Source organism: Meiothermus sp. (assembly GCF_026004115.1).
In the GTDB taxonomy this organism is placed as follows: Bacteria; Deinococcota; Deinococci; order Deinococcales; family Thermaceae; genus Meiothermus.
On sequence record NZ_BPIM01000001.1, the window covers coordinates 2,740,307 to 2,797,977 of the forward strand.

Below are 57,671 nucleotides of genomic sequence, written 5' to 3' on the forward strand. Positions count from 1 at the left end.
CGACCGCCAGGCTTTGCGTTTTGCCCTGGAATCGCCGGCTCGTTATGTAGGCATGCTTGGTCCGCGCAATCGCCTGGAGAAGATTCTCGAGGCCCTGCAGGCCGAAGGCTTTGTGCCCAGCCCCGAGCAGATGGCCCGCCTGCGGAACCCTATCGGACTTGATATCGGCGCGGAGAGCCCGGAAGAGATTGCGGTGGCAGCCCTGGCCGAGATTGTAGCCCTGCAAAGGGGTTTTCAGGGAGGCTTCCTGAACGATAAAAAGACTGGGATTCACGAAGCGGCCTCAGCGCAGGTTATGACCTGATTGCCACTTGAAAAGAGTTGAGCCCGGGGCTTCAGGCTTTTATCGCTTTGCCCTCTCCCTCTCTCCGCGTCGGAGAGGGTGGCGTCACTGCGGTTAGCCTGGTGCTCGTTTGGCCCAATAGGCCACTTCTGATGGCAACCCGGTGTTGCCGGGTGAGGGGGCTGCAACCCATGCTTCCAAGCAAATGATAAGAACTGGCTCGGGGATTTTCCTGCCTTGACGAGGCAGGGTTTCCCGCCTAAGATTGAGTTTGCGGTTTTGGGGTTTATCCCTACCGACCGGCGCAGGGTGGAGCAGTCTGGTAGCTCGTCGGGCTCATAACCCGAAGGTCACAGGTTCAAATCCTGTCCCTGCAACCAACATGCGCCCTTTGAGGCGCACCTGGCTATGTAGCTCAGCTGGTTAGAGCACACGACTCATAATCGTGGTGTCGGCGGTTCAAGTCCGCCCATAGCCACCAGAAAGCCTCCCGCTTCGTGCAGGGAGGCTTTGTTGTTTGGCTGAGCCGGAATGGACAGCAAAAGAACATTTGCGCTCTACTCCTTCAGGCCCGATATGCGGTAGATTTGTGGCCATGAGTTCGACCTACGAGCAAATCCAGCAGACGGTCAACCACATTCGCACCCAAACCGACTTTGTGCCTGAAGTGGGCATTGTACTGGGCTCGGGCCTGGGGCCCCTGGGCGACGAGATCGAGGTAGTGGCCAGTTTTCCTTACAGCTCTCTGCCCAATTTTCCTTTGTCCACTGCTCCGGGTCACGAGGGAAAGCTTATTTTAGGGCGGCTCGAGGGCAAAAACGTACTGGCCTATAAGGGCCGGGTGCACTGCTACGAGGGGTATACCCCAGCGCAAGCGGCGTTTCCGCAGCGGGCTGGGTTTTTCCTGGGGGCCAAAACTTTCTTCATCACCTCGGCAGCAGGGGGGCTAAACCCGGCCTGGAACGCCGGGGAACTGATGCTGCACAGCGATTACATCAACTATGCCCCCCTTTCTCCCCTCACCGGGCCCAACGACGAACGCTTGGGGCCGCGTTTCCCGGTAACCTTTGACGCCTACGACCCGGAGCTGCGCGGCCTGGCCCAGAAAGTCGCCCGGGCGCAGGACTTTCAACTTAGAGAAGGGGTATACGCCTGGTGGCCGGGGCCGCAGTTTGCCAGCCGGGCCGAACTCAGGCTGCTGCGTACCCTGGGGGCCGATGCCATCGGGATGTCCACTGTGCCGGAAGTAATTGCCCTGCGGCATCTGGGGGCGCGGGTGCTGGGCCTTTCGACCATCACCGATATGGCCGTGCCCGAGCGCGACCACCACGCCACCGAGCAGGAGGTGCTGGCCACGGCGGCCCGGAGTGGGGCCTTGTTTCGCAGGTTTGTGCGGGGCATCCTGGCGGCCCTGTAGCCCGGACAAGCAAGCATGAGCCTTCCCAAAGTTCTGGAGCGCATTGACAATGCCTGCCGCAGGGCGGGCCGAGACCCCCAGGCGGTGCGGCTGGTGGCCGTAACCAAGGAACACCCGGTGGCCGAGATTCGGGAGCGGGTCTTGCGGTATGGCCGGTTTCCCCTGGGCGAGTCGCGCATTCAGGAGGCCTTGCCCAAAATGGACGAACTTGTGGCCGAGTGGCACTTTATCGGGCCCCTCCAGCGCAACAAGGCCAGGTTTGCGGTGCGCTTTGAGCTAATTCACTCCATAGACTCGGTTCGGCTGGCCGAGACGGTAGCCCGCAAGGCCATGGAAAATGGCAAGGTGCAGCGGGTACTGCTCGAGCTCAACCTGGGCCGCGAACCCCAGAAACACGGGTTCCTGGAGGAGGAGTTGCCCGAAGCTCTCGCTCAGATACGTGCGATGGAGGGCCTGCGGGTAGAGGGCCTGATGACCGTGGCCCCCTACGCAGAAGACCCCGAGAGGGTGCGGCCCATTTTTGCACAGCTCTCGCGGCTGGCCGACCTGTACCGGCTTCCCGAGCGGAGCATGGGCATGTCGGGCGATTTTGAAGTTGCGGTGGAGGAGGGCGCGACCTTGGTGCGGGTGGGGCGGGCCATATTCGAACCGGATACTTGAGTGAAGCGAGGAATACCAGGGTAACCGAATGGCTTTTGAGCGCTGTCCTCGATATTTTTGTATAGCCTGTAGTAGGCTAAAGCCGTGGATGAGCGCATGACGGGTGAGTTTCGGATGAGCGAGCGGGGCGACCTCACACCTCTGGACATTCGCTATCAGGAGTTTCGACAAGGGCTTCGGGGTTACTCAGTAGCCGAGGTGCGCGAGTACCTGGGCCGGGTGGCCGATGTGCAGACCGCCCTGATTGAAGAAAACGAGCGCCTGAGAAGCCATATCCGCGAGCTCGAGGCCGAACTGGCCAGGTCCAAAGAGGGCGAGGCCGAACTCAAGCGGGCGGTGGTAGCGGCTGAACGCATTGCCCGCGAGATTAAGGCCCAGGCCGAGCGCGAGGCCGAGCTTATCAAGCGCGAGACCGAGTCCGAACGGCAGGCAGCGCTTCAGGAGCTGATAGACCAGATGAAGCGCATCAAAGCCGACATAGAGCAGGTTCGCAACGAGCGCGACCTGTTTGTGGGCCAGTTTCGGGCTTTGTTGGAAGGTTACATGTCTTCACTGGATAGGTTCAAACGCTGATGCTGATGTGCTGTCGCAGGTCGAAGGCCAGAGACTTGGAGCTACCTACCCGGGAGCCTGCGATGGGTTCGGCGTTTTTTGGGAATTGGGATGAGGAAACTCAAAAAAAGCTCCGAATCGGCGTCAAAATGACGGAAAAGCGCAGAGATTACCTTTGTCCTTGCCCTGGGTCGGCACCTGACACTTGGCTTTATAGCTATCGCACACCCAGGCGAGCCAGGGCCGCCAGCCAGCTCTCGCGCTGCCAGTAGGTTTCCTTAAACTGACCCCGCACGGCAAACCCCGTAGCCCTGAGTCCAATTTGCTCGGCTAGAATGAGCGCCCTGGGCAGGTGAGGCTCATCGGTTACGATAATCACCTGAGCCTTGCCGATGATAGGCGCAATGTTGCTCAGATTCTCCCAGGTGCGGCGGCTTTCTTTTTCACAGTAGAGAACCGAACGCGGGACGCCCCTGGCATGCAGATACCGACAGCCGACCTCGCCCTCGCTGTAGCGGTCACCGGGGCGACGCCCGCCCGTGACGGCAATGCGGGGGGCATAGCCCTGGCGGTACAGGTGCAGGGCGGCCTCGAGCCTGTTTCGGAAGATAACCGAGGGCACGCCGTTGTACTGCGCGGCCCCCAACACCACAATCCAGTCGGCTTTTTGCAGCGAACCAGAAGCGGCTTTGGGGCTAAAGAAAACGAGCCCCAGAAAGAGCATTCCAAGCGTCCACCACCGCATATGTAATACCGGATTCAAAAAGATAATCATCCAAACCAAAGATCCCCAGAGGCTATCTTTTAGAATCCTAGAGCACACCCCTCCCTGTCGGTCGGCGAAGAAAGCGTCTCCCTTCCAAGGGGCGGTATCGCCCTCCGCTACGCGGATAACTTCGGCCCTGTTAGTTCGCCGCCATCCGGCGCCGAACTAACCGAATCTAATATAAATCCTACCCCTAGCGCTGCAAAAGTGCTTGCAACAACTCCCCAGGGTACTCGAAACGGGGGTGCAAAGTCGAGTTGTGCGGCGTGGCCAGAAACCATACCGGTAAGTCTATGGCCTGCGCTGCCCGCAAGTCCCCTTCTGAGTCGCCGATGTAGAGCACCTCGCAAGGCTTGAGTTTAAAGTGCTCCAGGGCCAGCTGCAAAAGGGCCGGGCTGGGCTTGGGTGGGGCATCCTCCCGTGTCAACACCAGGTCAAAGGCTAGCCGGTGCTTTCGCAATGCAGCTTCGGTAGCAATACGGTGATTATTGGTCAGGAGGGCAGTGTTGAGAGCTATAACACTCAGCTCCTCAAGCAAGTCCGCCATACCTTCGCGTAGCTCGGAACTGGCCGACAAAGCCTGCTCGTACTGCAATAACTTGTGATGAAGGAGAGCCTGTTCGTCCGTTGGGCGCCTTGCAATGCTTTCCAGAATGAGCAGGTCGGGCTCGAGGCCGTGGCTTTTTTTAAAAGCTGTCCAGGGGTTGACAGCCCTCGGCTTCAGTACCGTGTCATCCAGATCAAAGAAAACCGCCTTCAAAGCGTTCACACCTCAAAGCGTACCTGGAAAGGTCTGGATAGGCTGTGGCCTCTTGTGACTTTTATCATCTTCCCCTGACAAAACGGGTGCTATACTTATTGTAAGTTGAGACCACGAGCCGCGCTCCCGGAAGCCCAAAACGGTGGAGGGGGCGGGTTTGTTTTTAGCTCAGCTTGGGTGATTGATTAGTGGAGAAAATCTTCGGACGCACCAACGGTCTCAAGCCTAGCGAAAAGAAGCGCCTTGCCAACCTGTACAACCGCCGAGTGGGGGCCAGCCGGCTTGTGTCGGCTGAACTGGTTCGCACATTGGCGGCTCTGTCAGAGGAGCTGGAAAAGCCTATCAGCCTGCTGTTTGACCGGGGCGGGCGGGTGATTCGGGTGGCGGTGGGGGATGCGAAGGAACTGCCCGTGCCCGAGTCGGCCCTGGTAGAAACCCGCCTTTCCGGCTATCGCGTGCTGCACACCCATCTGGGCAGCGGCGGGCTTTCACGACCCGACCTCTCGATGCTGTTTTTGCACCGACTGGATGCCATGGCGGCCCTGGAGGTAGAACAAGGCCACCCCGGCAAGCTGCACCTGGCCCAGCTTTCGCCGCCCAGGGCCGATGAGGAAGACTGGCAGATTCTGCCCTCCAGGCCCTACCACGAATACCTGGAGTGGGATGTAAGTGCGGCGGTGGGCGCACTGGAAGAGGAGCTGTCGCGCCAGGCTCGAGGGCTGGACTTACGGGACGGCTCGGGCGAACGAGCCTTGCTGGTAGGGCTCGACCAGGGCGAAGGGGTGCAGGCCGAGGTAGATCTGTCTGAACTGGCCGAGCTGGCCCGCACTGCCGGAGCCATAGTGGCCCACAAGGAGCTGGTGTTCCGCCCCAGCCTCGACCCACGCTATGCGGTGGGCCGAGGCAAGGTGGAGGAACTGGTGTCGCAGGCTTACCACCAAAACGCGGGCACCCTGATTTTTGGCATAGAACTGAGCGCGGCGCAGGCCCGGGAGCTCGAGGCCATCACCGGCCTCAAGGTGTTGGATCGCACGCAGCTCATCCTTGACATCTTTGCCCAGCACGCCCGCACCCCCGAGGCCAAGGTACAGGTGGAGCTGGCCCAGCTCAAGTATCTGCTGCCCAGACTGGTGGGTAAGGGCAAAGAGCTGTCCCGCCTGGGCGGCGGTATCGGTACCCGGGGGCCGGGGGAGACCAAGCTCGAGGTGGATCGGCGCCGTTTGCAAGACCGCATCGCCGAGCTGACCCGCAAGCTGCGAGAAATAGCCGGCCGGCGCCAGGAAACCCGGCGACAGCGTGAGAAATCGGGCCTGCCCATCGTGGGGGTGGTGGGCTATACCAACGCCGGCAAAACCACCCTGATGCAAGCACTGGCCAAAAAGGGCGAAGAGGGCGAGAACAAACTGTTTGCCACCCTGCGGCCGCTGACCCGCCGGGGCTTCCTGCCCGGTATTGGAGAGGTGCTCTATACCGATACGGTAGGCTTCATTCGCCGTATGCCCAGCGACTTGCTGGAGGCTTTCCGCTCGACCTTGGAAGAGCTGCGCGACGCCGACGTACTGCTGCATGTGCTGGATGCTTCCCAGGAGGGTGCCCTGGAGCGCTATCAGGTAGTCGAAGGCTTGCTGGCCGACCTGGGTGTAGAGGCAAAGCGTATCCTGGTGCTCTCCAAAGCCGATCAGGCCGGTGGCTTCGACCTCGAGTTCCTCAAAGAGCGTTTGGGGGGGGTGTCCGTTTCAGCAGTCAAGGGTTTTGGACTTCAGGAACTCAAGGAAGCTCTGGCCAGTGCCCTTGTGGGCCAGGGGGTGCGTCCGGCGGCATGGGCGTATGTGCCCCCTGAAGTGGCGGCAGCAGTACCGGCTTCAACTGACCGATAGCCGGCCCCAGCAAACCACTCTCAATTCGGAACTCTCTACACGCAGGCAGTGATGGCCTTTGTATCTTTGGTCAAAGGTTTTCAAAGCCGATTATACAGATGATGCCGCATTCAAAAGGACAGTTTGCAAAAAAACCTATTGAATGCAGCGTCGTATAGACCCCCATACACTGCCTACCCTCCCCAGGCAGGGGAGGGCAAGGGGGGTGCTATGGAAGGGCAAATCCCCAGGTATAGCCATCTATACTACGCTGTATTGAATCCTGGGCTGTATTGAATCCTGGAGCACACCTCTCCCTGAGGGTCGGTAAAAAAGCGTCACCCGTCGGTGACGAAACCACCGAATCTGACAATCGAATGTGTGTGGCTTGCGATGTACGGCAGGGTTGGTGCATAAAGTAAAACCACGCCTTCCTCCCCCAACGGGGGAGGCTAGGTGGGGCCATAACACCCAGAGAGGTCACCTACCTGCGGGCATTTTTTCAGCACCAAACGTCTGAAGTGTCCCTGGCTGAGGTTTGCCAGGTTTCACGCACCGACCCTGCGATGTACGGGTCTGCGTTTGATTTACGCCCGCGGTTTTGTGTAGATTTACATTTGGACGTCGAAATTCGAAGCAGGGGTTTGCGTCAATAGGTTTGAAAACCCTTCAAGCCGGTGGCCTCGCTCCACTGAACGTCTAGCTGCTCAACTCTTGCACCCCTGGGGCCCTGGCGTAAGTGGTGAATCAGGTGCTCGAGGTCGGCTTTTTCGCCCTCGGCTACCACTTCTACCCGCCCATCCGCAAGGTTCTCGGCGTAGCCGGCGAGGCCAAGTTCAAAAGCTTTTTTGCGGGTAAAATAACGGTATCCTACCCCTTGCACCTGTCCACTAACCAGTACGGTGATTCGAAGCACGACTTCAATCTACAATAGTGTCGCATAAACCAGCCAATAGAGCACCGGCCCATCCTGATATGTCCGGAGGTACCAAGCCATGTGTATGGCTAGTTGTCCAAGGGGTATTTTGGACTTGACACAAAATTGGCCAGTTTTTAACCGCTTGGATTGGCCTGCAATGGGCAATTTCCTAGATTCCACTCAGACTCTTGGGCTAGACTAAGTGTTGTGCGGTTTGGGCGCTGGCTTCCGGTAATTTTGCTCCTCCTGCTGGTGGGGCTGCCAGCTTTTCCACCGCTCATCAGCTATGTTTTGCAAGAGGGCCTCAAAGCGGCCAATTTTACTGGACAATGGCAGGCGGTCGGCGGGTATTTACTCGGCGGAATCGAGCTGCGGGGGGTGAAGCTCGAGGGACACGGGCTACAGCTCGAGGCCCAGCGCCTGCGGATTGGCTACAACCTGCTCAGTCTGCAACGACGGGAACTGCCCTTGCGGATTTTCGCCGAAGAAGGCGATGTTTTTTTACGCTGGGATGCAATTATTCCCGAACAGCGCCAGCCGGGAGCCCCTGCGCCCATCCGCCTGCGGGTGGATGAGCTGGTGCTGAACCGCGTCAGCGTGCAGATCGAGCAGAGCCAGAAGTTTTTTTTGCCCACCCTGCGGGCTACCGTGCGGGGCAGCGGCCCCTATCAGGTCTCGGTGGCGCTCCCGGATGGAAAACTCATGGGAACAGTTCAGCGTACCGGGCGTGAGTTCGAGGCCTGGCAGATCGAGGCCAGGGGCGACTTGAGGGCGGCCCGTTACTGGTTCGATGGCTTTGAGGCGGGGGAGCTCTGGGGCACCTGGACGATTAGCCCTAAGGTCAAAAACGGCATTCTGGGCAAGAACCAGATCAAGAACGCGCGGGTGAAGATTGTGGGCTTCAGCCTTAGCGATATTTTCGGCAGCGTGGATTTTGATGGGCAGAGGGTCACGGCCAACCTGGTTGGGCGGGGTCTGGAGGGCCCCCTCAAAGGCTCGGCCACCGTGGACCTGCCCAACCAGGAGTACCGCTTTCGGGTGGAGGGCAACCCTACCCTGCCGGCCCTGGCGCAAAACTTTGGCCTGCGGCTGCCCATTAGCGGGGGTGGGCCGCTGGTGCTCGAGGGCCGTGGCTGGCAGAACCTGGTGTTGAGCGGGCGCTACCGCGGCGAGGGCCGCCTCCTGAACGAGCCCCTAACCTATGAAGGAACCCTGGCCTTCGATAAAAAGTTCCGCCTCGATACCGTGGTGGATGGTGCTTTTTTCGACCGAACCTTTCAGGCCACGGTGGCTTTGCGCAACACCGACGAGTACACCGTGGCCTTGCGCGACTCCTTTCGCAGCAACCTGCGCCTGAGGGGCAAGGGTTCCATCACCCAGGCCGAGGGCACCCTGGTCTGGCCCAAACCTCTACTCGGAGAAGCAGCACTGCGCTTTGCCAGCAGCGGGCCGCGCTGGAGCCTGGTGGTGCAGTCGGAAAACGTGGGCCTGCCCACCGCCAAGCCCTTTAGCCTGTCGGGCAGCTTACAGGGGCAGGGCCCGGGGGTGCAGGGCCGGCTGGGGGCGGTGAGCCTGAGCGGCACCTGGGATAACCTGCAGATGCAGCTTTCGGGCTTGGAGCTGCTGGTCGGCCAGCTTACCGGGCAGGCCAGCCTGAAAGCCGGACGCTTTAGCGGCGACCTCAACTACGACTCGCCCTATACCCGCTTCCCCCTTGCGGTACGGCAGGAGGGCAACGCCTGGCGGCTTTCCAACCGCTATGCCGAGGGGCTTTACCGCAACGGGGTGTTTACCCTGGGGGTGCGCGACCTGCCGCTGCAAATCCTGGAAGCGTTCAAGCTCTCGGGCGATTTGCGCTACGCTGAAGGCAGGCTCTCGGGCGGCTGGAACCTGCAAAGCGAGCGGGTAGCGCTGGACGGGGAGCTCTACGACCTGGCCACCCGCTACCGGGGCGAGGTACGCACCCCCCTGCGGGTGCTGCCCCTGAGCGGCACCGCCGATAGCGCCGGCCTCAAGGCCCGGCTCGAGACCCTCGATATCACCGCCAACGGAACCGATGGACTGCGGCTGCGGGGGCCTCTGGTGCTGGGGCCACAGATTCGCCTGGAAGCCAACCTGGGCTTGCAGGGCTCGCTTTACAAGGGCCAGGTGGATTTCGATTCGCCCTGGCTACGCGGCACCGTGGAGGGGCGCGGGGCCACGCTGTGGGCCGACACCGAGGGCTACGCCGAGCTTAGCGGCCCGGTCTGGCCCACCACGGCACTCGAGGGTCGCCTGACCCTACCGCTCACGGGCGCGATTGAAGTTCCCCCGGTGCCCCTGCAAGGAAACCGTACCGAGGTGCGCTGGCCGGGGGGGCGGGTCGAGCTGAAGGCCGGGCTCCCCTTTGAAGGCATCCTGCCGCTATTGGTAAACCGCGAGCCCGGCAGCCTGCAGGCCCGAGGGAACCTTGAGCGGGGCAGCCTGGAACTGCGCACCCCCTATGGCGTGGTGAATGGGCAGGGTGCCTGGCGCAACCTGGCGGTGCGGGGGCGTCTGAATTACGCCGGATACGCGGGCGAGCTGCAGGGGCAGGCCGATTTGTTTGGCCTGGCCTACCAGGGGCGCTTGCGCCTGCCGCAGCTGGAGGGGGCGCTTCAGTTCCGGGGCCGCAGCACCAACCTGAGCTACTCCGGGCTCTTTCAGAATGGCCGCCTGACCCTGGCCGGGGATTATCGCCTGGTAGCGGGGAACCCCCTGGAAGGGCTGCGCCTGCGGGCGATTGCTACCGGCTACGACCTGCGCCGCTGGGGGCTGCCGGGAACCCTGACGGGTAACTGGTCGGAGCGGGGCGGGCGCCTGAGTCTGGAAACCTCCTATGGGCAGGCCCAGATGACGGGTCGGGCCTTGCTGGGGCCGGCGAGCCTGGAAGCCCAGAGCCCCTACGGCACGGTGCGCGGCGTGGTCAGCCCCCAGTCGGTGGCGCTCAGGGGCAGTTTGCGGCTACCTTATCTGAGCGGCACGGTCGAGGTGGCGGGGCCATGGAACAACCTGGAAGCCAGGGGCCAGGGGCGCTACAACCTGCCCTATCTGGAACCCCAGCCCTGGCGGCTCAGTGCGGATGTGCTGGAGCAAACCTGGAAGCTGGAAGGGCCCTTGGAACTGGAAGGAAAGGGGCTTTCCTATGCCGGAAGGGTGAACTGGCCCTACCGAGTTCTGGAGCGTTCGGGGGTGTTGCAAGGCAGCGTGGAAGGGCAGTCGCTTGCCATTGAGGGGAGCCTTCGCACCATCTATGCGGGCCTTCCCCTCAGCGCTACCGTGCAGGCCGAAGGCGCCGATCTGGCGCGGCTGCAAGCGAGCCTCAACCTACCCGAAGGCCGGATGCAACTGGTTAGAGGGCAGGTGGGGTTCGACCTCGAGACTGCCCACCTGGCCCAAATTTTCAACGCCGATGTGCAGGGGCGCCTGAGCGGAAGCCTGGACTTGGCGGGGTTGCTTTCATCAAGTGGCCTTGCTTCCGCCGTGCCGGAGGGCGAGATGGCGGGGCAGTTGCAGGTCTATGGGCAGCGGGTGGTGGTGGATTACAAAGACCGATCCCTATCGGCTTTTTTGCCACAGTACCGGGCCGGGGTGGTGGTGGAGCTCGAGCCCGGCAACGACCCCCGGATCATTGGGGTGGGCGACCTCGAGGGTCTGCTCCGCGTGGGTGAGCAGCTTCAGGGCCGGTTGTCGTACCGCGTGCAGGATGTGAACGTAGAAGCCCAGATAGGGGGCCCGCGCTTACGGCCCGAGTTTGCGCTGGTGACCGATACCCCTCTGGCCAAGATTACGGTGCAGGGGAGCTATGCCCTTCAGCAGAGCCGGGGGCAGGCCCAGGTATGGCTCGAGAGCCCCTATGCCCAGGCCAGCCTGGAACTCTCCAGCACAGGCAGCAAGTACCAGGCCAGCGGAAGGCTTACCAGCCTGCAATACCTGCGACAAAACGGGCCCCTGCGCCTGAGTGGCGAAGGCGCCCGCTGGGCGCTTGTCTGGGCTGCGCCCATGCGGGTAGAGGCCCAGGCTCAGGCGGCCAATTTGGAGGAGGTGCGGCTTTCGGGGCAGGGGAGCCTCGAGGTGGGTGAACGCCTTTTTGCTCTATCGGGCAACCTGGCCCTAAGGGGCGAAACCTTCACCGGTCTGATGCGGGCCCAGGGCGAGCAGATCGCCCTGGAGCTGCGAGGAGAAGGCAACAGCCTGGCGGCACGTGGCACCGCCTACGACGCCTACGTGGAGGCCCGAATCAACCGCCAGGGCGACCTGAGCGGCCAGGTGGGCTATACCCGCACCCTGGCCGCCAATACCCTGAAAGCGCGGGGCACCTTAGGTGGAACCCTGTTCAAGCCGGAGCTGCTGGGCGAGGGCACCCTGGCAGGGCGTGGGGCCGAAGTGGCCCTCAGGTTTGGCTACCAAGCCGTCCCCCCTCGGGACGGCCAGGAGCCCGTGCGCCCAGAGGAGCAGCTCTGGGCCGAAGCCCGGGGGGCGGGGTTGTCGGCCAGCCTGGCCCGGGGCCGGTTAAAGCTCAGTATGGACAGCGACCTCGAGCCCTTTACAGGCCTGCCCATCCGCCTTCAGACCCAGGGCGAAGGGCCCTGGGAGAGCCTGAGTCTGCCGCTTACGTTGCGTGGCCCCAACCTCGAGGCCAGCGGTACAGCCCTCCCGGCAAAGCTGCAGGCCCAGATCGGGGGTCGCTACGCGCAACAGCGCTTTGACCTGAGCTACGACGGCGAGCTGCAACTGCAGCTGGATGGCCCCTATGCCAGCGGCACAGCCCGCTGGCGGGGCAATGCGCCGAGTGGGTTGCTGCAACTCGACGTTCCGCTGCCCGGTGGGCGGCTGGTGGGGCGGGCCAGCCTGGGGGAGGGCCGGGTCGAGCTCGAGGGCCGGGAGGGCTGGCAGGGCTCTTTGCGGGGGCAGTTGCGCGAGGGCTGGGCCCAGCCGGCCCGCTGGCAGCTCGAGGCCAGCCTGCAAGGCCCCTTGCCCGTGCAGGGTGCATCCGAGGCTACCCGGCTTTTGTTGCAGGGCCGCCTCGACCTCGACGCCGCGCCGCTTTCCCTGCGGGGCAGCGCAGAGGTACGGGTGCCGGAGTGGGGCGCGGTGCAACTCAGCGCCCAGGGCAGTGAAATTGACCTGCGCGGCCTGGCCGAACTGGCCCCCCTTTCCGGACGCCTGCGCTTGAACCCCTTACAGCTCAACTGGTCGTATGTGGGCGCTTTGCCCCGGGGGCTGGGGAACCTCGAGGCCCGGGGTATCTATCCGGGCCAGTGGATTGCGGGCCAGTACCAGATTGCTGGTCAAAGGGCCAACCTCGAGGGCCAGGACACCCGCTTGCGCCTCCGCGCCGTAGGGCTGGAGGCTACCCTGACCCCTGAGGGGCTCGAGGCCCGACTGCAAAACTACAACCTGAGCGGCCTCCAGCTGAGCGGGCGTGTCGGCGGCCACTGGAATAGCCTGGAGGGAAGCCTGGATTGGGATGCGCTGGGCCGCCGGGGCGCCATCCAGGCGGCCTGGCGGCAGAATCAGTTGCGGGCCAGTCTGAGCGGAGATCTGGCGGGTTCGGTGGTCTATGCTCAGACCTGGTCGGGGGGGGTGCGCTTCCGCGAGGGCAGCCTCGAGCTTTCCGGGGCGGGGATTCCGGTGGTGGATGGCGAGGTGCTGGGCCTGGCGCTGCGCTTGCGCTATCCCCTGCTCCAGGTGGCCCCCAACCGCGAGAGCCTGGACAGCCCAACCCCGGCCAGCACCAGGCGGGCCAGCAGCCTGACGATCAACCTCTCGGACCGCAGCGCTTCGGGCGGGCTGGAGGTGCGAAATGTGGAGGTGCGGGGCCGGGGGCCCGAACTCGAGGCGGTCTATCCATTAGCGGGCGGGCGGCTGGTAGCAGACCTGGATTTACAGACCTTGGCGGTGCGCCTTGCAGCCCCCGAGCTGGGGTCTGGGGAACTCCAGTTCAAGCAGGGTCAGCTTGGCGGGGGGCTCAATCTCACGGCCTATGGACTGGGGTTGGCCCTGGAAGGCGCGGGCTCCAAAGCCGATGTACGCGTCACCCATCCCGAGACCTCCTGGCTTCCCTGGAAAACCGGCACGCTGCGTGGACAAATTAGCCTGGATGGGCGCTGGCAACTGAGCTACCTCGATGCCGAAGAGAAACAGCGAATAGAAGCCGAAGGTCGCCTGCTCGAGGCCGTACTTAGCGCCCGGGGGCCCTGGCTTCAGGGGCAGATGAAGTACACCGGCCAGGGGGATTGGCTGGGCAACCTGAACATCGATTTGCCCCTGGAACTGCTGGCCAGCCGACTACAGCTCAAAATCGAGGGGAAGGAAACCCTCTCGGCCAAAGGCAGCCTGGTCGGCGACCTGGGGCGCCTGGAAGTGGAAGCCAGCCTGGCCCGCGACGGCCTGCGGGCCCGCGCCGGTTTCAGCGACCTGGCCCTGGAGGAAGTCCCGCAGGTCAGCAGCCGTCTGCCCTTCATTACTGGGCGCGCTTCGGGTTCGCTGGAGTACAGCCAGGGTGTGCTCCTGTTCAACCTGAGAAGCCCCGGTCTGCGGGTCCGAGGTGACGACCTGGCCCTGGCTACCCGTGCCCAGGGTTCCTTCAGCAACGGCCTGCTGCAGGCCGACCTCAGTTTCGAGCGCACCGGTAATCAAGGCACGCTGGGCGAAAACGGGGTGCTGGGCTTCAACCGCACCACCGCCAGGGTCAAGCTGGAAAATGGCATCCTGAGTGGGGAAGCTACCGCAGCCTCTTTTCCCTTGCACTGGCTGTTTTCCACCTGGGCGGGCGATTTGGCCGGGCAGGCCTACTGGACGGGTCGGACCGCCTTCAGTTTCAACACCCGCAACCCCTGGGCCTCCAAAGGCATCTGGGTGGGCGAGTACCTTCGCTTCCAGGGAGGCGGCGATACCCTGGTGGGTACTGCCGCCCTGCGCTTTGAGCAGGAGCGGCTCTACATAGACCAACTGGCCCTCTCGGGCAAGGGTACCTGGAGCGGCTCGGGTTTCTATGGCCGGCAGGGCAGCAACCTTCGCTTGAACCTGGAGAATACCTCCTTCACGCCGGTTCTGCAGGTGATACCCAACCTCAAGCCCTTGGCTCCCGAGGGCAGCGGCACCTTGCGCCTGGCCTCCAGTGGGCAGGTTTTCGACCTGACGCTGGAAAACTTCAATTTCAAACTGGGGCCGGTGCGGGCCGAGACCCCCCGCGCGGTGCTGAAGGTGGGCGATACTGCCAGCGCTGAGGGACGCATCAAACTGACCGCACCTTATCCGGCCGAGGCCCAGCTCTCCGGCGAAGGTGACCTCCGTAACTTCACCGTACGGGCCAAAGGAACCACCAATCTACCGCTACTCAGCCCAGATGAGCCGTTTGCTTTGAGCTTTAGCTATCCCGCCTATACCCTGGACGCCACACTGGAAAAGCAGGATGCTCGTCTTTATGGCACGCTTTTCCCTCAGCTGATCCTGACCTTGCAAGGGCAGGTACCGGTGCGCTATCCGCAGTACTTCTTGCTCGATGGACTACTGGAGACCAACCTGATCCTGCGCTACGTGCGCGGGACCTATCTGGTGCAGGGTTCTGCCGATGTAGTTAGGGCCCGGCTGGGCTTCCCGGAGGGGCAGCGGGAGGTCACCATCGCGGCTCCACCCGAACCAGGGGCCACCCGAGCGGCCAGTGTAGTGCCTGTGGAGTTTAATAACGTTCGTCTGCGGGCCGAGCGGGGCATTCTGATTCAAGAGACGCTGGCCCAGGGCGAGCTAGCAGGCGAACTCTTCCTCAACGGCGATTTCACCAATCCCTTCCTCTCGGGCGAAGTGGTGGCGCTCAGGGGCAATTTCAAGCTCTGGGATCGGGATTTCACCATCCGCGACCGCTTGCCCGACGAACGGAGCTATGCTCGCTTCAGCCCTGCAGCGGGCATCCTGCCCGATTTGCAGATTGTGGCCGATACCCAGGTGCAAGACCGGGGCCAGGATAACCGGCGCATTCAGATCAACCTGACCCTCAAAGGAGAGTTCGTGCGGCAGAACGGTCGCATCAAGGTCAACCTGACCCCTACCTTCGTGGCCCGCTTCAACAACGATATCGCCCGCAAAAACGACGGCCAGCCCTATACCGATGCCGAAATCTACGCCCTGTTGTTGCTGGGCCGCTCCGATCTTTCGGCGCTGCCGGCCGATATTGCCCAGACCGGCCTCCAGGCGGCAGTGCAGAACTTTATCGTGGGGCAGCTCGAGCGCGAACTGGCCAAAGCCCTGGGACTTGATCAGGTCAGGGTTGAAATTCCTGCCCTCAACGGGGGTACCCTCGAGGAAACCCGTTTTACCATCGGGCGCTACCTGTTGCCTGAGCTGTTCTTCGCTTATACGGTAGACTTGCGGGGCTACCAGACCATCTTTGCCGAATACCAGCAAGGCGACTACCGCTTTCGCTTCAGCAGTGAAATTTTCCCCCAACCACGGCCCGAGTTCTCCTTCGGCTATACCATCCGCCCCATCGGAGCCGACCTTACCCTGGACATCGCAACCGGCATTGGCGATGGCACCCGCAACGACGGGGTCAAATTCGGCCTGGGATTTACCTTCCGTTTCTAGTGCACGGATAACTTGTTTTGCGGCATGTCTTGAAGCACGTCGATTGCCCATAAATGCGATTAATTGCGATGCGCGGCTCATTTATACCAAATCCACATGAACCCTTTACCTTCTCCCAACGGGGAGAAGGTGGTGACACCCCGACTGCGCCATTTACAAATAGCGATAGGAACACGCTTGACTGCACCTGGGGTGTCGCCGGATGAGGGAGCTTGGGATGACCCTCAAAGCTAACTGCCTGGGTAAAGCTAACCGCCTGGGTAAAGTTGTTAGAGTCCTCTTCACAAAGATCGAGTCCTACCAGGGTTAGGAATCCTTTGTCCCAGAAGAGACGCAGCTTATTGGAGCTCGGCCTTGGGCTTTGGCCCATACTTGTCCAGGATGGTTTCGCGGCTGATATACACCACCTGGGCAGGGTCGGTGAACAGGTGACGCGCGATCTCGCCCCGGTAGAGCCAGGCAAACCAGGCGGTAGTAATTTTGGACTGCAGTTCCATAGCTTTAGGCACTGGATGGGTCTTAAATCCCAGGGCCAGCGCCCCTTGCCCCAGATAGCTGTAGCCGAACAGAAACCGTATCTCAGGGTGCTCCTCAAGAAACTGCACGGTTTCTTTGAAAGTTTCCCGGAAAGCTCGCAAGACCTGTATGGGGGTCATGTCGGCCAAACGGGCCGACTCAAAGTGGATGTGGGCGCAGGGCGTCCCCTTGGGGTACTCGGGCAGGTCGGGGCCGGGGTAGGGCTGGAGTTCCAGGCGCAGGATGTGGTTGTAACGATACCCCACCTTGATGTTGCCCACCTTTCGGTCGTAGCGTTCCTCATAGCCCTGGTTAATCCGGATCAAGCCCTGGCGCGGGCCCAGGGGTTTTAGGGGAAGCTCACCTAGCTTGACCGGTTGATAGCCGTTTTCCACCAGCCTGGGCAGCAGTAACTCCAGTACGCTGAGGGTTCGGGCCGGGCCGTCGTGCAACAGCACCACCGAACCCCCCTTGATGTAAAACATCATTCGCTGGACGAGTTGTTCGGCAGGTTTGTCCAGCCAATCTTGCGATTCAATATCCCAAAGTACAACTTGTTTGCCCTGCACTCTGGCGAATAGACGGGTAAAGGGGGAGTGAATGCCCCAGGGAGGGCGGTAGAGTTTTCCCGGACTCTTCTGAATGTGTACCCACTCCGTCCAGGGGGCCATCAGCACGGCGGGACGGTGCCAGTAGCCATGGGCCTCGAGCTGGTGGCCTGCCGAGGCCATCTTTTCTACCAGGTCGGGTCGTTGTTCGGCCTGCTGACCGGTCAGGAAAAAAGTAGCTTTGAGGTTGTATTTTTGCAGCAGCCCCAGAATGGCCTCGGTCTGTTCTGAGGGGCCGTCGTCGAAGGTCAGGGCTATTTTGGGTTCAGCCCGGTTGCCCCAGGCCAGTGCTCCAACGCCCATCCAGCGGCCCAGCACCTCGGCCAGGGCGTAAAGCAGCAGTACGGCAACGACCAGCGAACCGATCAGGGTTGCGATGTCCACCAGGGCCTCCACAAAGCCACTACGTAAAATACACTAAGCAAAAGCATAATTGCTCCACCGGCAAAGAAAGGCGCGTTGTTGGCAATTGCAGCGGCCAGCACGCCCCCGACTGCCGGGCCAGTGGCGTGTCCCAGCCCTTCCACAGTCATCAGAGTACCCCAGGCAGCGGCCCGGTTGTTTTCTGGCAGCAAGCGCACCACAAGCGCATTCCAGGCCGGGCCAAAGCAGCCAAAGCCTACCCCACCCACCACGGCCAGCAGCAGCAAAACGGGAAGTTCGGGTTTCAGGCCAAGGCCAATCATGGCCAAGCCAATGAACAATAGCCCCACAATCAGCAGTTCGCGGGGGCTTTTACGGTCGGCGTGGCGGCCTGTCCAGATGAGCAAAATAGTGGAAATGGCACCACCCAGTACGATCAAGACAGTGATCCAGAACATGCTCAAGCCCAGCCCCTGGGCGTACTTGAGAATGTAAAAACTGAACAAAGCTGGGGCAAAGGTCTGCCCAAAGGCGGCGGGAATAAAGAGCAGAAGCCGTCGCCACGGATAGAGTTCTTGCCTTGGTGGGCGAACGCGTTCGGGCCGGAAAATGAGCGAAAGGCCGATCAGGATAACCGCTATTTGGATCCACTCGAGGATGTTCAAGGCCAGGCCAGGATTGACCTTGGTCAAAAAACCTATTCCGAGCACACCAATTCCCGTCCAGGGAGCGGTCAGCATGTTGGTCAGGGTGACTGCCCGGCCCTCCCGTCCCTGTACAGCTACCTGGCTGCTAAGCGTTAGCAAGCCGGGGAAGATGGCCGAAAGCGACACCCCCCAGACCAGACTGAGGCTAAACAACAAAACTGGTGACTGCGCGTAGGGCACAGTCAGCAATGCCAGTAACCCTATCGCTCCACCGACCAGCGTGACAATACCCATGCCCAGCTTTTGCGAAAGGTAACCACCCAGGCTCTTGCTGAAACTGTCCGACAGGAGGTGAATGCTCCAGGCGGTGCCAATCACGGCCAGGGTGAAGCCCAGGCTACCCCCATGAATAGCCAGGTATCCGGCGTAGAATCCGTTGCGAACCCCCTCCAATAAGCCCCAGGCCAGTATCAGGCGGGCTACCGCCGACAATCCTCTGAGGCGCCAGGGGGAAAGACGTTGTAACTTGAGGCGCACGGCTTAGAGTATACCTGTGCGCATCTCGGTGGTAATTCCGGCTCGAAATGAAGAACAATTTATATTAGGGTGCTTGCAAGCACTCAAGGCCCAGACCTTGCCGCCCGACGAAATTATCGTGGTGGACAATGGTTCAACTGACCGGACGGGCGAGCTGGCGGTGGAAATGGGGGTCAAGCTGGTCAACTGTCCTACCCCGGGGGTTGCGGTGGCGCGCCAGGCCGGACTAGAAGCGGCTACGGGCGACTGGGTGGCCACGACCGATGCCGACAGCCGACCGGTAGCAGGCTGGCTCGAGGCCCTGCGACCCCACATGGAGAACAGCGTGGCTCTCTATGGCCCCATGCGCATGTTTGGACTTCCGGCCTGGCAGGAGGAACTTACCGAACTGGGCTATGGCGTTTTTCTGAAGATGATGGCGCTTTTGGGCAAGCCCAACCTGGCCGCTGCGAACATGGCTTTCCACCGCCAGACGGCCCTGGAGCTGGGGGGCTACCCCATGGTCGAGGCCAGGGAGGACGTAATTCTGGGATGGACCTTGATGAGGAAGGGCCGGGTTCGCTACGTGCGTGACGCCCTGGTACTCACTTCAGCCCGCCGAGTTCGGGGAGGTTGGCTCCCTTTTTTGTGGCGGCAGGCTATGAACCTTGGCGGGAATTCGACAGGCTATTTTGCGGCAGCCGAGGGAAGGGAATCTTGAGCCGGCGCGGCTCAAACTCCACCAGCCGAGTCGCCTCGTCGTAGATGGCCACAATCTGTTCGGCTACCCGGCGGGCTGTGCGCCGGTCGGCAAATTTACGGGCCCCTTCACTAAAGCGCTGCCGCAGAGCCTCGTCCCGCAGCAGCTCGAGGGCCCGTTCGGCCATGGCCTGGTAATCCCCTGGCGGCACCAGATAGCCGCTGCTGCCCACCTCCACCCCTTGCAGGGTGCCCTCGGCCCCCACCACTACCACCGGAACGCCCACCGCCTGGGCCTCCCAGATGACGAGCCCCTGGGTCTCGGTCTCGCTGGCAAACAAAAATAGCTCGGCCATGCGGTAGTAGCCGCCGATTTTTTCGTAGGGCACCGGCCCCACGAAGGTAATGTGCTCCCCGACGCCCAGCTGGTGGGCCAGTTGGGTTAGCTCTTCCTGGTCGGGCCCCATCCCCACCAGGGCCAGATGAGCGTCCGATTCCTTGCGAATTTCCGCCAGAGCTTTAATCACTACATCCACGCTTTTTTCCTTACCCAGCCGCCCTACATGCAGCAGGCGACGCTTACCGGCGGGCCAGGGCGAGACCGGATCGGGGGCGGTTTGCAGGATATCGGTATCGATGCCGGTGGGAATCACCTTGATCTCTCGCTCGATTTCATAGCTCTCGGCCAGCTTTTTGACCGGGTCGGTGGGGGCGATGACCACGTCGGCGCGGTTGTAGAAGGCCTGGCAGACCTTTTGCATGATGCCGACGTATTTGTCCAGCGTAGCCACACCAGGGATGTAGTGGGCGTATTTTTCCAGGTGGGTGTGAAAGGTAGAAACGTGGGGCAGGCGGTTGCGGTAGGCCAGCCGGGCCCCCCAGATGCCAATAAAAAGCGGGGTGTGGGTGTGGAAGATCTCGAACTCGGTGGGCAGCAGGCGGCTGCTGGGCATGGCCAGGCGCTGATTTTCGAAAAAAGGATAGGCCACACTGGGCACCCGCACCACCCACTCCTCCCTGGGGTCGGCGTCGGGCATTTCGGGGGCCAGCACCCAGGCCTCGTGCCCCATGCGGCGCAGCTCGCGCTTGAGCAAATAGACGCTGGTGGCGACCCCGTTTGGCCCTGGCAGGTAGGTGTCGGTGAACAGGCCGATGCGGTACAGGCGCACGGGTATATGTTAGCACAGCCGACAATTGTTGCTTCTGCTGAGGTTTCGCCACGAACGAACCCAGTGGTGAGCGAATAGTTCAGTATCTGGGCGGGGGATTGCGAAGACCCTCGAGCCACCCTTTCCAGATTATCTTTGCGCCCCCCAATCCCCGCTCACGTAGCCTAGCCACAAACACCCCCAGGCTGTTGAGCGCCCAGAAGGTTTTTCCTAAAGGGCCAAAGGCATCGGAGCGCACCAGCCAGGCCCGGTTGCGGGCCTCGAGGTAAAACTGTTCGTCGCTAGCGGTGATTGCCGAGCTAAAGGGATTGCGGGTTTTGTGTACGACCACGCTATCCTGAACCAGGAAGCCCAGGCCACGGCGTAAGAGCCTACCAGAGTACTCGAGGTCGTCGTTCCAGAGAAAGTAGTCCCTGGTGGGTAAGGGATGCGCCATGGCGGCAGCACGGCTGACCAGCATAGAAGCATAGGTGCCAAAGCGTATCGGCAACAGTTTCTGCTTCCTGGACTTGAGCAGCAAGGCGGGGCGGCGGAGGTCGGGCCATGGGATGCCCATAGGGTGAGGGCGCCCATCTGTCCAGACCAGCCGGCTTAGCAACAGGTTGGGCTCGAGGCCCATCCCCCGCACCCTGCGAAGGCCCTCGAGCATAAGGAAAAGACTGTCCGGCTCAGGGTGCGCGTCGTCGTCGAGTAGCCAGATCCAGTCGTATTCCAGGTCCCTGGCCAGGGCCAGGCCATGATGAAATCCACCTGCCGCGCCGGTGTTTTCGGGCAGACGCACGTAGCGAAGCGCGGCGAACCGTTGCCGCACCATTGCCTCGGTGCCATCGGTCGAGGCGTTATCCAGCACCAGCACCTCGGCGGGCGGGTAGGTTTGTTGCAGGATGCGCTGCAAACACTCCTCGAGGAGCGCTTTGCGGTTGTGGGTGACCACCAGGGCCAGCACGCTATCCGGCATGGGCACCCCCCAAAGCCAGTGTTTGACGAATCTCCTGGGCAATTTGGGGCAAGGCTCCCCGGGGCCCGTTGCGCTCGAGGCCCTCCCTTCGCGCCGCCTCACGAGCTGCTTCATCCGTCAGAAAAACCCGCACAGCTTCGGCCACGGCCTTGGGGCTAGGTTCCACCAGGCGCAGGGCTTTGCCCAGCAACCGACTCTGGCGCAGGGCGTTGGGGTAGATGTACTGAGGGCCAGGGGTAGAGAAGGCTACCACCGGAATACCCATCCCGGCGGCCTGCTCGTTGGCAGTCCCGGCAGTGCCGATGGCGACCTGCCCCACGTGCAAAATGGCCGAGAAGGCACCCCGCAACAGCCAGACCCGGTGCTGTGTGGATACGGCGCTGGCGGTGTGCTCGTCCTGCACTTCGAGGCGCCAGCCCTCCGGTAGCGGTACGTGCTGGAAGTCGCCGGCCCAGGCCACCAGACCCTGCATCTCGGGAAGCAGGGCCGCGCTTTCGAGCATCAGGGGCAGGCTAAAGCGCACGTCACCGCGGGTGCCGGGCAGCAAGACCAGCACCGGCCTGCCATCCAGCACCCCGCTCAGGTCGCGTTCGGGGGCCGATAGGGTATCCATGGCCATGCTGCCCACGAAACGGGCCTTGTGCATGCCAAGCTGCTGGGCGCGCTGTTCGCTCAGCTTGTCGCGCACGTATACGGCCTGCACGAAGCGGTGCATCCAGCGCTCGTAGAACAGGTAGTCCTCGGCGGCAAACTGGTTGGGCTGTTTGAGCCGCTCCCAGATGCTACGGCCCCCCCAGTAGTAGTGAGAGATTTGTGGCTGAAGGTGAAACAGCGGCAGCCGCCCCCAGTCCGAGGCCAGCACGCCGATGGCCAGGGTATAGGCGTCGCCCACCGCGGCCACCGCCTGCACCTCGCCCCGGGCAAGCTGGGCGGCCCGGATCTGCCGGACGATTTCCAGATGAAAACCGGCCTTCAGGTCGGCAATCAGGTTCTCCAGGCTATTGAAGGGGAAGCCCCCCGAGGGCATCTGGGTGCGGGGGCCCAGGATGCGTTCGACCTTGCCTTCGTACCGCTTGCCAGCCCCCACCAGGGGCAGGGCCGCCAGCGAGAGGCCCTCCAGGTATGCGCAGAGAGAAGCGCCGATCAGGTCTTCGGCGTTGCCGCCAGAGATGATGAGCACATCGGTCATGCCGATTCAACCTTGCGCGCAGGCAGGCTGCTCGAGGCCCCAGTACCGGGCATTTTCTGCTGTGGGGTGGACGCTGGCCCGGTCTTGGGTAACTGCTCGAGGGTCACCTGCAAGGCCAGCCGGATGGCCTGGGCCTGGGTTTGGAGTGGCACAAATGCCTGGGGCTTGTGCAGGGCCAGGGTTTCGTCGGGGGGCAGGTGGATGAACCCGGCAGGCGCCTCCAGCGGCAGCGTGGCCAGGGCCAGGTACATCACCTGGTTGCACAGATACAGCCCCGCGCTGTTGCTGACCACGCCAGGAATGCCCGCCTCGGCCCAGCGGGCCTGGATGGCCCGGATGGGGAGTCGGGTGTGCAGGGCCAGGGGGCCCCCCGGCAGAATGGGGGTGTCTTGCAGGTGGTGCCCGCCATTGTCGGCGATTTCAAAGTCGAGCAGGTTTACCGCCAGGCGCTCGAGCGACAGGAGTGCCCGGCCTGCGGCCAGCCCCAGGTGGAGCGCAGCGGCAGGCTGGTGGCGACGGTAGAGCTCCTGCAGGGCCTCGGGCGCCCGGAGGGTGTCTACCGGCAGCGTGGCGCGCACCAACTCGGCCTGGCCCAGCCGGTTGGGCAGGTGCTCGAGCAAAGCGCTGCTGGGGTTGTGCGGTAACCCGGCAAAAGGCTCAAAACCGGTAACCAGAATCTTCACGCTGTTAGTGTAACAAGTCCTGCTTTGCAACCCAGGCGCCGGGGTAGACTGCGGTGCTCCTCCAGGGCTCCCCTGGTGGAACTTTTTGCCTTGCAAAAACAACCCACTTTTATGAACACAACCGCACAATCCATCCACAACCACTACCTGCCTGGCCTGCCCCAGGTGGCCCGTGCGCTGCTTTTTGCCCAGGGCGAAGGCCCCCGGGTGTTGCTCTGCCCCCTCGAGCGCCTGAGTCTGTATGCCGACCTGGGGTCGCTGGGGATCTCGGCTTACGTGAACCCCGGCCTGGAGGCCGTTGGCGAGGCGCAGGTGGTGGTGATGAGCTACGAGGAGGCCCTGGCCCCATTCCCCGAACGACCCGAAGACTGGCGGCTGGTGCTCGAGGTGGGCCGCAGCTACCTGCGCGAAGACCTGCTCGAGCGCCTCTATCGCATGGGCTACCTGGGCGAACCCGACGAAGATGAAAAAGCCGGTTTCCGGGTGCGCGGGGAGATTGTAGAGATTGGCGAGGTTCGCCTGGAGTTCTTTGGCGATGAACTCGATGGCCTCAAGGTGGCGGGGGAAGCCCGGCAGCGCTACGTTCTGACGGCCCGCGTAGGCAAGGCCGAGACCTGGGACGCCCACAAAATCCTGCACTTCCCCGGCACGGTCTACCTCGATACCCCAGCCCTGGCCCCCGAGGCGCTCTGGCCCCTAATAGCAGGGCGGGATCGGGTGGCCTTTGGCCTGGGGGGGCCAGAACTGCCCTCCCAGCACCTGCCCTACAGGCCCCTCCCTCCCTACCGGGCCCGCCTCTCGCAGTTTGTGGATGATGTGCACACCTGGATGGGGGCGGGTTTTTCGGTGGTCTTTTTCTATCGGCACCCCAAGAGCCGCAGCTACCTGCTACACAAACTACAGGGGTCAGGGGAGAGGGGTCAGGGTTCCGGCGAGCGGTCCTATGCCCTGGCGCCCGACACCCTTCGTTCTACCCCGATCCTGTCACCCAAACCGGGAACCCTGAATCTGGTGCCCGCCCCCTTCGAAGGGGCCTTCCTGGACCCCGAGCGGCGCACGGTGTATCTGAGCGAAGCCCATCTGTACGCCTTTGGGGGGGCAGAAGTACTGCGGAACCGGCGGGTGGTAGCGGGCGAGGCCGACCCTGGGGCGCTCTCGGTAGGCGACTACCTGATTCACCCCGAGCACGGCATCGGGCAGTACCTGGGCCTGGAAACCCGCGAGGTGCTGGGAGCCAAGCGCGACTACCTGGTCTTGCAGTATGCGGGCGAGGGGAAGATGTACCTTCCGGTAGAGCAGCTACCCCTCCTCAAGCGCCACCCCGGCACCACCGATGACCCCCCGGCCCTCTCCTCGCTGGGCAAGGGGGAGTGGAAGCGCACCCGGGAAAAGGCCCAGCGCGACGCCGAGGAGCTGGCCCAGCGGATGCTGGTACTGCACGCCAAGCGTGAGGCCACGCCGGGCCGGGCTTTTGGCCCGCTGCCCGAGTGGGATTCCCTGGTGGAGCAGAACTTTCCCTTCGAGCTGACCCCGGACCAGCACAAGGCCCTGGAAGAAACCCTGCGCGACCTCGAGGCCCCCCGGCCCATGGAGCGCCTGATCTCGGGCGATGTGGGCTTCGGCAAGACCGAGGTGGCCCTGCGGGCGGCCCACCGGGTGGTGGGACATGGCGCTCAGGTAGCGGTGCTGGTGCCTACCACGCTCCTGGCCGAGCAGCACAAAGAAACCTTTCAAAAACGCCTGGCGGGCCTGCCGGTACGGGTGGCAGCCCTCTCGCGTTTTGTTTCCGAGCGCGAGGAGCGGGAAATCCTGAAAGGCCTGGCGCAGGGTACCGTGGATATCGTGATCGGCACCCACCGCCTCTTGTCCCCCGACGTGCGCTTCAAAGACCTGGGCCTTCTGGTGGTGGACGAGGAGCACCGCTTTGGGGTGGCCCAGAAGGAGCGCATCCGCGAACTCAAGGAGGCCGTGGACACCCTGTTTTTGTCGGCCACGCCCATCCCCCGCACGCTCTACAGCGCCCTGGTGGGCCTGCGCGACCTGAGTAGCATCCAGACTGCCCCGCCGGGCCGCAAGCCCATCCAGACAGTGCTGGCCCCCTACGACCCCGCGCTGGTGCGACAGGGGATTATGGACGAGCTCGAGCGCGGCGGCAAAGCTTTCTACGTACACGACCGGGTGGCTACCATACTGGCGCGGCGCCAGTACCTCGAAGCCCTCGTTCCCGAGGCCCGCTTTGGGGTGGTGCACGGCCAGATGCACGAGGCCGAGGTAGAGGAGACCATGCTGGCCTTTGCCGAGGGGGCTTTCGACGTGCTGTTGGCTACCACCATCATCGAAAGCGGCCTGGACATCCCCGAGGCCAACACCATCCTGGTCGAGCGGGCCGACAAGCTGGGCCTGGCGGCCCTCTACCAGCTCCGCGGGCGGGTGGGCAGGCGGCAGGAAGAGGCCTATGCCTACCTGTTTCACCCCCTGCGCCTGACCGAGGGCGCCGAGCGCCGCCTGGCCGCCATCGCCGACCTTTCCGACCTGGGTTCGGGGCACCTTTTAGCCGAGAAGGACATGGAAATTCGTGGGGTGGGCAATCTGTTGGGGCCCGAGCAGCACGGGCATATCCGCGCGGTGAGCCTGGAAATCTACACCGAGCTTTTGTCGGAGGCCATCCGCAAGCTCAAGGGGGAGAAGGTGGAGCCGGAGCGTCACGTCACCCTCGACCTCCAGCTTTCGGCCCGCCTCACCCCCGAGTACATCCCCAGCCCCGAAGCCCGCAGCCGCTACTATGGCCGCCTGGCCGAAACCCGCAACCTGGCCCAGCTTTCCCGCATTGCCAGGGAAATCAAGGAACGCTACGGCCCCGCACCCGAGGAGGTGGAAAACTTCCTGGCCCTCAGCAAACTCCGGCTGGTAGCACAGTCCAAGGGGGTGGTCTCCATCACCGAGGACATGCTTCACCTGCAGATTGCCTTCGAGACCGTCCGCCTCGACTACGACGCCAAAGCCCTGCGGGCCTTACCCTTCCGGGTCGAACCCACCCAGTACCCGCCGGGGTTTCGTATTCCCAAAAAAGGTTTAGACCCTAAGCGGTTTGTAGAGGCCCTCAGCGAGGTGCTTTATCTGGTGGACTGATCAAGTACTTATGCTACCCTGATCACGTGGAAACCCAGTTGATCGAAAGCATTGAAGGGGTATTTGCTGGGTATCCGCAGGTGCAAGCCGCTTTCTTGTTCGGCTCCCGCGCCTTTGGGGAGGCTCGCCCGGATAGCGATTGGGACCTGGCGGTGTACCTCGAGCCCCCAGAACTCGATCCCACGCTGGAGATCCTGACCGACTTGGTGAAAGCCGGTTTTGAGCGCACCGACTTGGTGGTTTTGAACCAGGCCCCACCCGTGCTGGCCTTCGAGGTAGTGCGGGCCAACAAGGTGATTTACCGGCGGGAGGGGTTTTGCGTGGGCAGCTATGTTTCGCGGGTGGTGCGGGAATACTGGGACTTAGAGCCCCTCTTGCGCATCCAGCGGGAAGCTATGAAAAGGCGGTGGCTGGGCTGAGGTATCCGCGGGTCTTAGGGGGGATTTATTTAGCCTCCAAAGCTTCCCACAGCCGCAAGATGATACCGTGAAGAATGGCTACCCCAGCTCGAGCCACTCCTATTCTCTTACCTCGAGCCCATAAAAGTTTTTGCCCCTCGAGTTCGCGCACTGCCGGCTCGAGCTTTTCCCAGACCTCCAAACTCGTCTGCCGCTCGAGCTCTCCTACTTCCACCCCCTCGGCCAGCCGCAGGCCCAACATCAGGGCTTCTTTGACGTGCTCGAGGGGGCTTATTTCTTCCACCGAGGGCCCTTCCCCTGCCAGCCAGCGCGGAAGCGGTGGGTTGGTGGCACGGATGGCATATAGGGCTTTTCCCGCTAGATCAGGCAGGTGCGCCGCCGCGCCAGGCCCCAGCGCCCCCCAGAAGCCCAGTTGCCAGTAGAGCTTGTTGTGCCTGCTTTCCTGGTGGGGTAGGGCAAAGTTGGAAACCTCGTACCGCACAAACCCGGCTTCGCCCAGAATCTCCTCGGCCTGTTCGAATGCGCGGGCCTCCTGCTCCTCGTCGGTTTGCAGGTTGGCCAGCGCAAAGGGCGTGCCGGGCTCTATTTGCAGCGTGTAGGCCGAAATATGCCCCACGCCCAGGGCGCGGGCTTCGCGCAGGTCGGCCGCGAAGTCCTGGCCGGGCAGGCCCAGAATCAGGTCCAGCGAGGTGCGGAAACCGGCTTCCAGGCTCATCTCCACCGCCTTCAGGGCGCCTTTGCGTCCGTGGGCGCGGCCCAGGGTGCGCAAAACTTCGTCCTGGAAGCTCTGTACCCCCAGCGAGAGCCGGTTCACCCCCAGGCCCCGCAGCAGTTGCAGCCGCTCGGGGTTTAGCGTACCGGGGTTGGCCTCCATGGTGACCTCGGCTTCGCGGATGTCCCAGGGCAGGGCAGCAAATAGGGCTTGTAGCTCGGCGCTGCGTAGGAAGCTGGGGGTGCCGCCGCCAAAGTAAAGGGTTTTCAGGGGCTCCGGGTACTGCGCATAGAGGGCTTTGGCTTCCTCGGCGAGGCGCTCGAGGAAGGCCGCTACCACCCCCCCGTGCCGCCTGACCACGTGAAAATCGCAGTAGGGGCAAAGGGTGGGGCAGAAGGGAACGTGAACGTACAGGCCCTGCATCATCCGCCGCTTCGCAAAGCCTGCCCAAAGAAGCTCCGGGCCCGGCGCATCAGGGTGTTGTAGTCGTTGCCCCTGAAAGTGTGGCCCGCCCCGGGGTAGGTAAAACACTGGTGAGAAACGTTGTTTTTCCGCAGCGCTGCGCAAATTTCTTCGGCCCAGGCGTAGGGGGTCTGGGTATCGGCGGTACCGTGGTGCACCTGCACCGGGGCCCGGATACGGGCGTAAAAGTTGATGGGGGAGATTTGCGCCAGGGTCTCGGGCGGCGTATTGAGTTCGTTGCAGCCACGCTGACGGTTGGTGAAGACAAAGCAAATTTGCCGCGCATTCTTCAGGTCGTCGCCGTGCATGGTGCCGTAGAGCAAAACTGCCCGAATTTGCGGGTCGAGTACCGCTACCCGCTGGGCAATCCCGCCGCCCATGCTGTGCCCCATCAGCCCCACGCTGGGCAGGGCTTTTTCCAGGGCGCCCCGCCCGGCCTGGGCCCGCACAATGGCGGCCAGGTCGAGTATTTCCCGTGCATACAGCACCCTCGAGGCCCCTTGCTCGGGGCTCCCCTGCGACAGCCCATGCCCGCGCAGGTTGGGGTGAAGGGTGACGAAGCCGGCCCGGGCCAGCCCGTCGGCGTAGCGGGTGGTGTAGGCCAGGGTGCGGTAGGTGGCAGGGTTCACATACCCGTGAATCACAATCACCACCGGAAAGCGCCCCGCCGTGTTGGGCACGTTCATGAAGCCGTACATGGTCAGGCCGTCGGAGGGGTAACGCACCAGATAGCGGGTGAAGCTGGGGTTGCGCTCCAACACCCGCTCGGCCACCAGGGCCCCGCCGCCGTAGCGAAGGCGGCTGAGTTCGGCAATGGTGACCGCATTCTGGCCCAAGGCCAACGGGGCCACCCACAACAAGCCAAGAGCGAATAGGGCGTGTAGCTGGCGCATGGGTCAAAGATACGGTACCGGGACGCGCCCTAGGTTGCCGGAGGGCACATTGACCACCGGAGCCCGCGTGTCTTTGGCGTAATTCATCACAGGGGTCGGTAACGTGTGCATGTTACACTTAGCCTACTATGGTTGAGCCTGCCATCGCACTCTTTGGGGGCGCTTACGAGAAGGCTTTGCACGTCCTCGAGGAGTTGTTGCGCGAGAGCGGGGCGCGCTACGTGCTGTTGCTAGACCGTAAAGGGTTTGTGCTGGCCCACAAAGAAGCCCTCTGGGCGCCCAGGCCCCCAGCGCTGGACTCGCTGGCTACCCTCATCGCCGGAAACGCCGCAGCTACGCAGGCCCTGGCCAAAATGCTGGGCGAGCCCCGCTTCAACGAGCTACTGCACCAGGGGGCCACGCACGGGCTGTACGCCGAGGAGGTGGGCGAACTGGCCTTGCTGGTGGTCATCTTCGATAACTCGGCCCCGGTGGGCCGGGTCAAGCTTTTTGGCAAGCGGGCCGTGCAGGCCCTCGAGGTCATCACCAGGGACGCAGTGGTGCAACCTGGAACCCTCGGGATTGATCATGAGTATCGGGACGGGGCCAGTGCCCTCCTGGACGAACTATTTGGGAACTGATATGAGCACGATTAACTTTGCCGCCAGAGAAATCAACTTCAAAATTGTCTACTACGGCCCCGGAATGTCCGGTAAGACCACCAACCTTAAGTGGGTCTTCCAGCAGGTGCCGCAAAACCGCAAAGGGGAGATGGTCTCGCTGGCTACCGAGGACGAGCGCACCCTCTTCTTCGACTTTTTGCCGGTAGATCTGGGCGAGGTTAAGGGCTTCAAGACCCGCTTCCACCTCTATACCGTGCCGGGGCAGGTCTTTTACAACGCCAGCCGAAAGCTGATCTTGCGGGGGGTGGATGGCCTTGTGTTTGTGGCCGACTCGGCCCCCAACCGCCTCAGGGCCAATGCCGAATCCATGCGCAACCTGCGTGAGAACCTGGCCGAGTATGGTATCAAGGCCGAGGACATTCCCATCGTGCTCCAGGCCAACAAGCGCGACACCCCCGATGCCCTGCCGGTGGAGATGATTCAGGCCGTGATTGACCCCGAGATGCGCCTGCCCATCTTCGAGGCGGTAGCCACCACGGGAATGGGGGTCTTCGAGACCCTCAAGGCTGTAAGCCGCCAGGTGCTCTCCCGAGTGGCGGCGGCCAGTTGAGCGTTTTGATAAATCTCCCAAGTCCTATCTCGGTGGTAGCTTGGCAGTGTTGGTGCGTAAACGCCCGCAAACCTTAGCGAACGCTTTAGGCAGCCAGTGTTGCAAAAAATGCTTGTAGGCAGGCGACCTGGCCGGGTATTAGGCCCCCACCTAGCCTCCCCCGTTGGGGGAGGAAGTAGAGGTTTTACTTTATGCACCGGCCCTGGGTAGCTTGGCTTTTTATACCAGATTCGGTTAGTTCGTCACTCTTCAGTGACGAACTAACCCGACTGAAAGGAGTGCTCTAGGATTTAAAAAGATAGCCTCTGGACTTTTTGATTTGAATGACTATCTTTTTGAATCCGGTATTGGGTGTGGGTGTGTGTTTCGTGCATGGATTTCGAAGTCTGTGCCTGGTCATTCTCAGCGAAGCGAAGAATCGGGTGCGCTACTAGCCACACAATCGCTCTACAGGCGCGGGTTTGGATTTCTCGTTGGCTGGGCCTCCTCGGAAGGACGCAGTGACCGGTATGCAGCAACTTTGAAGGTTTCGGGACTTGCGGCTCGAGACCCAAGACCTGCCACTGCGCCTATCGGTCTCGGCCTGCCGACCTGGGATTGGTATGCTATGGAGGCATGAAAACCACCCCACTTCATCCAGCGCACCTGGCTTTGGGAGCCAAGATGCTGCCTTTTGCCGGCTATGAGATGCCCATTCAGTACACCTCCATTACCTCCGAGCACCTGGCCGTGCGGGGGCTCGCGGGCATGTTCGACGTGAGCCACATGGGGGAGTTCTGGATACGGGGGCCGGGGGCGCTTTCGTTCTTGCAATATGCAACCCTGAACGACGTCTCCAAGCTCAAGGTGGGGCGGGCCCAGTACTCCATGCTGCCCAACGCGCAGGGGGGGCTGGTAGACGATATTTACATCTATCGAACGGGCGAGAGTGAATATTTGATGGTGGTGAACGCGGCCAACATCGAGAAAGACTGGGCTCACCTCAACAGCCTGAAGGCAGGTTTTGAAGTAGAGCTCGAGAACGCCTCCGACTTCTTTGCCCTTATTGCCGTACAGGGCCCCCAGGCGGTAGCCGTGCTGCAAAAGCTCTCGGACACCGACCTGGCCTCGCGCAAGAAGAACGATACCTTTATGGGCAAGCTCTCCGGCAAGTGGGTGCGCTTTGCCCGCACCGGCTACACCGGTGAGGATGGCTACGAGGTGTTTGTGGCCCCGGATGAGGCCCGGGCGGTCTGGGAGGCTTTGTTGGGAGCGGAAGTGACCCCATGTGGGCTGGGGGCGCGGGATACCCTGCGGCTCGAGGCGGGCTTCCCCCTCTATGGCCACGAGCTAACCGACGAGACCAGCCCCCTTTGTACGCCCTTTAGCTGGGTGATTAAGAGCCACAAGGAGTTTCACGGCAAAGAAGCTCTGCTAAAAAGCCCCTGCGAGCGGCAACTGGTGGGCTTGCAGGTGGAAGGGGGCATTCCCCGCGAGGGTTACCGGGTGATGCAGGGGGGGCGGGAAGTGGGTATTCTGACTTCGGGTACACATTCACCCGTGCTAAAGAAGGGTATCGGTATGGCGTATGTGAAGGCTAACCTGGCCGCCGTGGGGACGCCCCTCGAGGTCGAAATTCGCGGCAGAATGGCAGCCGCAACCGTGGTCGAGATGCCTTTTGTTAAGTTGTAGCCAGGTCTCGGAGAACCCTGACCCTGTGCTTTAGGGCTTGTTTGGCAATAAACTGACTGCCGAGGTGACATCATGAACTATCCTTCCGAGCTAAAGTACACCAAATCGCACGAGTGGGTTCGCCTCGAGGGCGACGTAGCCGTGGTGGGTATCACCGATTTTGCCCAGGATGCCCTGGGCGACGTGGTGTTCGTGGAACTGCCGCAGATGGGCAAGGTTGCCGAACCGGGGGCGGCGATAGCGGTGGTGGAGTCGGTCAAGACCGCCTCGGATATATACGCGCCGGTAGCGGGTGAGATCATCGAGGTGAACGATGCTTTGGGCGACAAACCTGAATTGCTTAACCAGTCGCCCTATGGAGAAGGGTGGCTGTTCAAGATGAAGGTCAATCCTGCCGACGTGGAGGGGCTTTTGTCGGCGGCGGATTATCAGGCTGTAGCGGAAAGCCAGTGATCTTTTTGAGCGTCGGGTGGGCAATGCATACCCAGTATTCGTTGAGCGCAATGCCCATTGGCTGCCAGACCCGTAACCGCGTACAACTGTATAACCGTCACTTTCAGACCTTCATCTGGTTGGGCTATCATATCGCTGGTAAAGCAACCGGCTGCTGATGGGAGAGATGGGCCTAGTCCCACGCCGAAGGAGCAACCACCCCGGAATCTCTCAGGCAAAAGAACCACAGCGGCACAATCTGGAGAGAGGCGCCAAACGCCCGCCGACGGGATAACACTCTCAGGCAAAAGGACAGATGGGGTCAAGTTTCTTCCGATTGCGAAGAGAGGAGACCCCATGTCAGACACGCAAAAGCCCCGCTCCACCGATTTCTCCAGGCGCCACATTGGCCCTACCCCGGAAGACATCCAAGCGATGCTAAAGGCGGTAGGGGTTTCGACCCTGGACGAGCTCATCGAACAAACGGTACCGGCCTCGATCCGAGAAGACGCCCCTCTGGGCATTGGCCCGGGCTTGAGCGAGACCGAGATGCTGGCGCGGATGCGGGCCATGGCCGAAGAGAACCAGGTCTATACCTCGCTGATTGGCCAGGGGTACTACGGAACCATCCTTCCGCCCGTGATACAGCGAAACCTGCTGGAAAACCCGGCCTGGTACACTGCCTACACGCCCTACCAGCCCGAAATTAGCCAGGGGCGGCTGGAAGCTTTGCTTAACTTCCAGACCATGGTTGCCGACCTGACCGGCCTGGACATCGCCAACGCCTCTCTGCTGGACGAGGCCACCGCGGCGGCTGAGGCCATGGCGGTAGCAGAGCGCAGTTGTAAGCACCCACGCAAGGCGTTTTTTGCCGACAAGAACCTGCACCCCCAGACCCTGGCCGTGCTGCAAACCCGCGCCGAGCCGCTGGGCTGGGAGCTGGTGGTGGGCGACCCGGAGGCCGACCTGCACCCCGAGACCCTCTTCGGGGCTATCTTCCAGTATCCCGACACGCTGGGGCAGATCCGCGACCTGCGGCCATTTATCGAAAAAGTTCGGGCAGCAGGGGGTGTGGCCGTCGTGGCCGCTGACCTGCTGGCCCTCACCCTCCTGACCCCACCCGGCGAGCTGGGGGCCGACATCGCGGTGGGCTCGGCCCAGCGCTTTGGGGTGCCGATGGGCTACGGCGGGCCGCACGCGGGCTACATGGCGGTTAAGGATGCCCTCAAGCGGGCCTTGCCGGGGCGGCTGGTAGGGGTTTCGATAGACTCGAGGGGCAACCGGGCCTACCGCCTGACCCTCCAGACCCGCGAGCAGCACATCCGCCGCGAGAAAGCCACCTCCAATATCTGCACTGCACAGGTTTTGCTGGCGGTAATTGCCTCGATGTACGCAGTCTACCACGGGCCCGAGGGCCTGCGCGAGACTGCCCAGAGCATCCACGACAAAGCCAGCGTACTGGCGGCTGGCCTAAAGCGCCTGGGCTATGTGCAGCTGAACCCCCACTTTTTTGATACCCTGACCATCCGGGCCGAGGGCCGGGTGGAGGAAATCCTGAGCGAAGCCCGCAAACGGCGCATCAACCTGCGCAAGGTCGACGACCTGCACATCGGCATTGCCCTCGACGAGACCACCACCCCCGAGGTCATCGAGGCAGTTTGGGAGGCTTTTGGGGGCAAGTTCAAATACGAGGAATTTGCGCCCGAGAACCACCTGCCCGCTGCCCTCAAGCGCACCTCAATGTACCTGACCCACCCAGTCTTCAATCGCTACCACTCCGAGACTGAACTCATGCGCTACATGCGCAAGCTGGCCGACCGTGACCTGGCTTTAGACCGGGCCATGATTCCGCTGGGCTCCTGCACCATGAAGCTTAACGCTGCGGCCGAGATGATACCCATAAGCTGGCCGGAGTTTGCAAACCTGCATCCCTTTGCCCCGGCGGAGCAGGCCAGGGGCTACCAGAAACTCTTCGAGACCCTCAGTCGTTGGCTCTGCGAGCTTACCGGTTACGACGCCATTTCGCTCCAGCCCAACTCGGGGGCGCAAGGGGAGTACGCGGGATTGCTGGCCATTCGGGGCTACCACCGCTCGAGGGGCGAGGGGCACCGCAATGTTTGCCTGATTCCCTCCTCGGCCCACGGCACCAACCCCGCTTCGGCCCATATGGCCGGTATGGAGGTGGTGGTGGTGGCCTGCGACGAGCAGGGCTATGTGGATTTGCAGGACCTCGAGGCCAAAGCCCGGCAGCACGCCGACAGGCTGGCTGCGGTGATGGTCACCTACCCCTCCACCCACGGCGTCTTTGAGGAAAAAATCCGCGAGCTGTGCGAGATTGTGCACCGCTACGGCGGGCAGGTTTACCTGGATGGCGCCAACCTCAACGCCCAGGTGGGGCTTTCCAAGCCCGGCCACTACGGGGCCGATGTCTCCCACCTCAACCTGCACAAGACCTTTGCCATTCCCCACGGCGGCGGCGGGCCGGGGATGGGCCCCATTGGGGTCAAGGCCCACCTGGCTCCCTTCCTGCCTGGCCACCCGGTACTGGACGGTGGCACCGCACCGGTGGGGCCGGTGGCGGCGGCGCCCTATGGCTCGGCCTCCATCCTGCCCATCTCCTTTGCCTATATCTGGATGATGGGCAGCGAGGGGCTCAAGCGGGCTACCGAGGTAGCCATTCTGAATGCCAACTACATTGCCAGCCGGCTCGAGCCCTACTTCCCGGTGCTCTACAAGAACGAAAAAGGCCGGGTTGCGCACGAGTGCATCCTCGACCCTCGAGCCTTCAAGAACAAGTGCGATATCACCGCAGAAGACATTGCCAAGCGCTTGATCGACTATGGCTTCCACGCCCCAACCATGAGCTTCCCAGTGCCCGGCACCCTCATGGTTGAGCCGACCGAGTCGGAATCCAAATACGAACTGGATCGCTTTATCCATGCCATGATCGCCATCCGCGAAGAGATAGCCCAGATCGAGCGGGGCGAACTTTCCGCCGAGGAAAGCCCATTGCGCCACGCGCCCCACACTGTGCTGGACATTGCCGATGAACATTGGGGCCGCAAGTACTCCCGTGCGCAGGGCTGCTTCCCGGCAGGTCAGTCGGCCCTGGACAAATACTGGAGCCCGGTGAACCGGGTGGACAACGTTTATGGCGACCGCAACATCGTTTGCTCCTGCCCGCCGGTGGAGGACTACGCCCAGGCGACGGACTGATACCAAATCCACATGAACCCCTAACCTTCTCCCCCTGGGGGAGAAGGTGGCGACACCCCGACCGTGCTATTTACAAATAGCGATAGGAACACGATTGACTGCACCCAAGGTGTCGCCGGATGAGGGAGCTTGGGATGACCCCTTAAAGCTAACTGTCCAAGTAAGGTTGGTATTAGATGTCTCACAGATATACTTGCTGCTTGGTACCAAAAAAACCACGGTATTTGCAACAAGCTCTCGTGGGAACCGTGCTGTCTGTTTACCTCGAGACAGGTCGGGCCAAACCACCTGGTTGCACTGCTAGTTTGTGGAGGCTCGAGCCCCAAAAGCCTGGCTGATATGCTGTAGCTGTGCAGCCCTCGGAGGCCCGACCCGATTCATCCTTGCCTACCCGCATAGCTTCCTCGCTTATCGGGGTGCTGGTGCTCTTTGGGGTGATCTGGGAGGGGCGGATTTTCCTTTTCCTGGCGCTGGTTTTCATACTGGTACTGGGTTCTCTCGAGCTTCGCCATATGCTGCGAAACAAGGGCATCGAACTCAACATGGCCTTTTTGATTGGGGGAGGGCTGGTCATGCTTTTGTTCAGCTTGCCCCAGCTCCACGACGTCTACCCTGGGGTGCCCTGGCGAGAAATTGCCCTGGGGCTGGTGCTCATTGGGGCCTTTAGCTCCGAGCTGATCGTAGGTGCCAACATTCAGCGCTTTGCTTACAGCCTGATGGCCTTCTTGTACCTGCCCTGGACGCTGGGATTCTTTCTGTTGCTGCGCCACTCCCCAGACGGTACAGTGGGCCTCTGGATTCTGGCCCTGCCCCTTATCAGCAGCTTTGCCAACGACATCGGCGGCTACTTTGTGGGCCGCTACCTGGGCCGACGTAAGCTGGCCCCCACCATCAGCCCTGGCAAAACGGTTGAGGGCTCTATTGGTGGCATCCTGACTAGTTTTTTGCTTCTGTTTTTGTTTACTACCATTGTTCGTTCAGCCTATCCCGAAAGCCCCTTCGCCCTGTTCCGACCTGTTGAAATCTTTATTGTCAATCTGGTGCTCTCCTTTGCGGCACAACTCGGCGACCTGACCGAGTCCATGCTGAAGCGTTTTTGCGGCGTCAAGGACTCTGGTCACTTCCTGCCCGGCCATGGGGGGCTGCTGGATCGCCTGGATTCGCACCTTTTCACGGTTCCGCTTACCTACTATTTGCTGACCATCTTTATTTGAGCATTTCTCAGAAGCTATGCCCTTGCTGGGTTCTTATCATTTTCTTGGAAGTATAGTTTGCAGCCCCCACCCGGCGACGCCGGGTTGCCATCAGAAGTGGCCTGTTGGGAAAAACGATAAAATCCTGTACCCTTGCAGGGCTGATTACAGACCTTTATCCCCAAACCAGTACACTAGCAAGAGGATGAGTGATACCCCCAAACGTATCGTGGTGCTGGGCTCTACTGGCTCGATCGGCACCCAGACGCTGGATGTGTGCCGCTGGCGGGGCTACCGGGTGGTGGGGCTGGTGGCAGGCAAGAACCTGGACCTGCTATATCAGCAAATTGCCGAGTTTCAACCAGAAGCGGTTGCGGCCGATGCAACCGTCCTACCCGAGTTGCGGCTTCGCTTTCCAAACCTGCACCTCACCGATGCCTTAGAGGTGGCCGCCTGGCCATCAGATGTAGTCGTAGGGGCCATTCCTGGTCTGGCAGGTCTGCCTGGGGTGCGGGCTGCTGTGCAGCAGGGCCGCCGAATGGCCCTGGCCAACAAGGAGAGTATGGTAGCTGCCGGGCCGCTGCTCTGGCAGGAAGCAGAACAAAGTGGCGCGCAGATTATTCCGGTGGACTCTGAGCACTCCGCCCTCTTCCAGAGCCTGGTGGGCGAACCCTTCCGGGATGTGGCCGAGCTGATCCTGACCGCTTCGGGTGGCCCCTTTTTGCGCGAGCCGGCCGACCTCTCTAAAGTCACCCCCCAGATGGCCCTTAATCACCCCCGCTGGAAAATGGGCCCCAAGGTGACCATAGACTCCTCAACCCTGTTCAACAAGGGCCTGGAGGTGTTGGAAGCGGTGCAACTGTTCAAGATACCCATCGAAAAGGTCAAGGTGCAGATTCACCCGCAGTCCTATGTGCATTCGATGGTACGCTTCCAGGACGGCAATATCAAAGCCCAGCTCGGCCCTACCGATATGCGGTTGGCCATCCAGTATGCCCTGACCTACCCCAAGCGGCCTCCCACCCCCTTGCGCGATGCGCCCATCCCGGAGCGGCTGGATTTTTATCCCCCCGACACCAGGCGCTTTCCGGCCCTGGCTTTGGCCTACGAAGCAGGGCGCATGGGGGGTCTGGCACCGGTGGTGCTCAATGCAGCCGACGAGATCGCGGTGGAGGCCTTTTTACAAGGGCAGATTGGCTACCTGGACATCCCCCGGGTGCTGGAAAAAGTGTTACAGCAGACGCCCAAAACGGACCTCACCTGGGACAATGTATATGAAGCTGACCTCGAGGCCCGCAAGCTGGCTCGAGAACTGCTCAAGGTAAAGGCTTAAACATGAAAAGTAGACTTTTTTTACTTCGGGCGTTTCAAGGTGTATAGCATGAGCCTGATTTGGTTTCTCCTGATCATCTCCATCAGCATTTTCGTGCACGAGCTGGGCCACTACCTGGCAGCCCGCTGGCAGGGGGTGGGTGTGAAGAACTTTGGGGTGGGTTTTGGCCCCACCTTGCTCAAGTTCGACCGCTGGGGCACGACCTGGCGGCTCAACGCCATTCCCCTGGGCGGCTACGCCGAGATCGAGGGCATGATGCCCGGCGATAGCCACGGCTATGCGCGGCTCTCGGCACTGGGCAAGTTCTTCATTCTGGTGGGTGGGGTGCTAATGAACCTGCTCCTGGCCTGGGGGGTGCTGGGGGCTTTGGCCTCCATCCAGGGGGTGCCCCAAACCCGGGCCGAAGTAACCGAGGTGCTGCCGGGCAGCCTGGCCGAGCAGGCCGGTTTCCGGGTGGGCGACCGTATTCTTAGTCTAAATGGGGTGAAGCTCGAGTCGTACGACCAGGTTACCCGCTTCCGCCAGACTCCGGGCGAGAAGGTTTTTGTGGTGCTGCGGGATAACCAGGAAGTAACCCTGCGCTTCAACTGGGACAACACCCAGGGCAGGCTAGGCATTGTCTACCGGGCCGAACTCATCGGCTACACCCGTATCAACTTCTTGCAGGGGCTCAGCCGGGCCATCGGCGAAACGGTGGTGGCGGTACCGCGCTTTGTGCAGGAGTTCGTGGGTAGTATTGCCCGCATCCTCTCGGGTCAGCAAGCCCAGGGGGTGGCCGGGCCAGTTGGTATTGTGAACATCACCGGCCAGGCTGCCCAGCAGGGCCTAGGCACCCTGGTGGGGCTGCTGGCGGCTATTAATCTGTCGCTGGCGGTGTTCAACCTGCTGCCCATCCCAGGGCTGGATGGAGGGCGTATCTTGGTGCTTCTAGCCAACGTTTTCACTGGTGGACGCATTAAACCCGAAACGGAGGCCCGGCTCTCCTACGGCGGCTTTGTGTTTTTGATTCTGTTGATTGTGCTGGTGACCATTAACGATATCCGCAACCTGGTCGGTGGGTAGAATGGCCCCCAGATGGATACCACGGTCTTGATCCCAGCCTACAACGAGGAAGCCCACATCGCTGCTGTGGTGGCCGTGGCGCAGGAAGCGGGCCTGCCCGTGGTGGTCGTAGACGACGGCTCGACGGACCAGACCGCCCAGGCCGCCGAGCGCGCCGGGGCAAGGGTGCTGCAGCTACCCGAAAACCGGGGCAAAAGCGGGGCCCTGGCCTTTGGGCTGGCCCATGTGCAAACACCCTATTTGCTGATGCTCGATGCCGACCTGACCGGACTAAAGCCCCAACACCTGCTGACCCTTTTGGAGCCCGTGCGCTCTGGAGAACTGGACATGGCCATCGGCGTCTTTAAGTCAGGGGGGCTGATGACCGATTTCGGCAACCGGGCCACCCCTTTTTTATCGGGGCAGCGGGCCTGTACCACCGCGTGGCTAAAAAGCGTGCCCAACCTGACCGAACGTCGCTGGCCGGAGCCTGCCATCACCGACCACTTGGCCCGCACCCGGGCTCGCTGGGCCTATGTGGAGTTACCCGGCGCTGGGCAGATCATGAAAGAGCAGAAACGCGGCTTCTGGAGGGGTCTGGGCATGCGCCTTAGGATGTACACCGAACTGCTGAAGTATAGTTTGGGTCGGAAGACTCGAGCTTGAACAAAGCTGACAGCAACTTCTTATTTTTTACTGGGAGGTGCCTATGCGAATCGAAGTAGCGGTAATGATGCAAGTCCATGTTCCCAACGATACCGATCTCGACGACCTGAATCTGGAAATTGACGAGACCGGTATCCGCTTCGTAAGCAACGGCGAAACCGTGGCCGATGTAAACAGCATAGAAGACTATTACATCGACGATATCGACACTGACGAAGAAGATTGGGACGAGGAAGACGACGAGGACACAGACGAGGACGACGAAGAATAGCCGAAAGTCCAAAGCTCGATAACTTTCCGGCCGAGGTTCGCCGCACCCTCGATAGCGTGCAGCTTTATGCCAACTTTAGGCGTGTGGCTATCTTTCAGCGAAGCAAGAGATGGGGATGGGAGACAGGTGCTGGTTTTGAACGACTACTCCCTACCGCCTACCGATCCTTGAAAAACCTATGGGGTCGTTTGCCCTACTTTTTCACGAAACCCCTATCGGTACAATGGCCACATGGACGTTTTGAGCCGCGCCGCTGCAGGCGAACGACTTTCGGCCAGTGAACTACGCCAACTCTACGAGCTTCCCCTGCCCGAGGTGGCCGCCGTCGCCCACGAACTTCGGCTTGGGCGCGGCAACCCCCAGGTAGTAACCTACCTGATTGACCGCAACATAAACTACACCAACATCTGCAATGTGGCCTGTAACTTTTGCGCATTTTACCGCACCAAACGGCAGGGCGACGCCTATGTGCTTTCCTTCGAGGAAATCGGGCGCAAGATTGAAGAGCTCATGCAAATTGGGGGGCGGCGCATCCTGATGCAAGGGGGCGTGAACCCCGACCTGCCTTTCGAGTGGTACCTGGATTTGCTGCGCTACCTCAAGTCGCACTACCCCGAGGTGCGTATAGACGCCTTCAGCCCGGAGGAAATTCTGGGGCTGGAAAAGATTACCGGCCGCAACTGCCGCGAACTACTCATCGAGCTCAAGGCGGCAGGTCTCGATGGTCTGCCGGGTGCAGGCGGCGAGATTCTGGTAGACGAGGTGCGGGCCAAGGCCGCCCCGGCCCGCATCAAGAGCAGCGACTGGTTTCGCATCCTCGATACCGCCCAGAGCCTTGGCCTGTATACGATTGCAACCATGGTGATTGGGTTTGGCGAGACCTATGAGCAGCGCATTGCCCACCTGCTCAAGATTCGCGAGCAGCAGGAAAAGGCCCTGCGCGAATATGGGCAGGGCTTTGCGGCTTTTGCCATGTGGACGCTGCAAACCGAGCATACCCGCCTGAAGGGCAAGGCCCCCGGGGCCACCGCCCACGAGTACTTGCAGCAGCTTGCCATTGCCCGCATCGCCCTGGACAACATCCCCAACCTGCAAGCCAGTTGGCCCAGCATGGGCTTCAAGGTAGCCCAGGCTGCGCTCTACTACGGGGCCAACGACTTCGGCTCGACCATGCTGGAAGAAAACGTAGTCAGTGCCGCCGGGGGCCACAACCGCACCCATGCCACCGTCAGGCAGATGGTGCGGCACATTGCCGATGCAGGCTTTACCCCTGCCGAGCGCGACCCCTTCTACAACATCAAGCAGTACCCGAATGTTGAGGCCATACTAAACGAGAAGCCGCTTGTAACGCTGCCGCTGGCCTAGTTTCTAAAAACCACATCCTCGCGCTGGAAGTTGCGATAGGCCAGGTACAGGGCCAACCCGGCAAAAACCAGGGTGGAAATCCAGGTTAAGCTCAGCAGCGTGGCGGTCGCCGAGCCTTTGATAATCGCGTCCAGGGATAACACGACGCCCACGAAAGGCAGGGCAAAGTACCAGTCCTGGAGTTTGATAAAATCGGAAAACTGCAAGAACAGGATGGGAATAATCATCACCAGCATCAGGGGGCTCATGTAGCTTTGCGCCTCTTTAAAACTGCGGGCATAAAGGCCCAGCGAGATCATGATGGCAATGACAAGCAGAGCAAACAACACTGCGGTAACAATCATGGACAAATAGCCCAGCGGGTTCAGGGCCAGGGCGCCGCCCAACTGCGCCGCGTTCTCGCCGTTTTGCACCGCCTGAAGCTGTGTAGCGAAAAGGTTGCGAAGTACGCCCCCACCCAGCAAAAGCCCGGTAATGGCGGCAAGGGTGGAGAGGAGCGACATCACAAATACCGCCAGTCCCTTGCCCAAGAGAATCTGAACCAGGGGCACGGGAGCCGCCAGGAGGGCCTCGAGGGTACCCTTCTCCTTCTCGCCTGCCGTGGCATCTACCGCCACCGGCATACCGCCTGTCTGTATAAAAACCACCAGGAAGTACGGAATCAGAAACGCGAACAACCCAGCGGCCCGCTCCTGCTCGCGCGAGGCGTCTTTGGTCTCTAATCTAAAGGGCTCCAGAATGTCTGTGCCAATGCCCCTGTTTTTCAGCTCTTGGGCCACCAACCGATCTTTATAAGCACGCAGCGCCCCCTGAATCTTCTCTACGACCAAAGCACTTTGAGTCGCCCCACCCGAAAGCCTGCCATAAAGGGTGTATTTGCCGTTCTCGAAGACCAGCGCCGCCTGCACCGCGCGGTTCTGTACAGCTTCCTGGGGGTTGGCAATCTCGACGGGTTCCACTCGAGCCTTCTTGAGTTCGTCCAGCACTTCCACCGGAACCCCCACCACCCCAACTTTCTGCACGCTTTCCTGGGTTTGCCGGGCCGCATTGCCAAACAAAAGAATAGGGCCAAACATCAGCAAGGGCATGATCAGAATGGGAAGAACCAGTGTGGTAAACAGTACCCGGCGCTCACGCACCACACTCAAAAGCTCTTTTCGGGCAATTATAAGAATTTCGTTCATCTTTAGTGCCAGAGCGTTTCAAGCAGCCTCTTCCAAACGCCGGATAAAGGCCCGCTCGAGGTTCCCCGAGCCCAGTTCCAGAGCTTCTTGCAAACGACCTTCGTACACCAGCAAGCCCTTGTTGATAAAACCCACCCGGTCGCAGACCTCCTCGGCCTCGCTCATCACGTGGGTGGAATAGATCAGGGTTTTGCCCAGTTCGGCATACCGCCGCACGAAATCCAGCAAGGCCCGCCGCGCAAATACGTCGAGCCCGGCAGTGCCCTCGTCCAGGAGCAAAACCTGCGGCTGGTGCAGGATGGCCCGGGCTATCACGATTTTTTGTTGCATGCCGGTAGACATATCCTTCACCTGTTTGCTCAGCACGGCCTGCTCGATGTGCAGCAGCTCGGCGGCCCAGGCAATACGTTCTTTGAGCCCGGGCCCCCACAGATCGTAGAAACTACCAAAAAAATCCAGCACCTCGTAGCCGGTGAGCTTGTCGTAGACTTTCATGCCGCCATTCACAATGCCCAGGTTGCGGCGCACCGCAAGGGAGTCGCGTGTTATATCAAAACCAGCCACCTTGGCGCTACCGCTGGTGGGTTTAAGCAAAGTGGCCAGGATGCGCAGGGTGGTGGTTTTGCCCGCCCCGTTGGGGCCCAGCAAGCCATAGACCTCGCCAGGCTGTACCACAAACGAGATGCCCTTTATGGCATGTAGCTTCCGGTAGACTTTTTGCAGGTTGTCCACTTCAATCATGCTGCCTCCAATATATTCGTGACCTGGGCAATCCCCTCGCAAAAACCGGCTTAACCGGTTCGCTTGAGCTTGCCGGTGCGTTTGGCCCACATCTCGGCGGTATGAAACACCCACAGGCCCAGTGGAATGAGCACTATCCCCATCAAGAGCAGAACCCCCAACTCGGGCAGGACCGAAGAGAGCGGCGCCCCCACCAGTTTATCCGGGGTGGAGTCGGGGTGGTTAATGCCCATCAGTTTGCGGCAGGCCTCGAGGGCATAGGTCGCGGGGCTCAGGTAGGCCAGCGGCTGCACCCAGGAAGGCAGTACGCTCACCGGATAGTAGATGCCCGAGACCAACAGCAAAATGCCCTGGAAGATGTTGGTGGCCTGGGCGCCGTTTTCCGGCGACATCACCGGCAGAATGGCGGCCATCAGCCCCAGGCCCATAAAGGCCAGGCTGGCTACCAGCAAGACCACCAGCACACCCAGCAGGTTGGCCCCGTTCACCGAGACCTGAATAAAAAGCACCAGCCCCACCAGAATCACGATGGTGCGAAACACGCTGAAGATGATGGCAAAGAGCGAGACCCCCGAGAGGTGCACGAGCCTCGAGACCGGGGCCATGAAGGTGTACTCGAGGGTGCCCTCCCAGCGCTCGTAGCTGATGGAGTTGGCAATCTCGTTGTACATGGCCGACAAAAACGACCACAAGAGCACCCCCAACAATAGCGTCAGGGTCAGGCGAAAGTCGTCCTGGGCCTTGCCGATCAGGGCAATGGTGGCCGAGTTGACGATGGCATAAAACACAAACACCGCCACCCAGCTCATATAGCGCCGGGTCAGGTGCCAGTCGCGGAAGACAAAAGCCCACATGGGGCGCAGGTATCGTTCAAGCATAGCAGTTCCTTTCTGGGCGATCCGTTGTCGAAAAAAATGCTTTGGCTACCGAGTATCGGCATCTTCATCTAGTTCCTCGCCGGTCAGGGCGATGAAGGCTTCTTCCAGGTCGGGTGTACCCGCCTGGCGTTTGAGTTCTGCAGCAGTGCCCTCGGCCACCAGCCGCCCGTGGGCCAGGAAACCAATACGGTGCGCAAGCCGCTCGGCCTCGGCCATATCGTGGGTGGTGAGCAGGATGGTGGTGCCTTCGCGGGCGCGGAGGTCTTCCAGGAAGGCCTGTACGTCGCGGCGGCTCTTGGGGTCGAGGCCGGTGGTAGGCTCGTCTAAGAGCAGGAGCGGTGGGTTGATGAGGAGGGCCCGGGCGATGGAAATCTTCTGCTGCATGCCCCGGCTCATCTCCTCGATGGGGTCGCTGAAGCGGCGGGACTCGAGCCCGAGTTGCTCAAGAATCTGCATAGCCCGTTTTTCAGCCTGGCGGGGCTCGAGGCCATAGAGCTGTGCGGCATAAAGCAGATTTTCCCGGGGCGAGAGCTTCTTGTAGAAGGCCGCATCCACACTCACCCGCCCCATCTTGCGGCGCAGCCTGGCCTCATCTTCTGGCAGTTGGTAGCCCAGCATCCGCACCGTGCCGCCATCGGCGGTAAGCAGAGTGGAGAGGATGCGTATCAGGGTGGACTTACCCGAGCCGTTGGGGCCCAGAAGGCCATAGGTTTCCCCCTCCTGCACGTAAAAAGAAACCCCCTTGAGGGCCCATTCTTCTTTAATGGAGCCCCGCAGTCCGTCGCGTTTGCGAAAGACTTTTTTCAGATTGGAAACCTCGATGGCGAGTTGGGTTTGGGCGGTATTCAGGGTTAGCATAGTCGGTTCAACCATAAACAAGTTGTAGGGCTTAGGGCCGCATGGACTGGCCAAGTATTTGCATTACCCCTCCAAACACATCGGCGGCCCGGAGGCCGCCGATATAAACGCCTTTGGCGTTATGAATGCGGGTCGGGTTGGGGTCAGCGCCTCAGGCGCGGAACCAGGTCATAAGAACAATACGGTCGTTCATGGCACACCTACCAAAGCCAAGTGTACGCGCAAGCCGTGCGGGTTAGCAAGGGCTCTTAGCACAGAGAACTTTCAGACGATGTTTTTCTCCGCCAGCTTTCGGGTCTGGGCAAAACGCTCGTAGCGAAGTGGGTTTATGTCCAGGCTATGCGCTCGTCCATCGGCAATTTCCTCGGCCATCAGTCGGCCTACCATGGCGGCCTGCTGCACGCCGTGACCGGAGAAGCCGCAGGCATTGACCCAGCCCTCTACCCCCGGCATCCGGCCCAGAATGGGGTTGTGGTCGGGGGTAACCTCGTAGTAGCCCCACCAACTGGCTTTTTGATCGAGCTGGAGCCGCTCCAGCCAGGGAAAGCGGGCCAGGCCGACTTCCAAGGTGGGCTCGAGCCAGCTCCAGTCCATGCCAAGACGGAAGCCCACATCTTCAAGATTGCTGCGGCCAAAAATCAGCCGGTCGTGCTCGGGGCGGAACCAGAAACCGCTCGAGAGGTCTATGGTCAGGGGATGCCAATTGGGGTACGGAATAGTAGCCGTACAAAAAACCATACGCCGTGCCGGTTCCACAGGGATAGACAACCCCGCCCGGCGCCCCACCTCGCCCGCCCAGGCACCGGCTGCATTAAGCATAAACGAGGTCTGGAAGGAACCCCTGGAGGTCTTGACCCTCCACGCAAGGTCCACCGGCGCTGCGGCCAGGAACTCGGTTTCGGTGTGTACCTCTGCACCCAGTTCGCGGGCGCGGCGCAGATACTCCATGCAGATACCATGCGGGTCTACGATGCCGTCGGCAGGGCCAAAGGTGATCCCCAGGATGGGCTCCAGGCCCTCCGCCGTGGGCAGAAAGTCGAACCACTCCCGGGCTCCCTCTAAGCCCCGCACCTCCACCGGCACGCCCAGGCTTTGCTGAAGCTCAACGCCCTTCATATGGGAGTTCCACTGGCTATCGGGCACCAAAAACAGATAACCGATGGCCCGGTAGGCCGCTTCGGGCATGGCCCGGTATTCCTGGATGGAGCGCCAGGAGAGCAGGATGTTGGTGGCCTCGGTAAACTGTACCCGCACCCCTGCTGCACTTTTGCCTGTGGAGCCCATGGCTGGCGCGGGCGCCTGCTCGAGCACCCCCACCTTCAAACCCCGCTCGGCCAGACGGTAAGCGCAGGCCGCTCCGATAATGCCCGCCCCCACCACCACCACGTCGTAGTGAATCATTGGGCCTACTTTAGCGCAACGGGCGGTTTTGCGCCAAAAAGCGAGGGGGCAGCGCTTGGCGCGGGCTAAGCGCTTGCCAGGGGACGGTGCAGGTCAAGAGACAGCGAAGCCAAGCGGGTAATGCTCTGGTCGAGCTCATCCAGCACAATCAGCAGATCGAGGTGCGCGAGGGTAGTCGCCCGGCTTTCGATGCGCCCTGTTTCCAGGCGGCGCAGATGGGAGCGGCGCAACTCGAGCAAAAGGCTTTCCAGATGCATGCGCTCGGCAATAACCTGCGCTGCCAGGGCCTCGTTGCGGGTGGCCAGGGCTGCCAGGGAGAGGCGCAGCCGCTCCAGCACTTTCCCGGCGGCGTCGGCCAGCTCGGTGCGGCCCTCCTCGGAGAACTCGAGGTTCTGGGCGTAGAGCTTGTCCTGCTTGCGCAACATCCGCCGCACCTGATCGCCCATGTGCTCAATCTCGCTGGCCGCCATCATGAGCATCAAGGGCGAGTCGCCAGGGTGTCGGGCCGAAAGGTCGCTCAGGTAGAGCACAATCGCACGGGCCAACTGGTCTACCTTTTCCTCGCGCCGGGCCACGTCGGCAGCATCGCCATTGCCACGGGCCAGGATTTTCACCGTCTCGGTGAGCATCTCCGAGAGCTGGTCGCCAATACGGCCCACCTCGCGCAAAGCCAGGCTGGAGGCCAGCTCGCGCGACTTCAGGGCTTCCTCGGAGATGTACTTGGGGCTGATGTGGTACTCTGCGTCGGGGATCGCCCGGCGCATGAGACGCTCGAGGGGACGCACCAACGGCAAGACCAGGAGTGAGGCCAGCATGTGATAAAGCAGATGCCCCTGGGCCACCGCTGCCGAGGGGCCAAGCCCTACCTGCCGGGCAAGCTCGGTGCTGAAGCGGACAAAGGCCGGTAGAAACAGCACAAACGGTATGGAAAGCAGGATTTTCCAGCCCAGGTGGGCGGCTGCAATCCGGCGGGCAGTGGGCGTGCTATTCCAGGTTGTCAGGAGCAGAATCATCCCCGACCCGGCGCCACCCCCCAGGGTCAGCAGCAAGGCTGCCGAGGGGCTCAGGGCACTCGAGGCTGCCAGAGCCAGGGCCAGGGCCGCTACTGCATTGGCTGAACCCAGCAGCGAGGCCAGGGCAAAACCCAGCAACCACAAGCCAAGCGACGAAGATTCCAGGTTTTCACGAATCAGGCCAAAAAGCTCGGACTCGGTGAGGGGTAAAAGCCCCTGTACCATCAGGGAAATACCCAATAGCAGCATCCCTAGCCCCAAAACCGCTTCGCCCCAGACCTGGGTTCGCTTGTACAACGAGACCAAAAAACCCAGCCCCACAATGGGCAGGGCCATCGCGCTGATGGGGGTCGCGGCCAAAAGCAGGGCCACCGTAGCCCCTCCTTTGGCCGCCAGACCCAGCACCAACGCCGAACCAAAGCTGGCAATGCCCGACTCAGCCAGCCCAATGGCGGTCAGGCTCAGGGCCGTGCTGTTAAGGGTCAGGGCACCCACCAGGGTTCCGGCCAGCCAGGCCCGCCTCGAGCGTGCCGTAGCCCAGGTCAAGACCCGCCGGGCGGGCCCGCCCACCACCACCGCCAGGGCCTGGGAAAGGAACGACAGGCCCTTCACCAACAACGCTAGACCACCCAGGGCTTCTAACACTTGACGTTCCCCTGACCATTCAATCTGCTGGAAGTATAGGCCCAATAACCCCTAAAGTCCAGCAATTTCGACCCCTGGGCAGGGCTGGTGCATAAAGTAAATCCACGCCTTCCTCCCCCAACGGGGGAGGCTAGGTGGGGGCATAACACCCAGCCATCTCGCCTTGCTACGAGCATTTTTGCAACCCCAGGCGTCTGAAGCACCCCTGGCTGAGGTTTGTGAGGGTTCACGCACCGACCCTGGACCCCTGGGTGGGTCAAAAATGTACGGGTTGGCCAGGCTGGCTACAAGTTTGGCCAGGCTGGCTACAAGTTTGGTAGCCCCCACTCATACCAGATTCGGTTAGTTCGTCACCGAAGGGTGACGAACCCGACCGAAGGGAGTGCTCTAGGATTCAAAAAGACAACCTATGGGTTTTTGGTTTTTTGAACTGTCTTTTTGTATCCGGTATCATTCGCTGAATAGCTACTTTCTTGACTCTGTTTTTCGATCCCAGAACCACCCCTCCATTAGCGGTTGGCCATAGGTTGCGATTTTTTGCTTTGGCCTTTCGCTTTGTGCTTTCGACTCAACTTATAGGTATGGTGCCAGCAATAACCCAGTACCCGGTTCATGCGGCAGTCCCAATCTGTCGTGTGGGGCACTTGAATCTTGACTTTTTTCTGAGAAGCCGTATGATTCGGCCGAGGAGGCTCCAATATGGCTATGTGGAAGCGGAATGTCCGCTGGTGGGTTCTTGCGGCTCTTGTCCTGACGATGAGCACGGGCTTAGCCCAACAGCGGGTAGTCAATGTGATTTGTAGCGTCACCCAGAACTGGTGCGAGGCCCTGGGCCCGGCCTTCAAGCAGGCCACCGGCATCGAGGTGCGAATCGTTAGTGTCTCCACCAACGAGGCCCTGGCCCGCCTGCGGGCCGAGCAGGCCAACCCCACCTTTGATGTATGGTTCGGCGGTACGGGCGATCCCCACTACGAAGCCTTCAAGGATGCCATTACCGAGTGGTACCGGGTTAAGGCCTACAACGACCTTTCGCCCACCATGAAAGCGGCCATCGGCACCACCTACATCCCGCTCTACCAGGGAATTCTGGGATTTGGCATCAATCCCAAGGTGCTACAAGACCGGGGCGCACCCATCCCCCGTTGCTGGAAAGATCTGGCCAATCCGGCGTACCGCGGTCTGATTCAGGTTTCCAACCCCAACACCTCGGGCACAGCCTATACCCTGATTGCCACCCTGGTACAGATTTTTGGGGAGGAAGAAGCCTTTAACCTGATGCGCAGCTACCACCGCAACGTGGCCGAGTACACCCGCTCGGGTGTGGCCCCGCGCATTGCCCTGGGACGGGGCGAGATTGGCATCGGGATTCAGTTCATGCACGACCTGGTGGAGTTCAAGAAGCAGGGCTTCCCCATCGAGATTGTGGCCCCTTGCGAGGGCACCGGTTACGAAATTGGCGGCCTAAGTCTGGTGCGGGGCGCTAAGAACAAGGCCAATGGCCAGGCCTTTATGGACTGGGCGGTCTCGCCTGCGGGTCAGCAGGTAGGCTTCCGGGCCGGCATTTTCTCGTTGCCTTCCAACACCAAGACCCCTCTGATTGAAGGCATTCCCAACCCCAAGGACTTCAAGTTGATCAACTACGATGCCAAGAAATACGGCGACCCCGACCTGCGCACCCGGCTGATTACCAGGTGGACCCGGGAAGTCTTCCCGCTGCCCCGGCGCTGAGCCACTATGAGCCACTAGAGGTTGATCGGGAACAAACTTCAGGCATAAACCCTCAAGTGAGGTCCTCAAGTCCAATACCAAATGGGACGTAGTTCAAAGGTAAAAAATGCAGAACTCGAGCCGATTCCAAGTGTAGGCTCGAGTTCTTGATGAGGGGAGCCCGCATGGCGGTGATTGGAAAAACGAGCCTCAAGGGTATTGCCAGCGGACGCTCACCGGCCTGGATGGCCGGTTTGGTCGCTCTGGTAAGCCTGCTGGTGCTGCCCTGGGGGCGCACCGACCGCAGCTTGCTCGAGTTCGATAGCAAGCTCCTGGTGTTGAACCAAGCACCCTGGCTGGGTGGGGTACTGCTGGTGGTGGTGGCAGTGCTGACCCTATCGAGCCTGCTGCATCTGCCCCTGGTACAGCGCGGCTACGCCCTGGTGGGGCTGGGAGGTGCGGGGTTCCTGGCAGGGGTGGGCTGGCTGGTCACCACCTCGGTGCCATTTGGGGTGGGCGCACTACTTGTGTTGACTGCCCTGCTGGTGATGGTGGGTATCGGATTGAGCGAGACGGGCATCATCCAAAACGACCCCTTCGTGACCAGCAGCATCCTGGTATGTTCGCTGTTCGTGCTGCTGTTCATCGCTTACCCACTCTTTACAGTGCTACGCGAGTCGGTGCAGCTGAAGGGGACCTTCACCCTGAACAAGATTCAAAGCGTCCTCACCTCGCCCCTCTTCATCAGTATCGAAAACCCCTATACCGACCACTCCGAACAACTGCTGGTGAACCTGGCCACCCTGGGGTTGGGGCTCCTGGGGGCCGGGCTGGCGGCACGCGGGGGTCTGCGCTGGCCTCGAGTCCTGATCGGGCTGGGCGTGGGTTTGGTGCTGGGCTGGATTGCAGGCGCGGGGATTTTTGGCGGCGGGGCCTTGCCCACCAGCCTTTACCTGGCCCTGATCGTGGCGCCCATCACCACGGCCCTGGGCCTGGTGTTTGCCCTCCTGGAGCAGCGCTCGAGGGCGGCCTGGGTACGTCGAAGCCTGGGGGTGGTAAGTCTGCTGCCCCTAATTACCCCCCCGTTTGTGTTTGCTTTTGCCCTCATCTACTGGCTTGGGCGCAGCGGAATCATCACCAGCGACCTGCTGGGGCTCAAGACCAGCTTTCTGTTTGGCATCAACGGGGTGGCCATCGCGCAAGTCTTCGCCTTCACGCCGGTAGCTTTTTTGATTCTGCGCGGCTCGGTGCAGGGGCTTAACCCGGCCCTCGAGGAGGCCTCGACCACCCTGCGGGCCCACCCCTGGCAAACCTTCCGCGACATCACCTGGCCCTTGCTGCGCCCTGGCCTGGCTGCGGCTTTCTTGCTTACCATCATCGAGTCGCTGGCCGACTTTGGAAACCCCATGCTGCTGGGCGGCGACCGCAACTTCCTTTCTACCGAGGTCTTCCTGGCCCTGACCGGGCGCTACGACCCCAACGAGGCCGCCGTCTACGGCGCCGTGCTCTTGTGTTTGGTGCTCGTCATATTTGGCTTGCAGCGGCTCTGGCTGGGCAACACCTCGTTCGTCACGGTCACCGGCAAGCCGGGGGCAGGCAACTTCTCACCCTTGCCGGTCTGGCTCGAGCGCACCCTGCAAACCATCCTGGTTCTGTGGGGGCTGGCTGTGGTGCTGCTGTACTTCTCGATTTTCTTTGGCTCTTTTGTGCAAATCTGGGGCATCAACAACAGCTTTACCTTCAAGCACTACGTCGACCTGACCAACCTGGGCCTGCCGGTGCTGTTCAAAACCGCTCAACTGGCTTTTATCAGCGCCATCATTGCTACGCTGGTGGGTTTCTTGATTGCCTACCTGGTCTCGAGGCAGCAGTTTTTTGGACGGGGGCTGTTGGAGGTCGGTTCAATGCTCTCCTTTGCCACCCCCGGCACCGTGATGGGGGTGGCCTACATTTTGGCCTTCAACACTGGCCCCTGGCTCCTCACCGGTACCGGGATCATCATCGTGCTGGCGCTGGTCTTTCGCAACATGCCGGCGGCGGTGCGAGGGGTCATCTCGGGGCTTTCCCAGATTGACAAGAGCCTCGAGGAAGCCTCCACCCTGCTGCGGGCCCCTTCCAGTACCACATTGCGCCGGGTCTTGATCCCCCTGCTTATACCGCAACTTCTGGCCGGGCTGGTCTTTGCGTTTGTGCGCGGCATGACCGCCATAAGCCAGATTATCTTCCTGATTAGCCCTGGAAACGCCCTGGCTACGGTGCTCATGCTGCGCTGGATAGAACAAGGCGATCTGGGCCGGGGCGCAGCCATGGCCACGGTGATGATTTTAGGGCTGCTCACGGTCATCTTAATTCTGTTTGCCGTCTCGCGGCGGCTGGGACGCGGCACCTCCCTGGAAGCCGCAGTATGAGGTCACCATGCAACAAACGGTATCGGCAAACCAAACCGGAAAGCAGCAAGCGGTATCGGTCAAGCTCGAGGGCATCGTTAAGAAATTTGGCAAGGTCACGGCGGTCGAAAAAGTAGACCTGGAGCTACCCGCAGGCAAGCTCATCACCCTGCTGGGTCCTTCGGGCTGCGGCAAAACCACCATCCTGCGCATGGTCGCGGGCCTCGAGCGCCCCACCGAGGGACGGATTTTATTTGGCGGGGAGGACGTAACCCGGCTACCGGCCTATCTGCGCGACATCACCATGATGTTCCAGAGTTACGCCCTTTTTCCCCACATGAATGTGTATCAAAACATTGCCTATGGCCTCGAGGTGACCCGCCGCCCCAAGCAGGAAATCCGCGAACGGGTAGCCGAGGTGGTGCAACAGGTGGGCCTGACCGGCCTGGAGGAACGCCCGGTAGCGGCGCTTTCGGGGGGGCAGCAGCAGCGCGTGGCCCTGGCCCGCTCACTGGTGATGCAGCCGCGGGTACTGCTCTTCGACGAACCGCTCTCGAACCTCGATGCCAAACTGCGCAAACGGGTTCGCGAGGAAATCCGCGATCTGCAACAGGAGCTGGGCATTACCTCACTCTACGTAACCCACGACCAGGAAGAGGCCATGGCCATCTCCGACCGGGTGGTGCTGATGAACAAAGGGGTCATCGAGCAGCAGGGTGACCCCCGCACCCTCTACACCAGGCCCGTTAGCCGCTTCGCCGCCGACTTCATCGGGCGGGCCAATTTCTTCGAAGGGCACTACAGCGCCGGACGCATTCAGGTGGCGGGCTACCAGCAGCCTTACCAGCAAGAAGGCATTTCGGGCAAAGTGACCGTTATGGTGCGTCCCGAGGCCCTAAAGGTGCACCTGAGCGGCGATGGCCTGGACGGCACCATACACCATGTCTCCTTCCTGGGTTCCTCCACCGAATTTAGCGTGGATACCCCGGTGGGGCGGCTCGAGGGGGTGGTGGCCGGCGACGCCCCAGAGCTCCCCGGCCGCGGTGAGAAGGTCAAGGTTCAGTTCGCGCCACAGGGAACGTTCTTGCTGCCTGCCTAAGTCCATAGCTATACAAACACGTATACACTTCCACGGTTTCCATCTGTGCTTACCCCTAGCCTTTTCCCTACGGCCTGTGGAGGGCTGGGGTGGTATTGATCAAGGCCCGAAATAATGTGCTGTGCTGAGGCGCTTCTCAGTAGCTCCAATGTCCCTGACTTTTGACCTGCGACAGGGAATTGGCCTGTGGAGCAAACTCTTCGGCTCGAGCGTTTCGAATATTGGCGGGCCCACCTTAAGCAACGCTCAACCCCAATCCCAAGATTTCTTTAGATTTCGCTCAATCGGGGTCACGGGCTGCCGCCTAGCCTGTAGCCATGATGCTCCGCTTTCTACTCGCCCTGTTGTGGCTCATCCTGCTGGCGCCTTTTTCCCTGGCCCAATCGCGCACGGTGGAAGTAATTGTGGAACTCGATGGGCCGCAACTACCCCGCGGGCAGGCCCGGGCCGAACTGATGCGATTGCTCAAAGCCCACCTCGGTCAGATGCAGGGCCGCCTCAAAATTAAGGCTGCCGGAGGGTTCTGGGCCAGCCAGAGCTTTCTGGTGCGTGTGCCCGAGTCGCAGGTAGAGCGCCTGATGCAGATGCCGGGCGTGCGACGGGTCTACACCAACCGGGCAGTTCGGATGACCCAGCCGGTGGCTTCGGCCCTCTCGGCTCCGGTAAACAGTGGTAGCAACTGGGCTTTACAGCAAATCGGGGCACCCGGTCTGTGGGCCAGTGGCCTGCGCGGTCAGGGGATTCGCATTGGACACCTGGATACTGGTGTGGATGCCTCCCACCCGGATCTGCGCGGCAAAGTTGCAGCCTTTGCGGTGGTCAGCCCCGGTGGCACCCCCCGCCCCAGTGAGCCCTACGACTCCTCCCTACACGGAACCCATACCGCCGGGCTTTTGGTGGGCAATAATGTCGGGGTAGCCCCCGAGGCCCGCCTGGTTTCGGCACTGGTGCTGCCCGATGGCTATGGCACCCTGGCGCAGGTATTGGGTGGGCTGGACTGGGTGCTCGAGCAAAACGTGCAGGTGGTCTCGATGTCGCTGGGCATGGAAGGCACCTGGACAGAGTTTGCTGCCGCCATCGGACGCATGAAACAGATGGGGGTGCTGCCGGTCTTTGCGATAGGAAACTCGGGTAGCAGCACTGCCTCGCCGGGCAACATGCCCGATGTACTCGGCATTGGGGCAACGAACCCGTCCAACCAGGTCGCGGGCTTCAGCAGCCGGGGCGAGGTGCGCTGGGGCGCGCCCTACAATGTGGTGCTGAACAAACCCGACCTGGTCGCCCCCGGCGTCGATGTGCTCTCCACCATTCCCGGCGGGCGTTACATGGCCATGAGCGGCACTTCGGTGAGTACTGCCATTGCTGCCGGCAGCGCGGCCTTACTCATGTCGGGTGGCTTCAAGGCCGAGCAAGTGCGGCAGGCTCTGCTCAGCTCGGCACAAAGCCTCCAGGTTGCTGGCAGTGGCCGGGGGCTCATTCGCCTGGGAGAAGCACTGGCTATGCTGCGCCCCAAGCAACCCGACAACGCGCAAGCCACTCAACCCAGCCCACCTCCCCCCCCACCGGCCCCGCAACCTCCCCAGACCAGCCAACCCCAGCCTGGGCAGCCCTCTGCCAGCAACCCACAGCTAGGGGAAAAAACCGCGCTGCTAATCGTCGAGACCACCGGCGCAGATGGGGCCAGGCTGGCCCTGAATAGCCTGGGCTTTCGCACCGAGGTGATGCAGATCAAACCCGAGCAGCGGCCCGGAGCCGACAAGGTAGACGATTTTGCACTGGTTATCTGGGTTTTGCCCGCTAACTGGAGCGACAACTGGCCCGAGCCCCACCGCAAAATGCTTCGGGCGTATGTGGAGCAGGGCGGGCGGCTGATGCTTATTAGCAACAACCAGGGACAGCGCCCAGTGGCCGAGTCCAGCGCTTACGGCAAGGGCAAGGCGAGCTTCGTGAGCGGCGACCTGGGTAGCCTGAGCGTGGAGCGGCGCGCGCAGGTTTTCCAGGGCATCATCCAGCAGTTGATGCGCTAAGTTGCCCTCAGGTGGGCTCAAAATACGGTACTCTGCGGTGGGGAATGTATCCCCCACAGCAAACCCCGCCGTACCGGGTATTTGTGAGAACTGCTCTGAGAATAACCAGGGCCAGGGTCGAACGCGCCTGGCTGTTGGGGCCTTTGCTGCATCCTGAAGAGATTCGTCCCTGACCTCGAGATTGTTCTTGGACGTACGCCCAGCTAGAAGGTGCAGAGCGCTCTAGCCACCCAGGATTTCTTGCTCCTTCTTGTGCAAAGCCTCGTCAATCTTGTGGATAAAATCGTCGGTGATCTTCTGGATTTCGGCCTCGGCACGTTTGATGTCGTCTTCGGAGAGGTGTTTTTCCTTCTCCATCTTCTTGGCTTTGTCAAGGGCTTCGCGCCGGGCGTTACGAACAGCAATTTTAGCTTCTTCGGCGTAGTGTTTGACTGCTTTGACCAGATCTTTGCGACGCTCTTCGGTCAGGGCTGGAATGTTGATGAAAAGGGCATCGCCCTTGTTGGTGGGGTTTAGGCCCAGATCGGAGTCGCGGATAGCTTTTTCGATTTCTTTGAGCATACCCGGATCCCAGGACTGCACCACCAGAGTGCGCGGATCGGGTGAGGAGACAGTACCCACCTGGTTTAGGGGCATGGCGGAGCCGTAGTATTCGACTTTGATGTTGTTCAGAATGGCGGGATTGGCCCTTCCGGTTCGCATGGTAGCGAGGTGGTGCTCGAGGGCTTCCAACGATTTTTGCATGTGATTCTTGGCTTCGGCGTAGAGGTCTTTGAGCATGATTGCCTCCTTAATCTTGCTTAATCCTGGATAGCTTACCCCTGAATTGCCTAAAGGTTGCAGGGCAGCGGGCCTGCAGGCTGTGGTACTTAACCTTCCCGTAGCCCTAGCTATGCACCAGGGTGCCCACGCGTTCCCCTTTGATAATTTTCTCCAGATTGCCCTCCGTAAACATATCAAAAACCACGATGGGCATATTTTGCTCCTGACACAAGGCCATGGCAGTAGCATCCATCACCTGCAAGCCTTCTACCAGGGCCTGGTGGTAGGTGAGATCGTCGTACTTGATTGCAGCGGGGTTTTTGCGGGGGTCGTCGCTGTACACCCCATCCACCTTGTTTTTGGCCATCAATACTGCGTCCACGTTCATTTCCAGGCCACGCAGAGCTGCTGCGGTGTCGGTGGTCACGTAGGGGTTGCCGGTGCCGCCGCCAAAGATCACCACCCGGCCCTTTTCCAGGTGCCGTATGGCCCGGCGGCGAATGTAGGGTTCGGCAACTTGCTGGATGGTCAGGGCCGTTTGGACGCGGGTGGGTACACCGATGAACTCGAGGGCATCCTGCAAGGCCAGAGCATTCATGATGGTGGCTAGCATGCCAATATAGTCTGCGCTGGCCCGATCCATGCCCACACCCTGCCGCGCACCCCGCCAGAAATTTCCGCCGCCCACCACAATTGCAACCTGCACGCCCAGCCGGTGGGCCTTCGCCACTTCATGCGCTAGTGCCTTGGTGGCTTCAGGCTGGATACCAAAGCCATTGCCGCTCATAAATTCACCCGATAGTTTGAGCAGAACACGCTTGTATTTCATCTGGCCCCCTTCGCCGCTATTCACATTTTTTTGAATGGTTTACGAGCAAGCCAAAAGTAAAGGGCCGAAAGCCGCTGGACTCTCGACCCTTGCAAAGCATCCCTCACGCTCCGACTTCAAATCGGGCAAAGCGTTTGACCTGAATATTTTCGCCTATCTTGGCAACGGCAGCCTTGATGAGTTCGCCCACCTTGACCTTCTCGTCCTTTACGAAAGGTTGCTCCAGAAGAACCGTCTCTTCGTAAAACTTCTTAAGACGGCCTTCGGCGGCTTTCTCGGCGATGTTTTGCGGCTTTCCTTCGTTGAGGAGCTGCTGGATATAGATGGCCTTTTCCTTTTCGAGGTCTTCTTGCGAAACCTCCTCGACGCTCACGTAGCGGGGGTTGGCCATGGCGATGTGCATGGCGATGTCCTTGGCCAGACGCTGGAACTCCTCGTTGCGGGCCACGAAGTCGGTCTCGGAGTTGAGCTCGACCATCACCCCCACGCGCAGATTGTGGTGAATGTACGAGCCGATAATACCTTCGCGGGCCTCGCGGTCGGCTTTCTTGGCGGCCTTGAGGGCACCGCGCTCGCGCAGCAGGGTGGTGGCCTTTTCCATGTCCCAGCCGGCATCTTCCAGCGCCTTCTTGACGTCGGTCATGCCAGCACCGGTTTGTTCGCGTAGTTTCTTGATTTGCTCAAGTTGTGTCATCGGTTTCACCTCTGAAGGCTTCTGGGCTCAGGATTCCGGGCTCTGGGTAAGGCTATTGCCCTGGGCCTGGAACCCTTGACCCAAGCCTGGTTTATGCTTCTGCTGCTTCGGGTGTGGCGTCCACATCGGTACTGGTAGCCGGAATTTCACGCCCACCACCACGGGCTTCGACGATCAGATCGGTCATGCGGCTCACGATGAGCTGAATCGAACGAATGGCGTCGTCGTTACCGGGCACAATAAAGTCGCACACGTCGGGGTCGGAG

45 protein-coding genes, 2 tRNA genes and 1 riboswitch (2 of these 48 running past the window's edge) are annotated in these 57,671 nt (G+C 61.2%); of the genes, 26 read left to right on the top strand and 21 right to left on the bottom strand.

Features of this window, described 5'->3' with window-relative positions; genetic code table 11:
* The 6 genes from Q0X23_RS13360 to Q0X23_RS13385 form a co-directional block, all read left to right on the top strand.
* Nucleotides 1–304, top strand: the 3' end of a protein-coding gene (locus Q0X23_RS13360; RefSeq protein WP_297860743.1) for an XdhC family protein. It extends 785 nt beyond the left edge of the window; the window shows 304 of its 1,089 coding nt (coding positions 786–1,089); its start codon lies off the left edge, out of view; its stop codon occupies nucleotides 302–304.
* A gap of 282 nt (nucleotides 305–586) precedes the next feature.
* Nucleotides 587–663: transfer RNA gene (locus Q0X23_RS13365), tRNA-Met, on the top strand.
* Nucleotides 664–687: 24 nt separating this feature from the next.
* Nucleotides 688–764: transfer RNA gene (locus Q0X23_RS13370), tRNA-Met, on the top strand.
* 114 nt (nucleotides 765–878) lie between these two features.
* Nucleotides 879–1,700, top strand: a complete 822-nt coding sequence (locus Q0X23_RS13375; RefSeq protein ID WP_297860744.1) for a purine-nucleoside phosphorylase — start codon at nucleotides 879–881, stop codon at nucleotides 1,698–1,700.
* 15 nt (nucleotides 1,701–1,715) lie between these two features.
* A complete protein-coding gene (locus Q0X23_RS13380) occupies nucleotides 1,716–2,360 on the top strand; it encodes a YggS family pyridoxal phosphate-dependent enzyme (protein ID WP_297860745.1) in 645 nt (214 codons plus the stop codon).
* Between the two features lie 114 nt (nucleotides 2,361–2,474).
* On the top strand, nucleotides 2,475–2,933 hold the full coding sequence (locus tag Q0X23_RS13385; protein ID WP_297861229.1) for a DivIVA domain-containing protein: 459 nt from the start codon (nucleotides 2,475–2,477) through the stop codon (nucleotides 2,931–2,933).
* A gap of 196 nt (nucleotides 2,934–3,129) precedes the next feature.
* On the opposite strand, the gene Q0X23_RS13390 is transcribed toward Q0X23_RS13385, so the two are convergent.
* The gene (locus Q0X23_RS13390; protein ID WP_297860746.1) at nucleotides 3,130–3,657 is read right to left on the bottom strand and encodes a YdcF family protein; all 528 of its coding nucleotides are present in this window, start codon (nucleotides 3,655–3,657) and stop codon (nucleotides 3,130–3,132) included.
* Nucleotides 3,658–3,871: 214 nt separating this feature from the next.
* Complete coding sequence (locus tag Q0X23_RS13395) at nucleotides 3,872–4,447, bottom strand: HAD family hydrolase (protein ID WP_297860747.1); 576 nt, start codon at nucleotides 4,445–4,447, stop codon at nucleotides 3,872–3,874.
* A 179-nt stretch (nucleotides 4,448–4,626) separates the two neighbouring features.
* Between Q0X23_RS13395 and hflX the strand changes: the two genes are divergently transcribed.
* Entirely contained in the window at nucleotides 4,627–6,315 is a 1,689-nt protein-coding gene (hflX, locus tag Q0X23_RS13400; RefSeq protein ID WP_297860748.1) for a GTPase HflX, read from the top strand.
* 628 nt (nucleotides 6,316–6,943) lie between these two features.
* Here the strand turns inward: hflX and Q0X23_RS13405 are convergent.
* Complete coding sequence (locus Q0X23_RS13405; protein ID WP_119341033.1) at nucleotides 6,944–7,210, bottom strand: acylphosphatase; 267 nt, start codon at nucleotides 7,208–7,210, stop codon at nucleotides 6,944–6,946.
* Between the two features lie 210 nt (nucleotides 7,211–7,420).
* Between Q0X23_RS13405 and Q0X23_RS13410 the strand changes: the two genes are divergently transcribed.
* On the top strand, nucleotides 7,421–15,817 hold the full coding sequence (locus Q0X23_RS13410; RefSeq protein WP_297860749.1) for a translocation/assembly module TamB domain-containing protein: 8,397 nt from the start codon (nucleotides 7,421–7,423) through the stop codon (nucleotides 15,815–15,817).
* Between the two features lie 338 nt (nucleotides 15,818–16,155).
* Here Q0X23_RS13410 and Q0X23_RS13415 read toward each other — a convergent pair whose 3' ends face one another.
* A complete protein-coding gene (locus tag Q0X23_RS13415; protein ID WP_297860750.1) occupies nucleotides 16,156–17,325 on the bottom strand; it encodes a polysaccharide deacetylase family protein in 1,170 nt (389 codons plus the stop codon).
* A complete protein-coding gene (locus tag Q0X23_RS13420; RefSeq protein ID WP_297860751.1) occupies nucleotides 17,307–18,488 on the bottom strand; it encodes an MFS transporter in 1,182 nt (393 codons plus the stop codon). The genes Q0X23_RS13415 and Q0X23_RS13420 overlap by 19 nt, the downstream gene beginning before the upstream one ends.
* A 28-nt stretch (nucleotides 18,489–18,516) precedes the next feature.
* Here Q0X23_RS13420 and Q0X23_RS13425 point away from each other — a divergent pair, with 28 nt between their 5' ends.
* Nucleotides 18,517–19,188: a glycosyltransferase family 2 protein gene (locus Q0X23_RS13425; RefSeq protein ID WP_374707480.1), complete on the top strand. Its 672-nt coding sequence runs from the start codon at nucleotides 18,517–18,519 to the stop codon at nucleotides 19,186–19,188.
* Here the strand turns inward: Q0X23_RS13425 and Q0X23_RS13430 are convergent.
* From Q0X23_RS13430 to Q0X23_RS13445, 4 genes are all read right to left on the bottom strand, one after another.
* Entirely contained in the window at nucleotides 19,127–20,335 is a 1,209-nt protein-coding gene (locus Q0X23_RS13430; RefSeq protein WP_297860753.1) for a glycosyltransferase family 4 protein, read from the bottom strand. The genes Q0X23_RS13425 and Q0X23_RS13430 overlap by 62 nt on opposite strands.
* Nucleotides 20,336–20,414: 79 nt before the next feature.
* Nucleotides 20,415–21,293: a glycosyltransferase family 2 protein gene (locus tag Q0X23_RS13435; protein ID WP_297860754.1), complete on the bottom strand. Its 879-nt coding sequence runs from the start codon at nucleotides 21,291–21,293 to the stop codon at nucleotides 20,415–20,417.
* On the bottom strand, nucleotides 21,283–22,482 hold the full coding sequence (locus tag Q0X23_RS13440) for a lipid-A-disaccharide synthase-related protein (protein WP_297860755.1): 1,200 nt from the start codon (nucleotides 22,480–22,482) through the stop codon (nucleotides 21,283–21,285). Before Q0X23_RS13440 ends, Q0X23_RS13435 begins: the two co-directional genes overlap by 11 nt.
* Entirely contained in the window at nucleotides 22,479–23,165 is a 687-nt protein-coding gene (locus Q0X23_RS13445; protein WP_308446093.1) for a pyroglutamyl-peptidase I, read from the bottom strand. Before Q0X23_RS13445 ends, Q0X23_RS13440 begins: the two co-directional genes overlap by 4 nt.
* A gap of 111 nt (nucleotides 23,166–23,276) precedes the next feature.
* On the opposite strand from Q0X23_RS13445, the gene mfd reads away from it, so the two are divergent.
* Entirely contained in the window at nucleotides 23,277–26,294 is a 3,018-nt protein-coding gene (gene mfd / locus Q0X23_RS13450; protein ID WP_297860756.1) for a transcription-repair coupling factor, read from the top strand.
* A gap of 26 nt (nucleotides 26,295–26,320) precedes the next feature.
* Nucleotides 26,321–26,713, top strand: coding sequence for a nucleotidyltransferase domain-containing protein (locus Q0X23_RS13455; protein ID WP_297860757.1), 393 nt, complete (start codon nucleotides 26,321–26,323; stop codon nucleotides 26,711–26,713).
* A gap of 25 nt (nucleotides 26,714–26,738) precedes the next feature.
* On the opposite strand, the gene hemW is transcribed toward Q0X23_RS13455, so the two are convergent.
* Complete coding sequence (gene hemW, locus Q0X23_RS13460) at nucleotides 26,739–27,848, bottom strand: radical SAM family heme chaperone HemW (RefSeq protein ID WP_297861230.1); 1,110 nt, start codon at nucleotides 27,846–27,848, stop codon at nucleotides 26,739–26,741.
* Nucleotides 27,848–28,780: a S9 family peptidase gene (locus Q0X23_RS13465; protein WP_297860758.1), complete on the bottom strand. Its 933-nt coding sequence runs from the start codon at nucleotides 28,778–28,780 to the stop codon at nucleotides 27,848–27,850. Before Q0X23_RS13465 ends, hemW begins: the two co-directional genes overlap by 1 nt.
* 128 nt (nucleotides 28,781–28,908) lie before the next feature.
* Between Q0X23_RS13465 and Q0X23_RS13470 the strand changes: the two genes are divergently transcribed.
* The 11 genes from Q0X23_RS13470 to mqnC all read left to right on the top strand — a co-directional run bounded on the left by Q0X23_RS13470 (nucleotide 28,909) and on the right by mqnC (nucleotide 41,180).
* Nucleotides 28,909–29,400 (top strand): roadblock/LC7 domain-containing protein, encoded by a 492-nt coding sequence (locus tag Q0X23_RS13470; protein ID WP_297860759.1) that lies wholly within the window; start codon nucleotides 28,909–28,911, stop codon nucleotides 29,398–29,400.
* Between the two features lies 1 nt (nucleotide 29,401).
* Entirely contained in the window at nucleotides 29,402–29,992 is a 591-nt protein-coding gene (locus Q0X23_RS13475) for an ATP/GTP-binding protein (protein WP_297860760.1), read from the top strand.
* Nucleotides 29,993–30,607: 615 nt separating this feature from the next.
* Complete coding sequence (gene gcvT / locus Q0X23_RS13480) at nucleotides 30,608–31,663, top strand: glycine cleavage system aminomethyltransferase GcvT (protein WP_297860761.1); 1,056 nt, start codon at nucleotides 30,608–30,610, stop codon at nucleotides 31,661–31,663.
* A gap of 72 nt (nucleotides 31,664–31,735) precedes the next feature.
* On the top strand, nucleotides 31,736–32,116 hold the full coding sequence (gene gcvH, locus Q0X23_RS13485; protein WP_297860762.1) for a glycine cleavage system protein GcvH: 381 nt from the start codon (nucleotides 31,736–31,738) through the stop codon (nucleotides 32,114–32,116).
* A gap of 148 nt (nucleotides 32,117–32,264) precedes the next feature.
* A riboswitch (glycine riboswitch) is annotated at nucleotides 32,265–32,351 on the top strand.
* 101 nt (nucleotides 32,352–32,452) lie between these two features.
* The gene (gene gcvP, locus Q0X23_RS13490) at nucleotides 32,453–35,311 is read left to right on the top strand and encodes an aminomethyl-transferring glycine dehydrogenase (protein ID WP_297860763.1); all 2,859 of its coding nucleotides are present in this window, start codon (nucleotides 32,453–32,455) and stop codon (nucleotides 35,309–35,311) included.
* 350 nt (nucleotides 35,312–35,661) lie between these two features.
* Nucleotides 35,662–36,525, top strand: coding sequence for a phosphatidate cytidylyltransferase (locus Q0X23_RS13495; protein ID WP_297860764.1), 864 nt, complete (start codon nucleotides 35,662–35,664; stop codon nucleotides 36,523–36,525).
* 184 nt (nucleotides 36,526–36,709) lie between these two features.
* Nucleotides 36,710–37,837 carry a 1-deoxy-D-xylulose-5-phosphate reductoisomerase gene (gene dxr / locus Q0X23_RS13500; protein ID WP_297860765.1) on the top strand — a complete coding sequence of 376 codons (1,128 nt, stop codon included), beginning with the start codon at nucleotides 36,710–36,712 and terminating at the stop codon, nucleotides 37,835–37,837.
* A gap of 48 nt (nucleotides 37,838–37,885) precedes the next feature.
* On the top strand, nucleotides 37,886–38,899 hold the full coding sequence (locus tag Q0X23_RS13505) for an RIP metalloprotease (RefSeq protein WP_297860766.1): 1,014 nt from the start codon (nucleotides 37,886–37,888) through the stop codon (nucleotides 38,897–38,899).
* A 12-nt stretch (nucleotides 38,900–38,911) separates the two neighbouring features.
* The gene (locus Q0X23_RS13510; protein WP_297860767.1) at nucleotides 38,912–39,544 is read left to right on the top strand and encodes a glycosyltransferase family 2 protein; all 633 of its coding nucleotides are present in this window, start codon (nucleotides 38,912–38,914) and stop codon (nucleotides 39,542–39,544) included.
* A 64-nt stretch (nucleotides 39,545–39,608) separates the two neighbouring features.
* Nucleotides 39,609–39,815, top strand: a complete 207-nt coding sequence (locus tag Q0X23_RS13515; RefSeq protein ID WP_297860768.1) for a hypothetical protein — start codon at nucleotides 39,609–39,611, stop codon at nucleotides 39,813–39,815.
* 231 nt (nucleotides 39,816–40,046) lie between these two features.
* Entirely contained in the window at nucleotides 40,047–41,180 is a 1,134-nt protein-coding gene (gene mqnC / locus Q0X23_RS13520) for a cyclic dehypoxanthinyl futalosine synthase (protein WP_297860769.1), read from the top strand.
* On the opposite strand, the gene Q0X23_RS13525 is transcribed toward mqnC, so the two are convergent.
* The 6 genes from Q0X23_RS13525 to Q0X23_RS13550 form a co-directional block, all read right to left on the bottom strand.
* Entirely contained in the window at nucleotides 41,177–42,364 is a 1,188-nt protein-coding gene (locus tag Q0X23_RS13525) for an ABC transporter permease (protein ID WP_297860770.1), read from the bottom strand. The genes mqnC and Q0X23_RS13525 overlap by 4 nt on opposite strands.
* Before the next feature lie 18 nt (nucleotides 42,365–42,382).
* Nucleotides 42,383–43,105 carry an ABC transporter ATP-binding protein gene (locus Q0X23_RS13530; protein ID WP_297860771.1) on the bottom strand — a complete coding sequence of 241 codons (723 nt, stop codon included), beginning with the start codon at nucleotides 43,103–43,105 and terminating at the stop codon, nucleotides 42,383–42,385.
* A 50-nt stretch (nucleotides 43,106–43,155) separates the two neighbouring features.
* Entirely contained in the window at nucleotides 43,156–43,983 is an 828-nt protein-coding gene (locus Q0X23_RS13535) for an ABC transporter permease (RefSeq protein ID WP_297860772.1), read from the bottom strand.
* 45 nt (nucleotides 43,984–44,028) lie between these two features.
* Nucleotides 44,029–44,856 (bottom strand): ABC transporter ATP-binding protein, encoded by an 828-nt coding sequence (locus Q0X23_RS13540; RefSeq protein ID WP_297860773.1) that lies wholly within the window; start codon nucleotides 44,854–44,856, stop codon nucleotides 44,029–44,031.
* 249 nt (nucleotides 44,857–45,105) lie between these two features.
* Entirely contained in the window at nucleotides 45,106–46,242 is a 1,137-nt protein-coding gene (locus tag Q0X23_RS13545) for an FAD-binding oxidoreductase (RefSeq protein ID WP_297860774.1), read from the bottom strand.
* Between the two features lie 65 nt (nucleotides 46,243–46,307).
* Complete coding sequence (locus Q0X23_RS13550; protein ID WP_297860775.1) at nucleotides 46,308–47,900, bottom strand: Na/Pi cotransporter family protein; 1,593 nt, start codon at nucleotides 47,898–47,900, stop codon at nucleotides 46,308–46,310.
* A 699-nt stretch (nucleotides 47,901–48,599) separates the two neighbouring features.
* On the opposite strand from Q0X23_RS13550, the gene Q0X23_RS13555 reads away from it, so the two are divergent.
* From Q0X23_RS13555 to Q0X23_RS13570, 4 genes are all read left to right on the top strand, one after another.
* Nucleotides 48,600–49,628 carry an ABC transporter substrate-binding protein gene (locus Q0X23_RS13555; protein WP_297860776.1) on the top strand — a complete coding sequence of 343 codons (1,029 nt, stop codon included), beginning with the start codon at nucleotides 48,600–48,602 and terminating at the stop codon, nucleotides 49,626–49,628.
* Nucleotides 49,629–49,792: 164 nt separating this feature from the next.
* On the top strand, nucleotides 49,793–52,015 hold the full coding sequence (locus tag Q0X23_RS13560; protein ID WP_297860777.1) for an iron ABC transporter permease: 2,223 nt from the start codon (nucleotides 49,793–49,795) through the stop codon (nucleotides 52,013–52,015).
* A 7-nt stretch (nucleotides 52,016–52,022) separates the two neighbouring features.
* The gene (locus tag Q0X23_RS13565; protein WP_297860778.1) at nucleotides 52,023–53,093 is read left to right on the top strand and encodes an ABC transporter ATP-binding protein; all 1,071 of its coding nucleotides are present in this window, start codon (nucleotides 52,023–52,025) and stop codon (nucleotides 53,091–53,093) included.
* Nucleotides 53,094–53,410: 317 nt separating this feature from the next.
* Nucleotides 53,411–55,120: a S8 family serine peptidase gene (locus Q0X23_RS13570; protein WP_297860779.1), complete on the top strand. Its 1,710-nt coding sequence runs from the start codon at nucleotides 53,411–53,413 to the stop codon at nucleotides 55,118–55,120.
* 222 nt (nucleotides 55,121–55,342) lie between these two features.
* Here Q0X23_RS13570 and frr read toward each other — a convergent pair whose 3' ends face one another.
* From frr to rpsB, 4 genes are all read right to left on the bottom strand, one after another.
* The gene (gene frr / locus Q0X23_RS13575; RefSeq protein WP_170148220.1) at nucleotides 55,343–55,903 is read right to left on the bottom strand and encodes a ribosome recycling factor; all 561 of its coding nucleotides are present in this window, start codon (nucleotides 55,901–55,903) and stop codon (nucleotides 55,343–55,345) included.
* Nucleotides 55,904–56,006: 103 nt separating this feature from the next.
* Complete coding sequence (gene pyrH / locus Q0X23_RS13580) at nucleotides 56,007–56,711, bottom strand: UMP kinase (RefSeq protein WP_119340321.1); 705 nt, start codon at nucleotides 56,709–56,711, stop codon at nucleotides 56,007–56,009.
* 103 nt (nucleotides 56,712–56,814) lie between these two features.
* Nucleotides 56,815–57,405: a translation elongation factor Ts gene (gene tsf / locus Q0X23_RS13585; RefSeq protein ID WP_297860780.1), complete on the bottom strand. Its 591-nt coding sequence runs from the start codon at nucleotides 57,403–57,405 to the stop codon at nucleotides 56,815–56,817.
* A 91-nt stretch (nucleotides 57,406–57,496) separates the two neighbouring features.
* A protein-coding gene (rpsB, locus tag Q0X23_RS13590; protein WP_119340294.1) for a 30S ribosomal protein S2 crosses the window boundary here: on the bottom strand, nucleotides 57,497–57,671 show its 3' portion. 572 nt of this gene lie beyond the right edge of the window; the window shows 175 of its 747 coding nt (coding positions 573–747); its start codon lies beyond the right edge, outside the window; the stop codon is at nucleotides 57,497–57,499.

Excerpts from the sequence above, each read along its gene's own strand:
- Q0X23_RS13375 (WP_297860744.1), top strand. The coding sequence starts at position 879 with ATGAGTTCGACCTACGAGCAAATCCAGCAGACGGTCAACCACATTCGC.
- Q0X23_RS13380 (WP_297860745.1), top strand. The coding sequence starts at position 1,716 with ATGAGCCTTCCCAAAGTTCTGGAGCGCATTGACAATGCCTGCCGCAGG.
- Q0X23_RS13385 (WP_297861229.1), top strand. The coding sequence starts at position 2,475 with ATGAGCGAGCGGGGCGACCTCACACCTCTGGACATTCGCTATCAGGAG.
- Q0X23_RS13390 (WP_297860746.1), bottom strand. The coding sequence starts at position 3,657 with ATGCGGTGGTGGACGCTTGGAATGCTCTTTCTGGGGCTCGTTTTCTTT.
- Q0X23_RS13435 (WP_297860754.1), bottom strand. The coding sequence starts at position 21,293 with ATGCCGGATAGCGTGCTGGCCCTGGTGGTCACCCACAACCGCAAAGCG.
- Q0X23_RS13440 (WP_297860755.1), bottom strand. The coding sequence starts at position 22,482 with ATGACCGATGTGCTCATCATCTCTGGCGGCAACGCCGAAGACCTGATC.
- mfd (WP_297860756.1), top strand. The coding sequence starts at position 23,277 with ATGAACACAACCGCACAATCCATCCACAACCACTACCTGCCTGGCCTG.
- hemW (WP_297861230.1), bottom strand. The coding sequence starts at position 27,848 with ATGCAGGGCCTGTACGTTCACGTTCCCTTCTGCCCCACCCTTTGCCCC.
- Q0X23_RS13465 (WP_297860758.1), bottom strand. The coding sequence starts at position 28,780 with ATGCGCCAGCTACACGCCCTATTCGCTCTTGGCTTGTTGTGGGTGGCC.
- Q0X23_RS13470 (WP_297860759.1), top strand. The coding sequence starts at position 28,909 with ATGGTTGAGCCTGCCATCGCACTCTTTGGGGGCGCTTACGAGAAGGCT.
- Q0X23_RS13475 (WP_297860760.1), top strand. The coding sequence starts at position 29,402 with ATGAGCACGATTAACTTTGCCGCCAGAGAAATCAACTTCAAAATTGTC.
- gcvT (WP_297860761.1), top strand. The coding sequence starts at position 30,608 with ATGAAAACCACCCCACTTCATCCAGCGCACCTGGCTTTGGGAGCCAAG.
- gcvH (WP_297860762.1), top strand. The coding sequence starts at position 31,736 with ATGAACTATCCTTCCGAGCTAAAGTACACCAAATCGCACGAGTGGGTT.
- gcvP (WP_297860763.1), top strand. The coding sequence starts at position 32,453 with ATGTCAGACACGCAAAAGCCCCGCTCCACCGATTTCTCCAGGCGCCAC.
- dxr (WP_297860765.1), top strand. The coding sequence starts at position 36,710 with ATGAGTGATACCCCCAAACGTATCGTGGTGCTGGGCTCTACTGGCTCG.
- Q0X23_RS13505 (WP_297860766.1), top strand. The coding sequence starts at position 37,886 with ATGAGCCTGATTTGGTTTCTCCTGATCATCTCCATCAGCATTTTCGTG.
- Q0X23_RS13510 (WP_297860767.1), top strand. The coding sequence starts at position 38,912 with ATGGATACCACGGTCTTGATCCCAGCCTACAACGAGGAAGCCCACATC.
- Q0X23_RS13515 (WP_297860768.1), top strand. The coding sequence starts at position 39,609 with ATGATGCAAGTCCATGTTCCCAACGATACCGATCTCGACGACCTGAAT.
- mqnC (WP_297860769.1), top strand. The coding sequence starts at position 40,047 with ATGGACGTTTTGAGCCGCGCCGCTGCAGGCGAACGACTTTCGGCCAGT.
- Q0X23_RS13525 (WP_297860770.1), bottom strand. The coding sequence starts at position 42,364 with ATGAACGAAATTCTTATAATTGCCCGAAAAGAGCTTTTGAGTGTGGTG.
- Q0X23_RS13530 (WP_297860771.1), bottom strand. The coding sequence starts at position 43,105 with ATGATTGAAGTGGACAACCTGCAAAAAGTCTACCGGAAGCTACATGCC.
- Q0X23_RS13535 (WP_297860772.1), bottom strand. The coding sequence starts at position 43,983 with ATGCTTGAACGATACCTGCGCCCCATGTGGGCTTTTGTCTTCCGCGAC.
- Q0X23_RS13540 (WP_297860773.1), bottom strand. The coding sequence starts at position 44,856 with ATGGTTGAACCGACTATGCTAACCCTGAATACCGCCCAAACCCAACTC.
- Q0X23_RS13545 (WP_297860774.1), bottom strand. The coding sequence starts at position 46,242 with ATGATTCACTACGACGTGGTGGTGGTGGGGGCGGGCATTATCGGAGCG.
- Q0X23_RS13555 (WP_297860776.1), top strand. The coding sequence starts at position 48,600 with ATGGCTATGTGGAAGCGGAATGTCCGCTGGTGGGTTCTTGCGGCTCTT.
- Q0X23_RS13560 (WP_297860777.1), top strand. The coding sequence starts at position 49,793 with ATGGCGGTGATTGGAAAAACGAGCCTCAAGGGTATTGCCAGCGGACGC.
- Q0X23_RS13565 (WP_297860778.1), top strand. The coding sequence starts at position 52,023 with ATGCAACAAACGGTATCGGCAAACCAAACCGGAAAGCAGCAAGCGGTA.
- Q0X23_RS13570 (WP_297860779.1), top strand. The coding sequence starts at position 53,411 with ATGATGCTCCGCTTTCTACTCGCCCTGTTGTGGCTCATCCTGCTGGCG.
- pyrH (WP_119340321.1), bottom strand. The coding sequence starts at position 56,711 with ATGAAATACAAGCGTGTTCTGCTCAAACTATCGGGTGAATTTATGAGC.
- tsf (WP_297860780.1), bottom strand. The coding sequence starts at position 57,405 with ATGACACAACTTGAGCAAATCAAGAAACTACGCGAACAAACCGGTGCT.